The following is a 57671-nucleotide window of genomic DNA, read 5'->3' as shown; positions in this document are numbered from 1 at the left end:
GTGGCCGCTGATCGCGCCCAGTTAAGTCTGACCCGCGCCAAAGAACTGACCAAGACGCGCAACATCTCCCAGCTGGAATTCGACAACGCGGAAAACGACGTGAAACAGGCGCAGGCGCGTCTGAACTACAACCGCGCCGTCATCGCCAAAAAGACATTGCGCGCGCCTTTCGACGGCAAGCTGGGCATCCGTCAGATCAGTGTCGGCCAGTTCCTGAACAAAGGCGCCCCAGTGGTGTCCTTGCAGTCCTTGAACCCGGTATATGTGGAGTTTTCGCTGTCGCAACGTCGTCTGGGCGAATTGGCGGAAGGCCTGAAGGTGGAAGTCGTCACCGACGCCTACCCGGAGCAGACATTTATCGGCAAAGTGACCGCATTCAATCCAGACATCGACCCCAACACCCGTAACGTGCGGGTGCAGGCGACGCTGGATAACCCTGAGGGCAAACTGCGACCGGGCATGTTCGTAGCGATAGAAATGATTCAGGCGCAAGTTCGCGACGTGCTGTTTATTCCCTCCACCGCTGTATTACACGGACCTTACGGCTCATCGGTGTACGTCATTGACAACGGCGAGGCCCAGGACGGCGGCGAGGCGCCTTTAGTGCTGCGTCAACAACTGGTGCGCCTGGGAGAAAGTCAGGGAGATTTTGTGATTGTGGTCGAAGGGGTCAAGCCCGGCGACCGTATCGTCTCCACTGGCTCGTTCAAGCTGATGCCCGGCATGCCCGTGGTGATCGACAACAAGCTGGCGCCGGATTTCAAACTTGATCCGCAACCCAAGAACACCTGACAGGGCCGCCGATTATGAAAGCTTTCACTGATATATTCGTGCGGCGTCCGGTGCTGGCCCTAGTGGTCAACATCGTCATTATCATCGCTGGCGTGCAGGCCTGGAACTCACTCAGCGTAAGACAGTATCCGCAGAGCGAGAACGCCTCCGTCACAGTGGCCACGCAATACGTGGGCGCCAGCGCAGATGTGGTGCGGGGCTTTGTCACCACCGCGATTGAACGCGCTATCGCTTCCGCCGACGGCGTGGACTACATTGAGTCCAAAAGCATGCTGGGACTGTCCCTGGTGACCGCCCGCCTGAAACTCAATTACGACCCCACCAAAGCGCTGGCGGACATCACCGCCAAGGTGAACCAGGTGCGCAACGAACTGCCCGCCGGCTCGGAGCTGCCCGCCATCAGCGTGCAATCCGCCGACTCGGAGTTCGCCGCCGCGTACCTGAGCTTCTGGTCCGACTCATTGTCTCAAAGCGAGATCACCGACTATCTGGTGCGGGTTGTGCAGCCGCGACTGGCGGCTCTGTCCGGCGTGCAGCGGGCGGATATTTTCGGCGCCCGCACCTTCGCCATGCGCATATGGCTGAAGCCGGACCACATGGCGGCGCTGAACATCAGCCCCGCGCAAGTGCGCGACGCCCTCGCCGCCAACAACTATCTGGCGCCGGTGGGCAGCACCAAGGGCAGTTTCGTACAGACCTACCTGACCGCCAACACGGACCTGCACACCGTTGAGCAATTCCAGGAGCTGGTGATCCGGCAGGAGAACGACACCATCATCCGTCTCCAAGACATCGCCGATGTGGAATTGGGCGCGGAGGAGTATGACACCGAAGTCAGCTTCAATGCCCAGACCGCCGTGTTCATGGGCATCTTCCCCCTCCCCAGCGCCAACACGATTGAAGTGGTGGAGCGGGTGCGCAAGGACCTGGAAGCCATTACGAAGGACTTGCCCCCCGGCCTGCAGGGCGGCATCGGCTATGACGCGTCGGAATACATCAACAACGCCATTCATGAAGTGGTGGGCACGCTGGCCGACACCCTGTTGATCGTGGTGGTGGTGATCTTCCTGTTCCTGGGCTCTTTCCGTTCCGTGCTGGTGCCGATTGTGGCGATTCCCGTCTCCTTGATCGGCGCAATCTTTTTGATGCAGATGTTCGGGTTCACTTTGAATCTGCTCACTCTGCTGGCGATAGTGCTTTCCGTCGGGCTGGTGGTGGACGACGCCATCGTCGTGGTGGAAAACGTCGAGCGGCATTTGCGGGAAGGCCGCAGTCCGCTTGAGGCCGCCCGCATTGGCGCGCGGGAGTTGATCGGTCCGGTCATCGCCATGACCATCACCCTGGCGGCGGTGTACACCCCTATCGGTTTACAGGGCGGTCTCACCGGCGCCTTGTTCCGGGAATTCGCCCTGACTCTGGCGGGGGCGGTGACTATTTCAGGCATCGTCGCCCTCACACTGTCGCCGATGATGAGCGCGAAACTGCTGCGCAGTGCGGAAAGCGAAGAAAAAGGCTTCACCGGCTGGGTCAATCATCGCTTCGACCGTTTGCGCGACGGCTACGGCAATGTGCTGGAAAAGGTCCTGCGCGCGCGCCCGGCGGTGTATGCCATCTGGGCGGGGCTCAGCCTGATGGTGATCCCCATGTACATGTTTTCGCCTAAAGAACTGGCGCCGTTGGAAGACCAGGGCTTCATGTTCGGCATCATCAATAACGCCGCCAATGCGTCAGCAGACCAGAAAGCGCACTTCGGCCACGCCGCGGAACAGATCTTCCTGAACGCGCCGGAGCGCGATCTGACTTTCCAGATTCTGCTATCGCCGTCCGACCCTTTTGCAGCGGCGCTGGGCGTCGGCGGTTTCAGCGGCATGGTGGTGAAACCCTGGGATCAAAGGGACCGCTCTATCGCTGAGATCGTTATGGATATGCAGAATCAGCTGAACGCGATTCCCGGTCTGCAAGTATTCGCGGCGCAGCCCCCCGCCCTGCCCGGCGGCAGCAACTTCCCGGTGGAGTTTGTGATCGCCTCCACCGCGGAGCCGGAACAGATGCTGCAACTCGCGCAACAACTGCAGATGAAAGCGATGGAAAGCGGCTTGTTCTACTTCCCGCCGGATATCGACCTGAAGTACGACCAGCCGCAGTCTGAAGTGGTGATCGACCATCGCAAAGTGGCGGCGCTGGGACTCAACAACGCGCAAATTGGCGCAGACTTGAGCGCTGCTCTAGGCGGCAATTACGTCAACCGCCTCAATATGGATGGACGCGCCTACAAGGTCATTCCCCAGGTGTCGCGCGTGGAGCGTTTGAATCCGGATCAGCTTAAGGACATCTATGTTTCCGGCCCCGAGGGACAGTTAATGCCCCTCAGCGCTGTGGCTACGATCAGCGACAGCACCGTGCCGCGCTCACTGAACCGCTTTCAACAGCTCAATGCGGTGAAACTGTCCGGTATGACCGCCCAGTTGGACGAAGGCTTGAAGGTGCTGGAAAAAGCCGCGGAAGAAATTCTGCCGCCGGGCTACACCATCAACTACACCGGCGAGTCCCGTCAGTTACGCACGGAAGGAGGCAAGTTCCTGCCCGCGTTGGGGCTGGCGATTCTGATGATTTTCCTGGTGCTGTCGGTGCAGTTCAACTCCTTCCGCGATCCATTTGTGATTCTGTTGGGCTCCGCCCCGCTGGCCATGTTCGGCGCCCTGATCTTCACCACATTGAAGATGCCGGACCCGAATATGCCCTATTGGACCAACGGCTGGACCACCACCATGAACATCTACGCTCAGGTGGGACTGGTGACCCTGGTGGGATTAATCTCCAAGAACGGCATCTTGATCGTGGAATTCGCTAACAAGCTGCAAATGCAGGGTATGGATAAGCTCAACGCCGTGCATCAGGCCGCCATGACCCGCCTGCGCCCGGTGTTGATGACCTCCGTCGCCACAGTGGCGGGCCACTTCCCGCTGACCCTGGTGGAAGGCCCTGGCGCCGCCGCCCGTAACTCCATTGGACTGGTGCTGGTGGGCGGCATGGCTATCGGCACCCTGTTCACGCTGTTTGTGACCCCGGCGTTGTATGTGTTGCTGGCGCGGCAGCATAAGGACGATCCCGTCGGCGACGAAATCGAATCCGGGAGCGTTCAGCCGGCAGCAGGCTAAACAGACCCGCGATTACCTTCTATTATCCGGGCCTGCGCAATGCAGGCCTTTTCTTCTTCGCTCTTTCATTTCTCGTAAACAGCCGGCGGTTGCGATCTTCACGTTATTACGTCAACAACGCTTCCGCGCTAACTGGCGCTGTCATCCTTCGGCTGCTTTTCCTGCGGTACAGCGGATTGCGACTGGAAGTCCTCGTCGATCACCACGCCACAGGCGACGCGCGCGCCGCCGCCTCCAAGGTCGGGTTTGTCGGTGTAGTTGTCGCCGCCTTCATGAATAATCAAGGCGCGCCCGCGCATGTCTTCCACTTTGAGTTTGGGGGCCAGGACCTGTTGATTGGCGTTTCCATCTTCATCGACAAACAGCGCGGGCAAATCCCCTTTGTGTCCGGGACGAAACGGACCGGTATGTCCACCCTCGTTGTCAGGGTCGTAATGCCCACCGGCCGCCGCGCCGGCCGTCATTTCGCCGCTCTTTTCCGCCGCTTCGCAGCTCCCTTTCTCGTGCAGATGAAAGCCATGCATTCCCGGCTCCAGGCCTTCCAGAAGCGGCCGGATTAGTACGCCATGCGGGGTGGGCTCCAGAATGATAGAGCCTATTTTGTCACCCACGCCCTGGTCGCTGATTTTATTAACGGAAACCCGTGTAGCCTCTTGCGCCTGGGCGCTCAAAGCGCCGCTCAGCGCAAGGGTCGTAGCGGCGACGGTAATGGCCAGTTTATGCATCATGTATCCTCCTGTTCGAATGCAACGGAAGAAGCCCGCATTCATCACAGGCTTCATTCACTTCAGGAGATACCAGTCAAAGTCTATGCCAGTGTCTAGGCAAGGCGCAGCGGAGCGGCGATGACGGCCTGCCCCGTCTATTCAAAGGCGACTCATCGATTACTGAGGTTTGTAGCTTGTGCAACCCGGCTGTAACTTTTACGGCCTGCGCAGATCGTCTGGCAGAGTTGAATTGGCAGGTTAATCATCTTTTGATCGCACTATCCCCCTCCCGAGAAAATCGCCCGATGTAAATCCGATTTGCAGAGCTGTCCGGGATCGCCCTGATTATTGCCGACCCGCGTCCAATGGCTCTTGATGCGATCGGTCATAACAGAGGTCGCTCCTGCATTGAAAAAAGCCTCATGCAAGGCTGTCTGCGGCATTCTCGGATTGTTTTGGTGGCTGTATGTCCAGACATTAAGTTCGCCGCTGTACGTCAGCGCGCCTGCGGCCTCTCTGAGAGCAACGCAGACGTTTTGGTATAACGCCCGATTCCCATTCACCAAGGCCTGCGGCGATGGGCTTTGCGCATCCCCCACATCCAGATTCTTGACATAGACGTCACGCAGCAGGTCATCCGCGGTCACCTTGAAAAAGAACATGCCCACGCGAATGGCCTGAACAATATCTTGCCCTCGCGTTGCGTCCACGCTGAACACCCAGACTTCGCGACTGTCTACGATAGCGGCCTCTACGTTTTCGCCGCGTATCCAAGCAAGAAACGGAAATGGAAAGCCGTAAACATGACAGGTCGACCGCCATTCCTTAAACGAGTGCAAACAGGTTCTTACCACAACGTCTTTTTCTTGCGCCTCGTTATCCAAGGCCAGAGAGACGTTGGTTCTACAGTCATAACGGCCCTCTGCAAGGGTCAGCGCTCCCCTAACTTTCATCATGGTCAGGCTCATCGCAGTATTCCAATGCTTCAGAGGAAATACCGCCAACACAATAGATACAGTCATTCTCCAATGCCTGTGAGGCGGCGACGCCAAGCTCAGGCTCCTTCAGAGACGGCTCATGAATAGGTCCTCCTATGCCGATAGGACCTTTGTACTGTTCGCACCTCCAGAGGTCCATCAGCTTCATTTTGCTTTCAGCCAAATACTTGTCGAACAGATCCAGCGCTTCTCTCATGGACGTGGCGGGAACCACGGCAATGCCGACGATGTACTCAGACCCATCGAAATTCATTGGCGAGAAAGGGTCCATGGAAGCTCGGTAGTAGAGCAGCCAGGCGGACACTATTTCCATAAATGCTCCTCAAAACTCATTACTCTGTGCGGCATAGCACTTTCCCTTTATCACGAAATGTTAAAAACTTCATAAATAATAACGTCTATACCCGGTGAGCTATACTTTTCTATAACCGCATAACAACCGCAACCCATGGCGCCAAGGACTCATGCGACGCTCAATGCCGCACTACGCTTTATCTGAAAGAGTGAATCGTTATGAACCATAGGACCTGGAAGATAGGCGGCGTACTCGCCCTTATTGTCACGGTGATATTGAATTCCGGGCCGGTCTTCGCAAAGAAAAAGCCGCTTGTGGTCGCTGGCGACGAAGAAAAGAAAGGAGGCTATCTGGTTGAGATTACCGAGGCCGCCTTCAGTCGAGTTGGTTACGCCACTGACTTTCGCTTTGTTCCCTGGTCAAGGGCGCTCACCAAAAGTATCGACGGCGAATATGATGTGTTACTGGCCGCGTACTACACCCAGGAACGGGCGCAGAAGCTGGCGTACTCCAAACCCATCGGCGTTGCTCAGGTCATGTTGCTGAAGCTTAAAAGCAGCGCCATCGCCTACCACAAAATCGAGGACCTCAAACCCTACCGGATCGGCCATATCAGCAACTCCAAGGTCAGCCCTGAGTTCGATAAGGCGGAAGCGGAATACCTGAACATGGAGTATGCGTTCGACGCCGAAACCAACATCCGTAAACTATTGGCGGGGAGGCTTGATCTGGTAGTGGAAAAGAAGCAAAGGATTGTGCAGCTGGTGAATACCCTGTTCACCTCCGAGGCCCACAAGCTGGCGTTTGTGAACCCGCCTCTACACACCAATTATTTTCACAACTGCGTGTCGAAGATAAATCCCGATTATCAGAAAATCATTCACGACTTCAACCTGGGCCTGGATATGATTCGCAAAGACGGAACCGAAGCGCGAATACTGAAAAAACACGGGGAAGACAAACAAGAGCTATAGCGCATACGCTCTTTTGCTCAGCTGCTAGAAAAACATAAGCGCTCAGGAGAGAACCTTCCCTCAGCCCCCAGGAGCCGCCGCTCCAACCCGGTTCACAACCCGCTATGTTTGACTCCTTGCAATACCCAGGATTGAAGCTATTATTTTTTTGTGTCTGGTTGTACTAAAGTATGAACAGCATCTTCAGGATCCAAAGTAAAATACCCCCTATTGCTTGAAACATTACGTTTTTAAGAAGCAACAAATAACACATAAAAATATAAACAGACGTATGCGCCAATGAATTTCATCTTTACTAGGCAAGGACAACTTGATGGAGAGCTAGCGCATGGACATCAAAGATGTTTGGGAGGTCGAAGTCAGACACCAAAAGTTGGGCAAGTTTAGAATTATAAGGGGGCATGATAAATATCTGGTTAATAAGAAAGTACATATCCAGAAAGAACAATGGAATGACATGTGGAGACAGAGGTTGGCCCTCCAGAGAAAGAAGAGAGAGTTAGAGGGTCGCGCCAATACAGTGAAAGAAAAGAAAGCTGCCGCAGAAATCAAATCCCATGACGCCAAAAGGGAAATAAGCTATCTAAACAACCTCTTACACATTAAACTCTCGGAAAACGGCGCCTCCACCTGGAGCCGGATTTTGGAAAAGGATGAGTTTCCAATCACTGAACCCAGCCTTCCTCAATTGGAAATAGATCCCTCCAGAGCCAGTCAGGACCGACGCGATCTATCAGGTTCCCCGTACCTTTTGGCACGTTATCTTCCCTCGCAAAAAGTATAAGAAAGAGCAGGAATTAGAAAGGTTATATCTCTCTGATAAGAAAGACTGGGCTAAAAACAAAGCTGTCGCACAGGCGCATAATAAAGCTTCTCTGGATTCATTTGCATTAATGAGAGAGGCATGGTGCTGGAGAAAGCTGAAATATGAAAAGATTCAAAGGGAAATAAGCGAGAATATAATACGCGCCAAAGAAGCATATTTCGAAGGCGCGCCCTATGCGATTATCGATTATTGCGATATTAATTTGGGTTCCATACGCTATCCAGAGTATTTCCCACAATGTTGGGAGCTCAGTTACAGTCCAGAGTCAATGACGCTCGTTGTCGATTACTCCCTTCCTTCCATTGAGTCATTGCCCAGCATAAAAGAAGTCACATTTTCTCCTCTCAAAAATACCTTTACGGAAGTTCATCTGTCTCAGGAGGAAACCAGAAACCTGTATAGCAGCCTTATCCGCCAGCTTACCCTCATCACCACCTTTAATCTATTCAGGGCGGATGCAGCCAAGCGGATAAGATCGATTGCATTTAATGGCTGGACCGACTCTTTTAATAAGCTGACCGGACAGGAAATCAAAAAATGCATTTTGACTCTGTTCGCCAGGAAAAATGAGCTTAATGTTAAGCAGCTAGTCAATATTGGCCCTACAGCCTGCTTTGACGCCCTTCACGGCATATGCGGCTATGAGCAAGGGAAACTGGCGACTGTCGCTCCAATCGCCATGAGGCATGATAAAAGACGTTTATTCTCAAGCGCTTACGCCATCAGTGATAGCTCAGACCAGAAAGATCAAAAACCAGTGAAACGCGCGCAGGATCTGGAGTATCTGTACACAAAAGAAAAGTCGCTTTACCTCTAGCGGCTTCTACCTGCAACAGCGTCGCCTCATTACAACTAAGCCAATATCTTCAACGACAGGGTCTGCGCATATCAGGCCCTGTCGTCTTTATACAAAAAAGAAGGACGCTCAAAGTTCAGTTCGTAATCCGTTCGCCTTGGCATTGCTTAACCCGCTGGCGCTCTGGGAGGCCCTTCGACGGGCTCAGGGCGAACGGGGAGGAGTGAGGGTAAGGAGTCGGATGGTATAAAACCTGGTTTCCTGCTCTTGCTGTTGCTGTCTTAAGCCTTCGCCTGGCATTGATTAACCCGCTGGCGCTCTGGGAGGCCCTTCGACGGGCTCAGGGCGAACGGGGAGGATGGGGGTATGGAGTCGGATGGTATAAAACCAGTTTTCCTGCACACGCCGGTGCGGTTTCAATCCTTCTCTCTGGCATTGATTGAATCCGCTGGCGCTCTGGGAGGCCCTTCGACGGGCTCAGGGCGAACGGGGAGGAGTGAGGGTAAGGAGTCGATGGTATAAAACTTGGTTTCCTGCTCTTGCTGTTGCGGTTTTAAGCCTTCGCCCTGGTATTGATTAACCCGCTGGCCGCTCTGGGAGGCCCTTCGACGGGCTCAGGGCGAACGGAAGGGGTGAGGGTAAGAAGTCGATGGTATAAAACCAGGTTTCCTGCTCTTGCTGTTGCGGTTTTAAGCCTTCGCCTAGCATTGATTAACCCGCGGCGCTCTGGGAGGCCCTTCGACGGGCTCAGGGCGAACGGAAGCGGTGAGGGTAAGAAGTCGATGGTATAAAACCTGGTTTCCTGCTCTTGCTGTTGCGGTTTCAAGCCTTCGCCTGGCATTGATTAACCCGCTGGCGCTCTGGGAGGCCCTTCGACAGGCTCAGGGCGAACGGGGAGGATGAGGGCGAGGAGTCGGATGGTATAAAACCGGTTTTCCCTGCTTGTGCTCTAACATGGTCCCCATCGCGATTTCCACGAACGCCTGATGTAAATGAGGAACGGTATTCCCTACTCCGTTCGCCCTGAGCCTGTCGAAGGGCCCACCCGGGCGAATGAAGCTGGGGGAATCCGGCCCCCACCGATTCCCCCAGGCTTATTAACGCTCCTGATAAAAGGCTTGCCCCTTTTACCCCGACCGCCTCACCTTACGACGGGTCCGGTAAAACGGCTCGATTTGACGACGGCTGTTTCGGGGCGATAAGCGTCCGTCACTTCGAAGAACACATCGCTGGACCGTTGCTGGATCTGGTTTGGGCGCATCGACAGGGTGACGGGAACGGTCACTGAGCTTTCGGGGCCGACCGTGATCCGACGCTCTCCCCCCAGGTCCAAACCGTCCAGCCCAGACGCGCTGATCAGAAACGTTTTAGGCTCATTATCTTTATTAAGAATATCCAGTATGTACCCGTTTTCTATACGATTCTCCGAGTTATAACGAAACAGACCACGGTCTTTGGCGACATCCACGGACAACAACGGCCGGGTCGCCATCACCCAGGAAAACAGCCCGATCATCAACAGCAATACCGCCCCGTATCCCACCAGACGGGGCCGTATTATACGCGCCTCGCCCCCTTGCAGCGCTCGGTCGCCGGTATAGCGGACCAGACCCGATTCATAGCCCATTTTCGCCATAATAGCGTCACAAGCGTCGATGCAGGCGGCGCACCCTATGCATTCCATCTGCAACCCATCGCGAATATCAATACCGGTGGGACAGACCTGCACGCACAGGCTGCAGTCGACGCAATCACCCAACCCCTGAGCGCGGTAATTCGCATTTTTCTTGCGCGGCCCGCGGGATTCGCCTCTGGCCGCGTCATAGGTGACCACCAGAGAGTCTTCGTCCAGCATGGAAGACTGGAATCGACCATAGGGACACATGTGGAAGCACACCTGTTCCCGCAACCAGCCGGCGTTCAAATAGGTGGCGACCGTAAAGAAGCCGATCCAGAACAGACTCCAGCCGCCGACCTGCAAGGTGGCCAGATCCGCCGCCAGCGTCCGTATTGGCGTGAAATAGCCGACAAAGGTCACTGCCGTAGCCAGACTGATGACGACCCACAGCCCGTGTTTGAGGATACGTCGAGTCGCTTTGTCCAGGCTTGGGGGCGCTTTATCCAGCTTGATACGCTGGTTACGGTCCCCCTCCGTGACCTTCTCCGCCCACATGAACACCCAGGTCCACATGCTTTGCGGACAGGCGTAGCCGCACCATGCGCGTCCCGCGAAGACAGTCAGAAAGAACAGGCCGAAAGCGCTGATGATGAGAATGCCGGAAAGCAGGATAAAATCCTGCGGCCAAAAGGTGCTGGCGAAGATATGAAATTTTCGCGACGAGATATCCCACAGCACCGCCTGCCGCCCTCCCCAGTTTAGCCAGGCGACCCCAAAGTACAGAGCGAACAGAAGACATCCGCCCAACAGACGCAAGCGCCTGAATCGACCACTGAAACTTCGGGTATGCACTTTGGTTCGGGATTCATACAGATCAACCGTCACCGCATCAATATTGTGAACCGGGATATGCTCGCTCATTCGCCGCCACCGTCCTTTTTACTTCCAAACGTTTGGCGAATTATTCAGGGAAGCGCGACCAACAAACAGTTTCAGAAAAGATTTAAAAAACCATATCAGATGGCGGTTTATCGCTGAAGGGTATGCCTGATCTGTTATTAAAATGAGCGAACAAGGCGGCCTAATATGCCCATTGCCTGTTCGAACTCCGTTCCCCATGGGTGGCCATAGTTGAGGCGAATATAGTGGCGGAACTGACGCGTAGCCGAGAATATCGGTCCCGGTGCGATGCTGACGCCCTGCTCCAGCGCCAGTTTGAACAGCGCCAGCGAATCAACGGCGGGAGGCAGTTGCAGCCACAGAAAATAGCCGCCATCCGGACGCGTCACCCGGGTTGGCGATGGGAAATAGCGATCAATGGCCGCCAGCATCTGATTCTGCTGCACTTCCAAGTTGTGGCGCAGCTTGCGCAGATGGCGATCATAACCGCCATGTTGCAGATAATCCGCAATAGCCGCCTGGGCGGGGATGGAGGCGGAAATTGTGGTCATCAGACGCAATCGCTCCACCTGCTGCGCAAAACGCCCCGCAGCGGTCCAACCGATGCGATAGCCAGGAGCAAGGCTCTTCGAAAACGAGCCGCAATGCATGACCAGCCCCTCTTCATCAAAGGCTTTGGCGGGCTTGGGCGCATGGGCGCTGAAGTACAGCTCGCTGTACACATCGTCTTCAATTAATGGAATCTGGCGTTGACGCAGCAGGCCGACAAGTCGTCGCTTCTTTTCCTCCGACAGGGTGACCCCCACCGGATTCTGAAAATTCGACATCAGCCAGCAGGCTTTGATTGGATGCTTGTTGAGCGCCTGCTCCAACACGTCCAGGTCCATGCCGGTCCCAGTGTCCACAGGAATCTCCACCGCTTTAAGCTGTAGACGCTCCAGAACTTGCAGGCTGGCGTAAAAAGCGGGTGATTCTATCGCCACCAGATCGCCAGGCTGCGTGACCGCCTGCAAACACAGGTTCAGCGCGTCCATCGCCCCGCTGGTGATGACCAGCTCCTCCAGAGGAGCGGACACGCCTTCCATCACATACCGCAACGCAATCTGGCGACGCAGGTCGCGGTTGCCCGGCGGCAGATCCGCAACGACGGAGCGCAGGTCCATCAGACGCGTGGCTTTGGCCATAGAGCGCGCCAGTCTTTGCATGGGGAACAACGTCGGGCTGGGAAACGCCGAGCCCAGCGGCGTAATGGCGGGGTCGCGCACGGAGCCCAGCACCGAAAACACCAGCTCACTGACGTCCACAGAGGTAGAGGTCAGCGTTTGCCGACGTTTCTCCAACGCCGGCGCGGGGTGCTTGGGCTGATTACAAACAAAATAGCCGGAGCGCGGTCGGGAGCGGATCAGCCCGCGATTTTCCAGTAGATAATAGGCTTCAAATACTGTTGAAGCACTGACGCCGTAGGTCTTGCTGGCGTTTCGCACCGACGGAACACGGCTTCCCGCCGGCAGCACGCCAGTGCGGATCAGGTCCGCGATTTCATTCGCCAACTGCTCGTAGCGTTTCATCCTGCTTTGATGCTTTGTTGTCAGATCCCGCTGCTTAGCCATGCGCTAACCGCGCGCCAGAATACGCTTGGCGAGAGCGGCCACAGGCGCATCCAGCATACGGCCGTCCAGACTCGCCGCTCCCTGACCTTGCTGCTCCGCTTGCGCCATAGTGGCGATCACTCGCTGCGCCCACTGCGTCTCCTCCTCGCTGTAGGCGAAAGCGCGATTAACGCAAGGAATCTGACTGGGATGAACGCATAAAGCGCCGCTGAAGCCCAGCGCTTTTGCTTTGGCGAGGTTGGCGGCATAGCTATCCAGATCTTTGAATTCGCCCATGGAGCCTGGCAGCCCCAGCGCATCGATACGCCGCTCGCCCGCTATCAGGACCATTTGTTGGCAGGCCGCCAGCAGGCTGTCGGGCGAGGCCAGCGCTCCCAGCTCCGCCGCCAGATCTTCTGAGCCCATGGCCAAGGCCTTTATCCGCGGCGACGCCGCGGCAATGTCGCGTAAGTCCAGCACGCCTTTGCAACTTTCAACTTGCGGCGTCAGCGCCGTGACGCCCGGGGCCAGCGCCTGCCGCGCTTCCAGTACGCTCAGATACTGACAGATCAGACGAATCACGCCGGCTTCCTGGGTCTTGGGCAGGAACACCGAATGCAGATCCGCCAGCGGCAACGCCTGCAGATCTGCGGCCAGATGCTCAAGATCCCCATTGATACGCACCGCCACGCGTTTGCCTTTCTCCCGCAGCGCCGTCACGATCTGCGGCGCCGCCGCCCGGGCTTTATCTTTAGCGTCGTGAGGCACGCTGTCCTCAAGGTCTACGATAATGACGTCCGCATCCAGACCGCCCGCCTTGACGACAAACTCCGGCCGAGTGGAGGGAATAAACAGGTAACATCTGGCGTGATGATAGGAGGTAGCGGGTGGTTGATCCATGAGAGCGCCTATTTTGTAAAACCGGTTCAAACAGAATGATGAAGGCGTTTAACATGATAAGCTACTTTATTGTTATATTTGAGCTTTTATCGCTTAAACCGGTCTCGCTATAACTGGCGCACTCTGGACGGGGTCCACTGGTTTTATCGCTCAATAGTTAGAACAGGGTTGCTGTATGGACGTGGTCGTTAAGAAGTTAGAGATCCGCAGAATGCGGGACGAAGACAAACCGGCGGTGCTGGCGCTCCAGGTCCATGAGGAGCAAGTCCCCTATGTCGGTCATACGCAGGAGATTCTGCAAGCAGTGAGGTCAGAGCATCACTGTCATGTGCTGACGCTGAGCGACGAAATCGTCGGCTTTTTTATTATCGACGTCGCCTATCACCAGAATTTCGAGTTCACACTGGACGGCGAATTAGGATTGCGCGCCTTCCTGATCGACGCTGGCAGGCAGGGTCAAGGCATCGGCAAGAACGCCGCCCGCGCATTGAAGCCCTATCTGGATAAGGCTTACGCCAACAGGCCTTCCATCGTCCTCACCGTAAATTGCCGAAACCCGGCCGCCTATCGCTGCTACATCGGCGGCGGTTTTATCGACACCGGCGAGCAATATCTGGGCGGCAGGGCGGGCCCACAGTACGTCCTCAGAATGCCTGTGGGCGAATCGCTTTAAGCCGTCGCCTCGCTCAGGCTGGGATAATCCACGTAGCCTTCCGCGCCGAGCTGCATAAACGTCTCCGGGTGCGGATCGTTAAAGTCAGCGTCGTTTTTAAAGCGCGCAGGCAGATCCGGATTAGCGATGAACAGGCGTCCAAAAGCCACCGCTTCCGCCTTGTTTTCCGCGATCAACTGCTCCGCGCGCTCCTTAGACATCTCTTCATTGGCGATAATCGCACCGCCGAAGTTCTTGCGCAGGGCTCCGCCCAATTCGTCATCGACAATGGGGTCGCGGGAGAAGATAAAGGCTATCTTGCGCTCACCCAGTTGTTGCGCAACATAACCGAATGTGGCGACGGGATTGGAATCCGACATGGAGTGGGAAGGACTGCGCGGCGCCAGATGCACCCCGACGCGCCCGGCGCCCCAGACGGAAATACAGGCGTCGGCGACTTCCAACAACAGGCGCGCGCGGTTTTCCACAGAGCCGCCGTATTCATCGGTGCGCCTGTTCACGCCATCCTGCAGAAACTGATCCAGCAGATAACCATTGGCTGCGTGGATTTCCACGCCATCAAACCCGGCCTCTTTAGCGTTTTCCGCGCCTTTGCGGAAGCCTTCCACGATAGCGGGAATTTCATCCAGCTCCAAAGCGCGCGGCGTGACAAATGGGCGCATGGGGCGCAGCAGGCTGACATGGCCTTCCGCTGCAATCGCGCTGGGAGCGACAGGCAATTCGCCATCCAGGAATACCGGATCAGAGATTCTACCCACATGCCAGAGCTGCAGAATGATTTTGCCGCCGGCGGCATGGACGGCGTCAGTGACTTTCCTCCAGCCCTGCACCTGCTCCGCAGACCAGATGCCCGGGGTGTTGGCGTAGCCCACGCCCTGCGGAATCACCGCGGTCGCCTCGCTGACGATCAGACCCGCCGTAGCGCGCTGGGCGTAGTATTGCGCCATAAGCTCATTGGGAATGCGCCCTTCTCCGCCTGCGCGACTGCGAGTGAGCGGGGCCATAACAATTCGATTGGAAAGTTCAAAATCGCCGATACGGATCGGATCAAATAAGGAAGCCATCGTTCAATCTCCCTGGATAGCGATAAAAAAGGGGCCGCCAACGGCAATGTAGTGCTCGCCCCCAACAATGGGAAACAATGTAACCAACACTGTTACACATAGCAAGAAAATTTTTGTCGTTTAATCGGCGTCTTCAGATTCCTCCTGCTTGACGCAGCGATAATACACGCCGGCATTGTCCGCCACCTGCCTCGCCACATCCGCAATACTGGTCTGCGCCAGAGAAGCGTCCATGGTAGCGGAAATTCGCTGGAACTCGTCTTCCAGCACCGACGTGATGTTACAGCCGATATAGCATTTGGGGTTGGGTTTAGAGCGATGCAGAACGAAGTAGTTGGGCTCCTCCACCGCCTGATAGACATCCAGCAAAGAGATCTCATCAGCCGGCTTGGCGAGCAACGCGCCGCCGCCCACGCCCAGTTGCGAACGAGTCATGCCCGCATCCGCCAGCACGCCCAAAAGTCGTCTCACGACCGCCGCATTGGTGTTCACACTACAGGCGATATCCTCTGAGCGCACCGCTTTGCCTTTATGCAGAGCCAAGTCGGCGAGAATATGGATCGCGACTGCGAAACGGGTGGATGTGGGCACAACATTACCTTTGACGTCGGTGGAATCTGGCGCAGGCCGCTTATCTCAAGGGCTACGGGCGAAGTATTGTATTTTGGGGTGGAAAACGCAAGCACAGGACCGGTCGCCGTCGGTTGCCCTCTCCATCCAGCTCGGTTTGCTCCGCCATCGTATCGTAACGCCGCAGCGGAAGCCTCGCCAAGCTTGCCCCACGCCCATTCGCCACTCATTTTATCGTTAAATAACAACAAGTTGTAGCGTTTCACCCCATGGCGTCGTTACAGGGGTTTATGATCTAATGAACGCAAGAAAACCTCAGCGTTTTCGCTGCAGTCAGGCCAGGAGAAGGCGTCGCCATCCCCCCCTTGCGCAACAGGAGACAGTCCTCCTCGCCAGCCGCCAGGGCCGCCTGCGCGCAACGTTGCAGATCACACAATTTCGGCAGGAATGGCGGGAGAATCCACGCCACTTTCGCCAACATGGAGTTCCTTATGGACGCCTTAATTATTGAAGAGGGACGTTACACCCAGGACACCCGCCCCATCCGCATCGACACGCCACTGGGCAAGGACGTGTTTCTGTTGCGCCACTTTCGGGGTCAGGAAGGGTATTCGCAACTGTTCCAGTATGACGTGGACCTGCTGTCCCACAAGCGGGATATTCGCGCGGAAGACATCATCGGAGAAGCAGTGCAGGTCACCATTGGCGCCGACGGCGGCGCCCCTCGCGTGTTCAGCGGGCACGTGAGTTATTTCGAGTCCACCGGACTGGAAAAGCGGGGGCTGTACGGTTACAAGGCCGTGCTGGTTCCCTGGCTGTGGTTTCTGGGCAAGAACACCGACTGCCGGGTGTTTCAGAACATGACCGCCCCCAAAATCCTGGAAACAGTGTTCACCGAAGCCGGCTTTTCCGACTTCCGTTTCACCGGTCTGTATAACGAGTACCCGGAACTGGAATACTGCGTGCAATATCGGGAATCCGACCTGAATTTCGCCCTGCGCCTGATGGAGCAGGAAGGCATTTATTTCTATTTCGAGCAGGCGCAGAAGCGACATCTGCTGGTGCTGGCGGACGACAAGTCCACCAACGCCCTTATGGAGCCCCGCAAGATTGAACATAGCTCCCGCCCCCGCAACGGCGACTATATTCAGGAGTGGCGCCGCAGCTATCAATACTTCTCCGGTAAATGGAGTCTGAGCGACTTTAACTTTGAGAAGTCCGATCAGTCCCTGCTGGCGGAATGCTCCGCCCTGAACGAACTGCGAGGCGCTTCCGCCTACGAGCGCTTCGACTATCCGGGCGCCTTCGGAGACCAGGATCGCGGCCGCCGCCTGACCAAGCTGCGCATGGAGGAAGAAGAGAGCCGTTTCACGCGGGTGAATGGCAGAAGCAATCAGCCGCACCTGCTGGTGGGCCGGAAGTTCATGCTGGAGTCAGAAGAATGCGTCACTGACAACCGCAAGAGTTTCGTTGTTACTGCGGTGCGCCATTACGCCTATGAAGGCGGTTACACCAGCGCCGGCAACCCGGAAAGCGCGGACAAAGAGAAAAGCGTGTATTTCAACCGCTTCGAATGCCTGCCGGACAATGTCAGCTTCCGCCCTGCGCTGAACACGCCCAAACCCCGTATCGACGGCGTCCAGACCGCCATTGTCTGCGGCAAAAACGGCGACGAGATCTACACCGACGAGTACGGCCGCATCAAAGTGCAGTTCCATTGGGACCGCTACGGCGAACGCAACGAAAACAGCTCCTGCTGGGTGCGGGTAGCCACGCCCTGGGCGGGTAAGAAATGGGGCAGCATGGGCATCCCCCGCGTTGGCCAGGAAGTGGTCACCACCTTTCTGGAAGGCGATCCAGACCGCCCGCTGGTGATTGGCGGCGTCTACAACAAGGGCAACATGCCTCCCTACTCCCTGCCGGACAACAAGTCCCGGTTCGGAGTGAAGTCGCAATCCACCAAAGGCGGGCAAACCTCCAATTACAATGAAATTTCGTTCGACGACAAGAAAGGCGAAGAGTCGTTGAATATCCATGCTGAGAAAGACTTCAACATGGAGGTGAAAAACAACATCGGCGCCAACGCCAAAGGCCATTCCACCAGCAGCGTTGGCGGTAATGCGTCGGATTCGGTGGCGGGAAACAGCGCTCTCAGCGTCGGCGGCGACCACTCCGTATCCGTGACCGGTAAGCAGAACGTGTCGGTGACCGGCGCCCAGACCCACTCCGTCACCGGGGCGCAAACCCTCAATGTGGGCGCGGACCAGACGGAGTCCGTCTCCGGCAACATCACCCAGAACGCCACCAACCAGACGCTCACCCTGTCGGCGGATCAGACCGTCAGCGCAACCAATCAGAAGGTCAATCTGGGCTCAGCGCAGGAAGTGACCGCGTCCAGTCAGAAATTCACCATCAGCGGTCTGCAAAGCGTGCAGGCGGATGCGCAGACGGTCACCGTCACCGGCAAGACCAGCACCACCGCCACGGACATCGATCTGGCGGCGGGAGGCAATATTTCCCTGCGGGTGGGCGGAACCAGCATCCAGATCAACGACGGCGGGGTCACCATCACCATTGGCGGCAGCTCTATCAAAGTCGATGGCGCCGGGGTGTCCTTGTCCGGTCCGATGATCAAGTTGAACTGAGCCTCATGACTGAAAAGAATCCAATCGAAAAAGAGCTGGAAAAACTCGACGCGCAATGGGAGACGTTCGCCGCGAGCGAGCGCCCGATTCTGCGCTGGAATATTGACCCGGACGCCAGTCAACTGGTCTCTGGGTTCCTGAAAATGCGGGAGCAGTTTGATGAAACCTCCGGCGAGTTTTTTGTCGCCCTGCATTCGGAGTTTTTAAGTCTGGAAAGCTTCGGCTATGACCTGGCGGAGGAACTGAACCGGGCAATCGCCGCCGGCGTCGCCGCCAGTGCGGAAGACGAGGATGAGGACGAAGAAGTATTTTCCTGGCGCGCCCCCGACTCGAAAAAAGCGCTTAGCGGCCACGACGCCTTGTACAAAAGCTGTCACCAGATTCTGGATGCGTTCGCTGATTATTTCTCCACCCTGGTGATCGCCATCCAGCCTCACGCGGTCAGCGACATCAAGAAACTGCAACGCTGGCTGCAACTGGCCTGCGAGATTCATCGCGATTACAAGCTCTGGGGCGGCAATCTGAAATGGATCATTATCGACAACGCGCAGCGCCCCGCCTTCGCCAGACTGGCCCAGGATTATTCCGCGCAAATTTTCAGCCAGGCGCCGCCTTTGAATCTGCGGGAGGCTATGAACAAGATCATGGAGGAAGCGGATGACGGCTCCCCCGGCGCGGAGTTCCGCCAGTGTTTTGTGGATATGAACTACGCCGTGCAGAACAACGACCTGCCCGCCCTGCAGCAGCGCTCGGAACGCGCGCTGGTGATCGCCGCAGAACAGGCCTGGTTTGACATGCAGTGTTCAACGCTGTTGTTGCGGGCCTCCGGCTACCTGAACGCCAGGCTTCCCGAAAAAGCGCTCATGGACTACCAGCAGGCGCAACAGTGCGCGTTGAAAGGCGTCGAGGCGGAGCGTCCCGGTTGCGACAAATTGCTGTTCCAGGCGCACATGAGCGAAGCCAGCGCCTATCTGAGCGACAAGCGCTATGAGGAAGCCGCCAGGAGTTTCCGCCGCAGCGCCGACCTCGCCGAGGCCCAGGAGGACGCCATGATGTGCGTGGAAAGCTGGCGCTTGCAAAGTTACTGTCTGGAGCGCCTGAAGCTCAAAGGTTACGCCTGGGAAAGCGCGCTGAGGGGACTCAAGGCGGCGGAAGCTATTGAACCGGAGCAACGGCGATACACCACACTGCCCTACCTTGGCGAGACCCTGTTGCGGGTAGCGTCGACCAAAGAGGACAAAGACGTCGTTCATGCAAAGATGAGTGAGTTACTGGGCGAAGGCTGGCGGCAAGCGCCCGCCGCCAGGGCGGAGACAGTCTGATGCTGGCGGCCAAACATTTTGATCCCATACTGGGTATCGATATTCATTTGTTGGCGTTGCCGCCGGGAACGCCCATTCCTATCCCCCATCCGCATATCGGCATTATTTTCGATGTGCTGGATTACCTGCCGATCTTCGGCGGCACGGTGAAAGTCAACGGCGTGCCCCGCGCGACGGCAGGTACGGCGGGCAAACCCATCCCCCATATTCCCATGGGCGGCCCGTTCGTCATGCCGCCCGGGAACGAGGACGAGATTTTCATGGGCGGCGCCACTGTGGTGGCGGACGGCGCGCCCTTCAGCTTCACGGCGCTACCAGTGCTGAGTTGCCAGAGCGTGGGCATGCTGGCGCCCATTCGCGCCAAGAAACCCAAGAAGTCCTACGGCATGGTGCTGCCCACCACCACCGTGCTGCCCATTCCCATTGGCGCGCCGGTCATGATCGGCGGACCGCCCACGGTGGACGCCATGGGCGTGGCCACGACCGCCGGACTGGCCGGTTTAGGCGCCGCGTTCAAAAAGATGCGCAAGATGCAGAAAAGCAGTAAGCGCGTCAAAAAGATCTCCGACGCCATCCATAAGAAAGCCGACAAGCTCATGGACAAACTGGGCGCGCCGCCCAGCGTCCGCAACCGCGTTCACAAAGGCGTTTGCGCGGTCACCGGGCACCCGGTGGATGTCGCCTCCGGCAAGGTTTTTACGGATTGGATCGACTTCCAGTTGCCTGGCCCGATTCCTCTGTCCTGGGAGCGCACCTGGTTCAGCTCTTCGATTTATCAGGGCTCCCTCGGTCACGGCTGGCATCACAACTATGACTGGAAACTGATCGAAGAAGACGGCGCCGTCGCAGTGATGATGCAGGACGGCCGGCATATGGCGTTTCCAGCCTTGAAGGCAGGAGAAGAAAGCTTTAACCGCCAGGAGCGCATGACCCTGCACCGGGACGATCAGGGCTATCGTCTCAAACATACCGACGGCAACTGGCTCCGCTTCACGCCGGCGGCGACGTCCAGCCTTTCGCAGGCGACAACGGTGCATTATCTGAGCGCCATCACCGACGCCACTGGCGACGCCAGCATTCAGTTTCACTACACGACGGGCGGCTGCCTGAGCCGGATCATCGACAGCGGCGGACGGCGCATTCAGTTTGAAAGCGATGCGGACAACCGCATCCGTCGCATCCTGCTGCCGCACCCGGATAACGCCGGCGAGTTTTACTGCGCCGTGGAATATGATTATTACGGCGGCGACCTGGTGGCGACCCGCGACGCTCTGGGCAGTGAGTTTAGCTATCAATACCAGAACCACCTGCTTTGTCAGGAGACCAGCTACAACGGCCTGAATTTCTATTTCAAATACGACGGCGTTGACCACAACGCCCGCTGTATTCATACCTGGGGCGACGGCGGTATTTATAACCACCAGCTCGTCTACGACGATGAGAAAAGCCTCACCATCGTACAGAACTCCCTCGGCTATCAGACCGTTTACCACCACGACGGCGCCCTGCCCCACAGAATCGAAACCGCCTCCGGCGGCGTAGTCCTGAACGAGTACAACACGTTCCACCAGATCGCCTGCGAAACCAACGAACTGGGCCTGTCGACGCGCTACGATTACGACCCTCGCGGCAACCTCACGCAGATCACCCAGCCGGACGGCTCGACGCTGCAGATGGAGTACGATGAGCGGGATAACTTCATCAAGGCTAAAGATCTGAACGATGGCGAATGGCGCTGGGAATATGATGAGAACGATCAGCTTGTGGCGAAGTCTGACCCTCTCAATCGTCGCACCCGCTATGCCTACCAGAATGGAAAACTGACCTCCGTTATCAACGTATCAGGCTACGAAACCACCATTCAATATGATGGTTATGGCAATCCCTGCGTTGTGTCGTCAGCCAAAGGAGTCAAGCAGGAATGGGTTTACGATAATCATGGGCGCACAACTATCTCCACTAATCCGCAAGGCAATCAGAAGCGCATCCAATACGACTTGCTTGGTCGCGTGGTTGAGATAGCGGAGCCGGATGGAAACATTAAAACGTTTCACTATGACCCGGAAGGTAATGTGGTTCGCGCCACTGACGCTCAGCAGGATGTCCATTTCACCTATCAGGGATTGGGCAAAATGGCGTCTCGCGCCCAAGCGGGAACCACGCTTCAGTTTGAGTACGATACGGAAGAGCAGTTGATCGGAATCATCAACGAGCATGGCCATGCCTACCGTTTCGAACTCGGCCCTTCAGGGGAGATATTAACCGAATCGGGCTTCGACGGTCTGCTGCGCCGCTGTGAATACAATCCTGCAGGACAGATTCGTCGGGTGACGCGCTCTAGCGGCCGCTACTCTGATTACGCCTATGACGCGCTGGGAAGGATTGTGCGCGTACTGCACAGCGACGGAGAAGAAGAACGCTATCAGTATCGCGCAGACGGCAAGCTCATGAAGGCGGTAAACGCCGATGCGTCCCTGGCGTTTGAACGTGACGTCATTGGAAGGATCATTAAAGAAAGCAACGGCGAACACTGGGTGCTTTCAGAGTTCAATGGCGAGGACCGACGCACTCGACTCAGCTCCTCACTGGGCGCAGCGCAACGCTTCCAGCGCGACAAGTTCAACAACGCCTCCCTTGTCGCCATGGGCGAGGACGCCTTTACGATCTCCATTGAACGGGACAGTTTGGGGAGCGAGCTGGCGCGCCATCTGCCCGGCGGCGTCTCAAGCCGCTGGAAAAGAGACAAATTCGGACGTCCTCACCAGCACACCCTGTCCCAAGGCGACAAGAATCAGCATGCCAGAACCTACTTCTGGGGTATGAATGCGCGCCTGGAAAAGATTCACGATTCCCAGCGCGGCGTCACCGTATTTAGCCATGACGAGCTGGGTCATCTGGTTTCCGCCCGCTATGGCGACGGCGAGATGGACCTGCGAATGCCGGACGCCGTGGGGAATCTGTTCCAGTCGTACAATCGCAAAGACAGAGAGTATGGGGCCGGCGGCCAACTGTTGTGGATGCGCACTAATCAGGGTGTCGTCCACTACGAGTATGACCTGGAAGGCAATCTGATCACCAAATCCGAGCCTGGTGGCAAAGTCTGGCGCTACGAGTGGAGCGTCTCCGGCAGGCTGAAGAAAGTCACGCGTCCTGATGGCCGTGTCGTCACCTTTGTCTACGACGCCCTTGGCCGACGCCTCAGCAAGACGTTTAATGGTCGCACCACCCATTGGATCTGGGACGGCAATAACCCTCTGCATGAGTGGGTGCAGAAACCTGACGCCCACATGAAGCGCGCGGCCTATGATTTATCTTCTTCGCCAAGGGAAAGCATCTCTGGGCGTCCCGACATTACACGTCAGCCGGTTCAGGCTCAGGCTCCTCCTGGGTTGGAAGACGCAAAGGCAAACCAACTCGTCACTTGGCTGTTCGAGCCGGAAGGCTTTACGCCGATGGCCAAACAAGTAGGTGACGACTATTTTTCCATCATCGCCGATTATTTAGGAACGCCCTGCGCCATGTATGACGAGACAGGGCAATCCGTGTGGTCTGCGGATATCAGCGTTTGGGGCGAAATTAAAAACCTCAGCGGCAGTAAAACCGACTGCCCCTTCCGATGGGAGGGCCAGTATGAAGATGTGGAAACGGGTCTTTATTACAATCGCTTCCGCTACTACGATCCGCAGAGCGGACAGTACGTCGCCCAAGACCCTTCCGGGCTGCTAGGCGGCCTGAGGCTACAGGGTTATGTAAAAGATCCTCTTACGCTGCTGGACCCATTCGGTCTGGTGAACTTCAATAAAATTGTTGGCGATATTGGCGAAGATTTCGCGGCGAAACTGCTGGAGGACAGCGGCTACACTGAGATCTCCGCCATTCAGAACAAAAGCAACAACGGCATTGATATCGTCGCCCGCTCGCCAACGGGACGCCTGACAGTCGCCGAAGTTAAAGCTACGGTCAAAGACGCGGTAGGCAAACCCTCTGACCGCCAGGAGTACTTCCACAACTTTATCGAGCTGGTCTTAAAAGAGGCCTCGACAGGAACCGGCGCTTACAAGAGCACGTCAAGAGCGTTTCAGAAGCAGGCCAGATCGGTTCTCAGAGAGTTCAGAAAAGATCCGCTAAGTGTTTCTGGCTTGTTGATTGGCGTGGAGCTGGAAAGAAACTCAAAGGGGCATCCTGTCGTGTTGAAGGCAATCAGAGTCTCCCCCTGGCCCAGATGTCCCGATGGTTAGCAGGACGACCAGATGGTTACAAGGGCAGCCAGGTGGTTTCTGGACAGACGGGCGCGTAATTTCCATATGATTTTTCAGATATTGAGCAGCTTATGAGCAAAATAGACACCATCTTAAAGCACAAGCGAGAGTGGCTTTCCGAAAGAGACGATCTGATCGACGAGGAGATAGAAGACGCCGAGGATAACTTCGAGCAAACCTCTCTTGAGTCATTCATAGACCTCTCCGATACCCTCAATGTGATGGCCAACTACTATGGCGCCAGAGGATGCGTCAGCGTCGCCGATGGGCAGCCTCTCGGCTGGGAGGACATTGACGCAGCGGCTAATCATTTCTTTTGGTCTCTGAAGCTCCGTTCAGAGAGCTTTTTCAAAACCCAGTTTCTGAAATCGCTCATAGCCAGTCCGAACTTGACGACCTATACCGGAGACGCCGCCTGCGTACTGGCGTGGTTTATCGCCACGGGCCAGAGCTCCCCGGCCGCAGAGGCTGCTCAGCTGTTAACCCGTATGGCCGCCGACGACGCGATTGACCCGGACTTCTGGCCCCAGCGGACATTTGAGCCTTTCATGCTCTGGCTTCACGGGGTGTATACCCAGGACCACACTCACCAGGCGCCTGCACAGGATAATCTGGGCGTCTACCAACAGGTGATAGAGGGGTGGGACAAGGCGGATGCGCTGGCGACAGCCCTCACACACGTCTGTGACTATCACTTATCTCATATAGACCGCTCGCGACAGGTGGCGATGCCGGAGTTCAGATTCGCTCCTTTTGACATAGTTCCAATCGAAGTCATGGCCATTCAACACGTCAGAACACAGCTTGGCCTGGCGACGCCGGAGATCAAACATGAGCTCATGTCCTTGGCGGATAAAACACCGAGGACAGACTCCAGGCCTGTTGAGCAGGACTTCTTAACCCGGGTCAGAATGGCCTACTACGATTTTTTCGGCGCGACATAACGCCCCAAAAACATATCCACCGCAGCGGCGACGATCTCACGTCGCTCCGCCTGCGTGGGGTTGGGCGCGTGGCCGACGATTTGCGGCCAGAAGGCGAAGGCTTTTATCTGGCTCATGAACTGGGTGGCGGCGAATTCCGGATCAGCCTTGATCAGTCTTTTATCCGCCATAGCGGCCTTTAACCAGCGTTTAATGCCGCCTTCGTTTTCCTGCATTTTTTTCATCGCCTGCCGCGCCAGATCGGGGGACAGCATGTATTCCGCCAGCACCATGCGCGCCATGGCGATATAGCCTTCTGATCCCAGCAGCTCCAGTTCCTGTTCCGCAATGGCGGTGAGTTGTGGCGCCAGGGGGGCGTCGCTTTGGTAAGGATACGCGGTGGCGTCCATCGCCTTGCGCCATACCTCTTCCGTAATTTCGATAAACAAGGCTTCTTTGCTGGTGAAATGGTTGTACACCGTGCGTTTGGACACCTGCGCCCGCTCTGCGACGCGATCCATGCTGGTTCCCTGAAAACCGGACTCCTGAAACTCACTGACCGCCGCCGACAGAATGGCTTCCCGTTTGCGCTCGCTCAGACTCTTTTTCTTTTCCATTGCCTTATCCAGGTCGTGTTGAAGTGAACAATGCCGAGAATTTTACACTCTCCAGTTTACTTTTGAAAATTTGAGAGTAAACTGCTCGGTGTAGTTTACAGGTATCCGTATAGTTTACAGATAATAGTTGAACAGACCGGTTGGATACACATCATGAAAAAACGCCTGTTATTCGGCTTGGTTGTTATCACATTGGGAGCTTTAGCCATGCAAAACGACGACACTCTCGCCACATTGACCGATCTGGGCGCGCCGACATCGCCAGTCGCTTCGTCTAATTTCCATGAGGGCAAGTTCCACAATGCCGTACCAACTCAGGCGAACGCAGGCATGAGTAAAATGCTGAAAAGTTTCCTGCTTGATAAAAGCGCCGCCGCGCGTCCGGATAAGGCGATTCCACTGCAGCCGATGCAATCTGAGCAATTGCTTAGCGAAGAACGTAACGCAGTATACCGCCTGGGCCATTCCACCGTGTTAATTCGCTTCGAAGGCGACTTCTGGCTGACTGATCCGGTATTTTCGGACAGGGCCTCCCCGGTGCAGTGGGCCGGCCCCAAACGTTTCCACCCTGCCCCCATTGAGATGGAGCAACTGCCGCCAATCAAAGGCGTGCTGATTTCACACAATCACTACGATCATTTGGATGCAGGCTCCATCAAGGCGCTAAACTCACGCGTCGAGCATTTCTATACCCCCCTTGGCGTGGGCCGACAGCTAAAGGCCTGGGGCGTCCCTGCGGAAAAAATCACTGAGCTGGACTGGTGGTCGTCAGTGCAGGCTGGGCCTGTGACGTTGGCGGCGACGCCTGCGCAGCACTTTTCCGGTCGCGGTCTGTTCGACGGCAATACGACTCTGTGGGCGTCCTGGGTGATGCTGGGAAGCAAAGAAAGGCTGTTTTTCAGCGGCGACAGCGGCTATTTTCCTGGCTTTAAAGAGATTGGCGATAAATACGGCCCCTTCGATCTGACCATGATCGAAACCGGCGCTTACAATCAGAACTGGCCCGGCGTGCATATGCACCCGGAAGAAAGCATGCAGGCTCATATCGATCTGCGGGGCAAGCAGATGATGCCGATTCACAACAGCACTTTCGACTTAGCGATGCACGCCTGGTATGACCCCCTTGAGCGCATTGCGGAACTTGCGCGGGAGCGTCAGGTGACGTTGCGCACGCCCATGATCGGCGCGCCCCTGGTGCTGGCGGAGCCCGCGCAGCAAACCTACTGGTGGCGGGAATTGATGCCTGCAAATACAGAGCCGACTGAGTACGCGGATAAAGAGCCGTCGGCGCAACCGGAGTTTCTATAAGCGCTCAGCCATTATTAATATGGCGATGATACTGGCATGTTATTAATCAGGTGATTATTTGCAATGACGACCTCGTTACCCGTATGGAACCAAGGCGCTTCCCCAGGAAAAGCCGGCAGCGTTCACTACCTTGTCGCTATCCAATACCCTGCCGGGTTAGTTTACGACGTGGCGCCCTGGGCCTTTGAACCGCCGGATTACTATTTCTGGCGCGGCTTGGAAAGCGCTGCGGCGAAAGTGGTGGGGTATATTGATCTGACCCGCGCCATTGAGTGGGCCACCGGCTTCGAATCTCAGCCGGACATCGACGCCGCCGCCCCTGATAGATTGCCATGGCGCAGCGGCAAGCCGGAGGACAAGACTATCAGCTACGTCGTCTCCCTGCCCTCCCATTACAATCTACTAAGCTGGATGGAAGACGATAGCGACGGCGACGGTGAATGGACGTTCCCCACCCGCGAGGAACATGTCACGGGATATGACCGCTATATCCCCCTCCCGGAGTTTTTGAAGTTTGTGGCGGCGCGCCTCAGTTTCGAAGAGGCGGCTTGAGTCTAGGTTGACAGTATTTGGAAAGCCGCGCTGCTGAATCATATTGGCGGTTAGCGCGGCGTATCATTGAAGGTCATCCGAGATTTATCATTAACTCCCCTGGCTTACCGTCGTCAGGCCCTTTCGCCTTGCCCTTTCTTTCCAGTTTCGTTTTTCTGCGCTTTCAGCTTGTCTGATTCGGACTTTAAATATTGCTTATATTTTTCCACTGCATGCTCCAACGACTGTGATCGGCTTTTGGGCTCCAGTGTGGAGCCTTTAACGCCAGGACACAAAGACATCACGTCCTCCTTCATCGTGACAGAATAGAGCGCCTCTTCGTCAGCCGAATTTGGCCACACTTCCCAGTTGCCCACTGTTAACCCCTCTTGCTGTGTTTTCGATACCGCCATTTGATGTCGTCATGATAAGAGTAGAGTCAATTGGGAATACTGGGAATACCCTGATTGGGGGCGACGCCGCACGAAACCCGCGCGGACCGCCGACTCACGGCATGGTGATGGTCAGCACCAGACGCACCAGCTCCGTCTGTGAGTGCACGCCCATCTTATGCATCGCTCTTTTGACATGGGTTCTGACAGTTTCCGGCGCTTTCGATAGCTCTGTGGCCAACAGTTTGTTGTGGGGCTTTTTAGAGAAGTGCAGCGTGGTTTCCGCTTCCGCCCGGGTCAATCCATAGCAATCCATCAGTTTCTTTAAATGGATCACGCAGCGATGACAGTCGTAGACCGCAATCACCACCCCGTTCGGCGGCAACTCCCAGGGCAACAGCCCCTTTAGCTGCGATGTGGGGGCCACGGCTATTTCATAGGCGTACTGTAAATCCTGAGCCGGGTATGTCAGGCACGCGCCGTAACGGGCGGACATCTCAATCATTTCCGCCAACCCCGGCTCATAGATATGAACCTTCTTGTTCTCTATTTTTATTTGCTTCTTAACGAACAGAAACACCAGATCCGAATCCATATCCACTAGATTCAATTTGTCATCCACGATGACGTACCCAAGCAACCCTCCCAGGCTGCCCGTCGCATTGAGCAGCGAACGCGCAAAGTTCTTACGGCGTTCATTGTTCAGAATTTCCTGCACCGTCAAACGAATGGAATGCGTTGAGCGGACCAGCATTTCCTTGTCGTTGTCTGAGAAGTAGCCGTCCCGGCACAAATAAAGGTTGGTCACATAATTATTACTACGGGGGAAAGCGAACGCGGCGCGCCCTTTGTAGCCGTTGGGCGCCATGAAGTCAGCTTCTACTTCCCGGCTGATCTCCGCTTCAGGGAGATCCTGCACAAATACCAAGTCTCGCTGGCGCGTCGAGATCGTCTCATTAGTCTTGTCTATCTGGTCATAGTAACTTTCGTAGGTGTTCTGATGCTCTTTGGGGACGTTGTAGATATAGTCGCTATGCGAATCACCCAGGTTATTCAGATCCGTGATCAGAAACACTGCGCTGTCACAACTGGCGATTTCTGTGAGCAGCCTCAAGAAAGACTGGAAGAGCGAGTCTGAGTTGGGGGATTGCGCTATCAAGCTCAATATTGTCTTGTAGTAACTTTCCATCGCCGACTTTCCCTAATCATTTTCCCTATATTCTCAGCCCCTGCTATAACTCTGAATTAGCGTATAAAACTTCGTTCTTTAAGTACTTTAACTTTAGCATATTGATCATTATTCACCCTGATTTTGATGAAAAAGGGGAAGTTTTTACTACCTTTAAGCTGATAGTTAATAGTTATTAAATCAATAAAGTTACCGGTAACAAATTTATTAGAATGTTACCGGTAACACGCCTAGCATGAATTGCGTTAACCCTGAAGCCGCCTGCAACTCGCGGCGGCGATACTCCGTTAAAAAATAAGAATTGGAGCGATCATATGAAGTTATCGACCTCTCTCGCAGCGGGCGCTTTGGCGGCTGCTCTGTCCTTCGGAACCGCAAGCGCTGCGGATTTCAAACTCAAATTTCAGTCTTCAGACCCGTCCGGGGTGAAGAATTTCAAAGTGCAGCAGGAGTGGGCCGAGCGCGTTGAGCGCATGAGCGGCGGCCGTTTGCATATCGAGTTGCTGCCCGTCGGCAGTGTGGTGAGCCATACCGAAACCCTGGACGCTATGGGTATGGGCGTGCTGGACGGCCACATATCCGTCACCGGCTATTTTTCCGGTAAAGACCCCGCATTCGGCTTGATCGGCAATACCGTAGGCGCTTGGTCGTCGCCGGATCAGTTGATCACCTACATCAACTACGGCGGCGGCTACGAGCTCATGAACGAGCTGTACCAGCCCTATGGCGTCAAGTTTGTGGGCGGCGGCGCTACTGGCCTGGAGGCGTTCGTGTCCAAGAAGCCGTTAAATGGCGTGGCGGACTTAAAAGGCCTGAAATTACGGGCGCCGGAAGGGCTGGTGCAGTCGGTGTTCGCCGCCGCAGGGGCGGCTCCGGTCAATCTGCCCGGCTCGGAAGTTTTCACCGCTTTGAGCAAAGGCGTGATCGACGCGGCGGATTACACCGTGTTCTCCACCAATCAGGAGGCGGGCATGAATGACATCGCGCCGCATCCGGTGTACCCAGGCTTCCATTCCCTGCCCTTGCTGGAAATCGCCATGGGTATGAAACAGTGGGACAAGCTGCCGGCGGACATTCAGGAGATTCTCACCACTTCCGCCCGGGATTTCGCCCACGACATCAGCACGCAGCTCAGAATGGCGGATATCGAAGCCGTCAAAACCGCCCGCGCCAATCCCAAGATCACTATTCACGACTGGCCGGCGGAAGAGCGTATGAAGTTTCGCGAGATCGCCCGTGGCCAATGGGAGGAGTTCGCCAAGCAATCTCCCAACGCCAAGAAGGTCTATGAGTCCGTGACCACCTATCTGAAGCAACAAGGGCTGCTGTAGTTTACAGGCGCCATATTTCTTACTGTCCTTATGGGCGGGCGCAGGCGTCACTGCCCCGCGTCGCCCTGTTTCAGGAGCCTTTGATATGTCCGATCTGATGCAAGAGCTGGAGGAGGCGAAAACGCCCGCTCCCGGCAATCCGCTCGACCGCTGCATTAACTGGCTGGGCCGCAAACTCAGTCTGCTGTTTATCCTGGTCGTAGTGATTTCCTTCTATGAAGTGGCCATGCGTTACGTGTTCGATTCGCCCACTATCTGGGTGCATGAAACCGCCACCTTTATCGGCGCCGCGCTGTTCGTGATTGGCGGTCTCTATGCTTTCGCCAATGATCAACATGTGCGGGTAGTGGTGATATACGACGCCGTCGGCCCTAAAGTCCGCGCCTGGCTGAAGCTGCTGCATCACCTGTTGGGACTGAGCTTCTGCGGCATGATGATTTACGGCTCCTGGTTCATGGCGCAAAAGGCCTGGTTCGCGCCCTGGGGCGACCTGCGTCTGGAGTCATCCGGCTCGGCCTGGAATCCGCAGTTTCCCGCGTACCTGAAGGGCCTGATATTCGCTGCATTCTGTGTATTGGCGGCGCAGATGATCCTGCACCTGATCCGCGATATCAGACGACTGTTAGCCAATAACAATCCGTCCGCCAAGGAGTCGTCCGAGGATGTTTGAGTTATCTTCTATCGGCATCGCCTATGGCAGTCTGTTGATGCTGGTGATGTTGATCATTCTGCTGCTCACCGGCATGCAACTGGCGTTCGCCACCGGGCTGGTGGCGCTGACTTTTGCTTTAGGCTGGTTCGGTCCTCAGGCGCTGCCCCTGGTGAGCAGCCGTATGTACAGTTTTGTCGGCAGTTATGTCTTTCTGGCGGTGCCCATGTTTGTATTGATGGCCGCCCTGCTCGATCACTCCGGCATCGCCCGCGACCTGTTCGACGCTATGAACCGATTGGGCCGCAAGGTCCGCGGCGGCGTTGCGGTGCAGACGCTGGTGGTGGCGGTCATTCTCGCTTCCATGTCCGGCGTCATCGGCGGTGAGACAGTCTTACTGGGCCTGCTGGCGCTGCCGCAAATGCTGCGTTTACGCTATCACCGTCGCCTGGCCATCGGCGTCACCTGCGCTGGCGGCGCGCTGGGCACCATGTTGCCCCCCAGTATCGTGCTGATCATTTATGGGCTGACCGCCAATGTCTCAATCGGCGACCTGTTCAAAGGCGCCTTTGCGCCAGCGTTGATCCTGGCGGCGCTGTATATCCTCTATGTGCTCTCCGCCGCCAAGTTACGCCCCGAATGGGCGCCCTTGCCATCCGATCACGCCGACGAGGAGTCGCAGACAACCCAGCCGAACTGGATCAAGGCGCTGATGTTTCCGATCCTCACCGTCGCAGTGGTGCTGGGCAGTATCTACACTGGCGTAGCGTCCATCACCGAAGCGTCCGCGCTGGGCGTAGTCGGCATCGCCCTCAGCGCGCTGATTCGCGACGAATTGAACGCCACCATGCTGAAGCAGAGCTGCGTCACTACCTTGCGTAGCTGCGGCATGATCATCTGGATCGGCATCGGCGCCACCGCTCTGGTGGGCGTCTACAACCTGATGGGCGGTATCGATTTTGTGCGGGAGAGCATCCTGTCTTTCAGCGACAGCGACGGCCTCACCACCATCTTATTGATGATGGCCATTCTGCTGGTGCTGGGCATGTTTCTCGACTGGGTAGGCGTGGCTTTACTGACCATGCCGATCTTCGTGCCCATCGTGGTGGAGCTGGGCTATAACCCGATCTGGTTTGGCGTGGTGTTCTGTATGAACATGCAGGTGTCGTTCCTGTCGCCGCCGTTCGGACCCGCCGCGTTCTACCTCAAGTCTGTAGCGCCCAAGGACATCTCCCTGGGTGAGATATTTATCTCCCTGCTGCCCTTTATCGGGTTGCAATTAATCGCTCTGGCGCTGCTGATCGCTTTCCCGCAACTCGCGTTATGGTGGGCGTAATGGACAGGAAGCCACGCACCATGGGACCCCACATAGAAAACCGCGAAGCCCGCTTAGAAAAGAGAGAAAACGGATTGAAAATAGTCGTAATGGGCGTGTCCGGTTGCGGTAAAAGCCGCATCGGCGCCGCCCTGGCGCAACGCCTGGATTTGCCCTTCTTCGACGCGGACGACTTTCACAGCGCCGCCAACGTAGAAAAAATGGCCCGTGGCGCGCCCCTCACTGACGATGATCGGGCGCAATGGCTGACGGATCTGTCGGCGCTGATACAACGTGAACCAAATCTGGTGTTGGCCTGCTCCGCTTTAAAAGCAGAGTATCGAAGTCTGCTGCGCGCAGGCGCCGCCGGATTGCAGTATGTTTATTTACAAGGAGATTTTGATACGATCCTGCAACGCCTGAGCCAGCGCCGCGGTCATTATTTCAAGGGGCCGGATATGCTGTTGAGTCAGTTCGCCGCATTGGAGGAACCGCCCGTTGATGAAGCCATCGTCATAGATATTCGCCAGTCAGCGGAGGAAGTCCTGACGGCGTGCCTACGGGCGCTTGATTATTTGGGCTCGCCTCGCAGCCAGCCCGCACCAGACGCAAAGGGAACCCTGTGAAAAAAAGAAGACCAACGCTACAGGACATCGCCGATCAGGTCGGCGCCACCAAAATGACGGTAAGCCGCTGCCTGCGACAGCCGGAAATGGTATCTGAGCCCCTGCGGCACAGAATTCAGACCGCCGTGCGGGAATTGGGCTACATCCCCAACCGGGCGCCGGATATTTTGTCCAAGTCCCGCAGTCACGCCATTGGCGTGTTGATTCCGTCTTTGACCAATCAGGTGTTTTCCGATGTGATCCGGGGGATTGAGCAGGTCACGGAAAGCCGCGGTTATCATTTGATGTTCACGCATTACGGCTACAGTCCGGAATTGGAGGAGCAGAACCTCGCCAATTTGCTTGCTTATAACGTCGATGGATTGATCATGTCCGAAAGCCGGCATACGGAGCGCGCTCTGCAGATGATCAGAACGGCGGGAACGCCGAGCGTGGAGATTATGGACACGCGCAGTCCCGCGCTGGATCAGGCCATTGGCTTCGATAACGTCCAGGCCGCTTACGATATGACCCGCACCTTGATTCAACGGGGATACCGTCGCACCGCCTATCTCTCGGTGCGACTCGACACCCGCACGCTTCAGCGTCAGGAAGGCTATCAACAGGCCATGCGCGACGCGGGGTTGGAGCCGCGCACCATGCAATATGCGGCGCGTTCGTCTTTCAGCGTGGGGGCGCATTTGATGACGCGCATTCTGGATGAAATGCCGGAAACCGACGCCATCTTCTGCACCAATGACGACGTCGCCATCGGCGCCTATTTCGAATGCCTGCGGCGCGGCATCAAAGTCCCCCAGGAAATGGCCATCGCCGGCTTCCACGGCCACGACGTCGGACAGGTGATGACGCCCCAACTGGCCAGCGTGCTCACCCCCCGCCACGAAATGGGCGCCCTCGCCGCCGAAGCCCTGCTAGCCCGCCTAGACGGCCAAACAGACTTCGAATCCGTGATGGATTTGGGGTATGTGATCTCTCCGGGAGGGACGATTTGAGGGGCGAGAAGCGCCCCTCCAACTGCGCTCACCTTTTGCTTTTAGTTCAATTTTGCGCAGAACATTGTTCTTCCGGATAAATATTAGCCAAGTCTGTCGTTATATACAGTCCGCTGAGTTGAGCGTCTTCGATTGCTTTCTTTACGTAGTCCTGACAGTACAACGACTGATACCCGTTAAGTTTCGTTCTGAATACTGACCACTCCTCCAGACGAGCCTCGTGAAACGAAAGATGGCTGAAATAGCCCCAGTCGTTCTTTGTGCAGTGCTCTGTATCAACTGCATCTACATCATCTGCAACCCGCATAGGTATGAAAATGTATCCCTCGCCTAGCTCGTAGGTAGCGGGAAGAAATTCCCCGTCTTGCCCGATCACTGGGCTAAGCACACCGTATGCCTTGGCGCTGAGAAAAAGTCTTCCCTGCATAACGGCGACATCCGGAATGTCGCAACTTTTCTGCTCTTTCCCTTCTCTTGGAAAGGACATTCTAAGCGGGGTTTCAATTACTCCTTTGAAAGAGATTGGCGCCACCCGGATATCAATTCGATACTTAATGTTCTCGTGTGTTGTCTCGCCTAGAATCTCAATGATTTGCGATGAGTCAAACGCGGGGCGCAAATACTTATTCGTGTCGTGGATTAAGGTATATAACACTTTCATCGTCCTGTTCTTGGCATTATGTTTGGCGGAACATTTCCACTTTCCAACATAACGCGCACCATTACGAAGGGCCTGGATGAGCTCATCTATGTGGGAAAAGGTATACCCTTGGTCAAGTACAAGCTTGGCGGCTTCTTGCTTGAACTCCGGTGAAAAGGAGCGTCGCTTTCTGGTCATTGAACACCTCTCTATATGGTGGCGATCGTACCACCTAAATCGGTGTCCGAGATAATTAGACCACTACAGATCGTAAATAGGTCATCGGGATTAATAAAACACACGGTTGACTTGAAAGAGGAATGTTTGATCCTTAACAAAGTTAAAGCCTTATCACCATAACCAACCCTCCATTAACAATCCGTTAGGTCTCCTCCCTCGTATAAAAATTATCCTAAAATAGGCAGACTACTCTCACGGATACGTCAGGTCGGCGCCATGGTTGTGTTGACGGTGGTTCCCAGGCAGTGGCATTTCTTACTTCGAATTTGCGGAGCCCTGTTACTTTGGGTGATGGCGGGCTTTGCCTCGGCTGCCGACAGCGCCACCGGCGAGCACATTCGAGTGCAGTTGGTCAGTGAATGGGACGGTGTGGCGCCGGGGCGGACCCATTGGGTCGGGGTGATTCTTGAGCCGGACCCGCACTGGCATACCTATTGGCGCAATCCGGGCGATTCCGGGGAGCCGCCCACCCTCGCCTGGACCCTGCCGCCAACCATTCAGGCCGGCGATATTCAGTGGCCGCTTCCTGAAGAAATTCCAGTCGCCCATCTCACCAACTACGGATATTCCGGCGCGCACTTGCTGATGGTTCCGCTACAAGTTGGCGAGCTGTCGCAGTCCAACGCAGATATTTCCGTAGATATCTCCTGGCTGGTTTGCCTGGAAGACTGCATCCCCGGTTGGGCGACCTTGTCCATGAACCTGCCTGTCGACGCCGAGCCGTCGCCCAGCGAGCATCATCCGCTGTTTGAGCAAACCCGGCTGAACTTACCGGCGCAGGAAGTCATTTCCGCACGCTATGAAATCGCCGGTTCTCACTTGGCGCTCGCCTTCACAGCGCCCCAGACGGGCTCCTGGCGGGCGTTGCCTTTGGAGGGCAATGTTGTTGTACACGGCGCGCCGCAACAGGCGGTTAGGGATAGCGAAGTCACCCGTCTGCTGATACCGCGTTCCGAATACCTTTCATCGAAGGGGCAGCCGATTGAGTTTCTGCTCACCAATGGCGAACAAGGCTACTACCTGCGTAGCGAAGCCAATATCGGCGCAAGCGTAAAAGAGACATCTCAAGGCGGAGTTGAAGGCCTGTCTCTCTGGCTGTTGATGCTTATGGCGTTCGCTGGCGGCCTGATTCTAAACCTGATGCCCTGCGTGCTGCCCGTGCTTTCAATCAAAGCGCTGGGGTTGCGTCAAGGACATCACACGCTTATGCACAAACTAGCTTACGGGCTTGGCGTATGGGTTAGCTTCATGGCATTCGCCGCGATGATTGTGGCGCTCAAGTCCGCTGGATCAGAGGTGGGCTGGGGATTTCATATGCAGAATCCGATGGTCATCGGTTTGCTGTCCTTCCTGTTTCTATTTATCGCACTGAACCTGATGGATCTGGCCCCGGTTGGCGGACGGCTGGCGGGCATAGGTCAGTCGCTGACCCAGGGCGACAGCGCCCACAGTCAGTTTTTCACCGGCGTGCTCGCAGTGTTGGTCGCCAGCCCCTGTACGGCGCCGTTTATGGCCGCTGCGATTGGCGTCGCCCTGGTCAGCGACGCCCTGACGGTATTCATTATTTTCACGGCGTTGGCGTTGGGATTCGCGCTGCCCTTATCGTTGATCTATTTCATTCCAGCACTGCAGCGACGCCTGCCCAAACCCGGCCCCTGGATGAATACGTTCCGGCAATTTCTGGCGTTTCCCATGCTGGCCACTGTGTTGTGGCTGGCGTGGATATACCAGCAACAGACCAACGCCTATGCGCACTTATGGTTAATGATTGCGCTACTGGGTCTGGGGTTCTGGGCCTGGAGTCGCCAGCATCTGGCCAGGACTTCCTCCTGGCTGGTTGCAGTGGCGGCTCTCGCTGTCATGTTTCAACCCTTGAGACTGGCGCAGACATCGCAGGACGCGAGCCCGTCCCAGGCCGCACAGGCGTTCAGCGAACAGAAGCTGGCGTCCCTGCGCGCCCGGGGCGCCGTAGTGGTGGTGAATATGACCGCAGACTGGTGCATCACCTGCAAAGTGAACGAACAAGTGGCGTTTTCCTCCGGCCAAGTGCAGACCCTGCTGGAGTCGGAAAACGTCCACTATCTGGTGGGAGACTGGACCAACAGGAATGATGAGATCTTCGGCTACCTGCAACGCTATGGTCGCGCCGGCGTACCGCTGTATGTGGTGTACGCGGGCATGGCCGACGGACAGGTGCTGCCGCAGCTTCTCACGCCGGAGTTGTTGATCCGTGGCATTGAACAGGCAAAAGAGGAGATCCGTTATGAAAGTCAGGCAGTTGTTACAGACACTCTCGGCGTTGACGCTGGCGGCCAGTGTATGGACGCAGGCAGCGCCGAAAATAGACGATCAGGCGCCCGGTTTCAGCGCTGTTGACAGCAACGGCGAAGTCGTCAACCTGAGTGATTACAAAGGCAAGTACGTGGTGTTGGAGTGGACCAACCACGAATGCCCTTACGTCGGCAAACACTACGGCAGCGGTAACATGCAAGGCCTGCAAAGCAAATACCGGGCTGAGGATGTAGTCTGGCTGTCCATCATTTCCTCCGCGCCGGGAACCCAGGGCTACGTGAAAGCCGATGAAGCCAACGCGCTCACCGCCAGCCGCAACGCTGCGCCCAGTCATGTGGTGCTGGACCCGGAAGGCGCCGTCGGCAAGATGTACGACGCCAAAACCACGCCGCACATGTATATCATCGATCCGGAAGGCGTACTGCGCTACGCCGGCGCCATCGACAGCATCCGCTCCGCCAACAAAGCGGACATCGCCAAAGCGGTAAACTATCTCGACAAAGGCATGCAATCCCTGTTCGAAGGCCTGCCCGTAGATCCCAAAGCCACCCCACCCTACGGCTGTACGGTGAAGTATAAGAGTTGAAAGCGGGTAATGAGTGGGAGTGGAAGCTGAATGATGGTGGAAAAGGCTGAGAAATCGGCCTTTTCATTCTTTGACTCTTATGGGGGTAGGTTTATGGTCTTCCCTTTGTATCCAGTGCGTACGCCTTAAACCATTTACCCACAGAGTTTTGAGCAATCTCACCACTTGTAGACGCCGAGGGTCGTGATATAAATGGCTCCAGCCCAATCGGTTTTACGAGGCCTTCCGCGACCTTAACCATTCATTCCATAGATCAAAAAAAATCCTGAAAGCAAAATATTCATTTGGCTCTTGAAACGTTACTGCTCTTCTCCACGACACATTGGCGCTAATAGAGAGTTTTTCACAGACCCACTTATTGAATCCATAATATATATCTGTATCAGTTGGATCATTATTATTAACCTGCGAAGCAAGCATAAATCCTCTAAGATAATAATCCAGCTCGGTAGCAGATTGGCTTTCTACATACATCCCCGGCCTTTTCTCAATCATTTTCACAAGCTCAAATATGTTCACAAATGCGCCTCTACTCAGAGTCTAAACAGTCGCTCTTCTCACCATATACTTCTTCTATCCGTCATAAATAAGTATCATATTTTATATTATTTCATCGCTTGGGAAAAACGCTCTTTCTGATTAAAATTCGGCGGATTAAGTACCATATTTCACGCACGACAGGGTGTTTTCGAACTAAAAACACATGAGACGAATGGAGGCCAAACTTCAATAAACATCCTCTTCATGAAATGAATACTTCTCTGGATTATTCCTTATATGTTCAAAATTCCTTATAAAGTCAAGCAATTCCTGTTTGCCCATAGTCTTTGTATATGTGGCAGACGTCATAATTTCAACACAGTACCTCTTCCCTATCAGTGTCAACGTTGTTCTGCTTCTGTCTTCTTCCACATAAATAAATATGAAATCCCTACCCTCAGACATTAAATCGTCTATAAGGCAATAGATTTCATCTAAACCTTTAGTTAAATGGGAGTTTCGTGACGACCTATATTTCTGGGCCGACTCAATGGAGTAGTAAACGCAGTACATTATTATACACTCCCCCACGTATATTCACCTTTGCCTTCAAAAGTTATGACCAGCGCCCCGTAATCAACCTTAAAGCGTTCAATACTAGTGACTTCAACAGATCCATCTTTTCCAGCAAGTTCCGCTAGAACCATCACCTTCTCACGAATTTCGGGCCAGTCAACCGTCGGGTTAAAGTTATTCTCAACCACCTCGTGAATATCCGGTTGAGTGATTTTAATAACGTCAGCATCATTAATATTGGCGTCGATTCTATCTGACAGAAAAACACTATCCTTTACGTCAATAAGGTAGCCGCTTATCCATCGTCTTTCTTCTTTTTCAAAGACTAAGCGGCGTAACGTCTCAGACACATCAGTCTCAGGATTTTTCTCGCGGCCATCAAAGTAGAGATCATAGCTAATCCACTTTGTTTTCAGCATCATGTGTCTTATGTCAGATAACGTCGCTTTTCCATCGCATTTCAAGAGGGTTCCGCTGACTTCACAAAAATCGACATACTCCCATTCACCGCCGGTTCTGGGCTCAATGTATTCAGACAGAACGTCATATACCTTAGCTGACTCCAATGTAATGCAGTCATCTACCGCACTCTCCTCCGCACCACACAGCAACATTAACGTTTTGTTCGCGAACAAAACGCCGGATACCCTTAATGCTCGGCCAGAATAGTCATCCAAGTTGCTCAACACATTATTAACGTTCATAACGTCTTAATTTCCCCTTCTGCGGCATAAGATCCTCGGCAACAGCCTACTGTCAACGGCTTTGAATGTCAGCACAAGTTATTTGGAGTCTTTGGAAGGTGATTGCTTGCAGGTAACTGGCGGTAAAACTATTTCGGCTCATAAACAAGAAACCGCCCACACACTGCTATGAGCGTGGGCGGCAGGCTTAGGCTTATCTGTACAACCGCCCTGATCAATCCATCACGATCAAAGACATGTCATCAATACTGACGCTCTCCCCTGCGCCGTAGCCGATCAGCTGGGCCTGCACCCGCACCCGGTACCAGCCTACGGTGGAGGCGTAGTAGGTTCCGTGGGTTTCATTGCTGGACCAGTTGCCGAGTACGCCATTGCCTTTGCCGGTGCAAAAGGCGTTATCGCTGTTGGAAGGCGCAATGACTGTCACTACGCCGGTGGGGCTGGTGACTTCGATATTGATGTCGTACCAGGTCAAATTATCGTTGGATTGCACTGCGCATTCGCCGTTGAAAAAGATCGCCCGCGTGCCGGTAGTGCTGGCGTAAAAGGACAGGTTAACCGGCAGATAGTGCGCTGCGCCGTTGGCGGTGACCACATGACTCAGGTAAGTGGTGGAGCCTTCCACATCAGCGTAGCTGGCGGACGATGCAACGCTGATCGCCGCGCCCATGGCGAGAGAAATGAGTGCTGTTTTCATAAAGAACCCCTATATCCATGGAGGTCGATATTATTCGGCGAGTGCGCAGAAATGAGTCGTCATGCCGTCCCGCCGCGTTCCATCTCACAGAGCCGACGCCGCGCCTGCTAACGCAAATTCCAACCTGCGTGGCTGTGGTCTCATTCAGGATGTGTTATGAGTGTATGGAGGGGCGGTTTGGCTGGCAGTTAAATACTGGGAGGCGATTTTGTGACTTTTTATCTGTTTTTTTGGAGGAAAGTTTTGCGCGCCATGGAGCCACTGTATTGACGCGCACAGAGAGAGAAGCATAACGCGGTCAGATTACACCACCGCCGCCAGCACGCCGCCAAAGGCTTCCTTCAGCACTTTCATAATGGTGTTCAGCGCTTTTTGGACAGTGATCAGGGTAAGTTGGGTGATAGCGACCAGCACTGACTCACAGGAGGCCTTTTGCATTTTGACCAGTATCTTACCGGTCTTTGGCGAATAGCCCTGGCTCTTGTCAATCTGATACAGCGCCACGTTCTGCGCCACATCCGCCAATTGTAGGGACATCTTTTTGAATTCCGCGGGAGCGTAGGATTTCACGGCCAGCCAGCCTTCTTTGAATGAAGCTTCCGCCGCCTGGATGATTTTTTCGTAGATATCGTTCGCATTGATCTCCATGGCTGTCTCCTTTTCTTTCAAGAGTTAGCTCATCTCAGGGTTAGTTCTTCCGAGGATTAGTTCTTCTTCGCGTTTTCGACGACGGATACCGCGTTAATGGACTGATTGGCGATAGCCAGCGCTGTTTTCGAAGTAGCGGGTCTCAAGCAGGAAAGGTTTTTGGGGCCGCATTTATCGCCGTCGCGATGAATTTCTTCAATAAAATGCAGTTGGTCTTTCACCAGCGACAACAGCTTTTCATTACAGCCGTCCGCATTGCCGTCTGCCTCCATACCGCTCTGGGCGATTTCTGTGGGGATCTTCTCATTCATCATGGTGGTCACCCGCTTGTAGAGCTTTTTCTCCAGCTTGCAGGCTTTACCTTCCGATGCCGCGGAGGCGCGGGCGATCATGGCGTCCAGCTTGGACTCCAGGGCGTTATAGGCGGGCCTGTTCTTCTCATAGGTTCCTTCCGGCGTGCCCGCCAGATCCGCCATGTTCTTCACATGCGTATTCAACTGTTCGGAAAACTCCATGCTTCCTCTGTCGATAACTTCGTCATAATCGCTGACCAGTGAAAGCCCTGAACAAGCGCTTAAAAGCAGCGCAAAAATGACCATAGCCAATGCCTTATTCATTGTTGTCTCCTTTTCTCCGGGTCTGCAGAATCTGCGTGCGTCTTAGGCAGGTTGCAGGTTGGCCTTGAAGCGTTCACAGACCGCTTCGTTCATGAACACCCCATGCTCAATGATCACGCCGATGGTGATCAGGTAGGCCGAGATGCTTTCCGCATCGGTGATAGCCTGCCCCAAAGTAACCAGCAAGGGCGCTATGACCGCGACGCTCAGAGGAATCGCCACCAGAAACTGGTGCTTCATGATGAGACTTTGCGGTGACGGGAAAACTGTTTTGCGGATGTAGACGCCAAGAAAATAGGCGGCGAAAGGTATGACGCCAAGTAAGACGCTTTGAGTGATAAAAGGCGTGAGTTCATTCATTGCCGTTCCTCCATCAAGATAGATTCGCCGCCTTCCTTACCGATGTACACCCAACCGCTTTTCCCTCTCGCGGCGCCCTGTTCGGCCTGCTCGACGTTGATCCAGTACTGGGTACCCATTAGCGTGTTGACCTTTTTGACTTCTTTCACGACGACGCTGTCGTCTTTGGCGACGGAGCCTTTTTTATCTCCGAGGATGTACAGAAAGGTGCTGGGCGGCGAATCACGTAAATTGGCGGGTGCGGATAATGAATAAGCGCGGTGTGGCTCTACCTTGGACGGTTCCGTCGCCGCTGCGACGGAGGAGACAGCCAACGCTAAAAGCAGACCTGTATATCGCATAGTTCCTTCACTCCTTGTCCGATGTTTTGAGGCAAGCGGCGAAAGTTCAAGGAAATCGATGTACAGCCTTTATCATTGACTTCTTTTTATTCAGTCTACGGTGCTGGCGACAGACCTGTCACGGGGGACATTAGGGCTAAACTAACGCTTACCCCATAGTTGAGGAAGGAAAAGGGCGAGACACACTCGCCCTCGCGCGGTTTATGGGGTCACATCTCGTCAATGCGGCAGCCGTTTTGCGACATCAGCATGGCTTCATGTTCTTCCAGCTTCATCAGGTTTTCCAATAGCTCCTGAGTAGAAGGCGTCGGCGCTTTGGCGTGAAGGTAACGGTAGAGTTCGACAATATGCCGGTGTTTCTCCATAACGGTTTCTATAATCTGCTCGGCGCTCAGCGTCTCGTAATGAATATTGCCGTCCGCCAAGGGATGAGTGGGATGCATCTCCAGATATTCGTAACACCAGGTATTGAGCGCCTTCAACTCCCCCGTGTGTTCAAAGTCATTGATCACTTCAGAAAGCAGCTTTTCGTGTCTGGCCAGATAATCCAGCAGTAACCGCGCCGCTTCGTTCTCATGGAGCCCTGCGGACTTGGATAGGGATTGAGAGAGTCTTTGGTGATATTCCTTCGTCCAGTGCAGAACGTTTCTTAATGTCTCAGCTTGCATTCAGAGCTCCTATCAGACTATTTCGCTTAACTTACTAATCTAATACCCAATAACGAAATCTCAATGTTTCAGGTCAGAAATTTATTCATATCGCCCCTTCATTGGCGCGCCAGACCGGCGACATATCCACCCAGACTCCGTTCGCCCTGAGCCTGTCGAAGGGCCAGTGATATTGCCGTGTCTGGGGGCCGTCTTAACTTGTTGGGAAAGGCCTTTATTGTGGGTTATTGGAAGTGGCGCTCTGGGAGGCCCTTCGACGGGCTCAGGGCGAACGGGTGGTGGTGGGGCGTTGCTTTATGGGGAAGCGTTAATTGAGAGTTGGCTTAGCGTTGGCGTTTCTGCTTGAGAACGACGGCGGTTTGAACGCAAACCCAGCGACATATCCACCCAGACTCTGTTCGCCCTGAGCCTGTCGAAGGGCCAGTGATATTGCCGTGTCAGGGGCCGTCTTAACTTGTTGGGAAAGGCCTTTATTGTGGGTTATTGGATGGGGCGCTCTGGGAGGCCCTTCGACGGGCTCAGGGCGAGCGGGTGGTGGGGCCTTGCTTTATGGGGAAGCGTTAATTGAGAGTTGGCTTAGCGTTGGCGTTTCTGCTTGAGAACGACGGCAGTTTGAACGCAAACCCGGCGACACATCCACCCAGACTCCGTTCGCCCTGAGCTTGTCGAAGGGCCTGTGGTATTGCCGGGACAGGGGCCCGTCTTAACATGTTGGGAAAGGCCTTTATGTGGGTGTTGGAGGTGGTGAGGAAACCGGAGGGGGATTTCCCTCTCCGGCTGGGAACGGGTGTTCCGCGGTTACATGGACTTCAGGCCTTCGTCGAGGGTGAAGGTGAGATTGGTGACCGTGTCATCGTAGCTGTAATCGTCCACGCGCACGATTTCCATTTCCAGATTGCCGCCCAGGCTGCGTTTGGTGCGAGCGGACTGCTGCGCCATCTGCATCTCGTCGCCATCCAGAGTGATCGGCGCACTGGCGTCGATATTGAACTGACTGCCGTCAACCGTGGTGAACTTACCAGTCAGCGGCGCAATAAACCGGCGTTTGCTGATATTGCCCACCGCCCACTTCACGCTGTCAGCGCCATATTCGTTCAGCATCCAGTTCCAGTCCCACTGACCATAGTTTTGGATGCTGCGATGCGCGTACTGATCCAGAATGTCCTCTGCGCCGTTCAGGTTGTTGCGGCCGCCAAAGGTGTAGTTTTCCCAGGGGCGGTCAGTAGGATGGTCGTTTCTGGCGTTGCCGCCCCAGCGCAGGAAGTTCTCCATCGCCACGTTATAGCCCAGCACCATTTCCGATTCATAAGGAATATCGGCTTTCTGCTTGAACACCGTGAGGGTGATGATGCGCTTGGAGTTGGCCGGCATCAATGCGCGATACTGTGCGGATTGCGTAACGGTTTCACTGTTGCCGTTAGATTCGCTCCAGCCCTGATTGGCGGTAAAGCCGGCGGTAATTTCAGTACTTCCCCCAAATATCTTAAGATCAAATTTATACGTATTTTTGATGCTTATTGTTTCAGAGAAAGAATAATCTTCCTGCTTCGACCAACTTTTCGTTTCGTCATATTGTAAAGTGGCGACGGCGGTATCTTCCGTATCGCCACGGTTATATACCACCGCAGTAATGGTCTTTAACGGCTCGCGGTCATAAACCTGGGGATCGCCCAATTTAAGTGAGCCGGGGTTGGTATAAAACTTAAGTCCGGATAACGACATTTTTAAGCGTTTATCCGCCCAGTATCCTTCTGAATAAGGATCACTGCTATTATAATTCGCCTGTAACGTATATTGTTGGTCGCCGTTGCGGGTAATACTGAAATCTTCACCTACATTCTGGGAAGCGGTTCCGCCGCACCAGCCGTAGCCCAGGTAGTGCGCCAGATAAGTCAGGGGGACATAAAAGTCCGGGTCGCGAACTATAGTATCCTTCAGGGCGGCGATATCCTGGGCTGCGTATACTTTATCCTGATACTTCGGTATATCGTCATTCGCCAGAGCGGTTGAGACGGGCGCTAGCAGTGAAATGACGCTGGCTGCGAGCGCTGATGGAACAAAAGATTTCGACAGGTAATGCATGATTAGGTCCTTATATTATTTATCGTCCTTTTATTCATTGAGAGAACGATCCACCAAAATACTTCTACATATCTATCATTAGGCCTATCCAATTACTTAGTTGATTAATACATATGGTTTATTTCAGCTATCAATACATCAAAATGAATAAACGCGAATTCAGTTAATCAATCAAAAAATAGTCAGAAAATTAGCCTTTAGTCTAACACCTGTTGACATGCAGAAAACCTAATTAAGCCACATCTAATTCACCAATAAGATAACTATTACAACTCAAAATATTTAACTTATTGAATATTCATAAGAATTAATTAATCGTCGTTTAATAAAACTTGTCCAAATAGACAGATTAGGTTCATCAGGCGCCCCCATAAAACAAACATTAAAATTTAAATTATCAATCAAGCAGGGCTGCCTGCATCCCTTTGAAAAGCATTTCATAACAATATATAACTTATTTCAATATGTAACACGATCACAAATTGATCATTTATTAATCCATACAATAAAAACGAAAAAGACCGCGTCAATGATTAAATGATTAAATTTCACTTTTTCAGGCCCTCAGTTCCTTGCGGGCCACCATGACCTGAACCGGCGCCAGAGCGAAATGGCGGAGCCCGGCGGATTGAGGGGCGGCGAAGCCCGCCTGAACCAACAACTCCCCTACTTCCCCCTGCCTCGGCACGAAACAGCCCCGCAGCAGCATGGGCAGATAGAAAGGCAGCAGCGCTACATTGCGATCGGGATCGTTGGAGCGCTCGCCGTGAGCGCAGATAAACACGCCTCCCGGCGCCAGTGCGTCTTTCACTCTCTTTAGAAAGGCGGCCCGGTCATGAATGAAATGCAGTACGGATGAACACCAGATCAGCGCGTAGCCGTCACCAAACCCGTCTGTTTCCAGGTCCCCCTCCAGCACCTCAATCCTATCCGCCATCCCTGCGGCGCCGATAGAATCTCTGGCGACCGCCGCTGTCATGGGGCCTTCGAACAGATAAGCCTTCATATCGGGAAAAGCCCGTGCGAGCGTTTGCGTCATCATCCCTGGGCCTCCCCCCAGATCGATGAGACGTCCTTTATTTGGGAGCCCAGGAATTTGCGTCAGCAACTCCGCCAGGGCCGGCGCACTGACACAGGTTTGTTCACGAGCGATTTGCGCTTGCGCCGCTGCCGCCCATCCGGCGTCAGTGGCGTGGGAGGCGTTCTTCGGCGTCTCTTCTGCGCTCATCAAGTCTCGCGTCATCGCGTCGGCGGCGGTTTTCAGCACGTCAAAGCGAAATTCCCAAGCGGAGGCGAGGCTGTCTTCAAGGTCTGAAGCGAAGTACTGACGCGCCACTCCCGTCAGACTGTACTCGTAGCGCTCTCCATGCGCCCCGCCGCAGCGATGCAGTAATCCCATGCTCCACAACATTTCCAACAATAGCGCCAGTTTCTCCGGACGTGCGGCGATTTTCCCAGCCAATTCAGACACCGTAGCGGGATGCTGCAGCAATCGGAACACATTCATTTCGATAGCGAGTTTCAGCGACTGTCCCTGCACCGGCGTCGCCGCAATATTCCAGTACGCCTGCATGGGATGGGAGGGATTGAACGTCATGATGCTCATGTCTCCTGATAGATAGTTCGTAGATGTAGACATACCGTATCAGTAAATGATAACTATTATTATTTAAACACCTGTGCGATCGGGAGCAATCACTGTGACAAAGGGAGAATTCTGCTCGGACCATGACTGGCGTAATCGCGTCGGCCCCCACTTGAACGCGCGCATTAGCGGCGTAGATGACGGCTTCAGCCTGATCCATCTGCGCCAACGCTTTCCTGCCCCTTATTCCGAACCGCAGCACCGGGAAGGCGGCGCGCGTCTGTATATCATTACGTTCGGGCTCGCCGGGGAATCCGTCTATCGCAGCGACAGCGGCTCCGTATCTACGCCATTCAAAGCGGGATGCGTCACCTTCGCGTCCTACCAGGATGTATCAGGTAAGCGTCAGTTCGCCGCAACTGACAGGGTTGAGCAATTCAGACTCGCCTTTACCGCAGACCGCTTGGCGTCATATCTGGGAGAGTCGCGAATGCAGCGCATTGCCCGGCTCGCCAGGCATCGTGACGCGTCTCCCCTGCTCCACCGGCGCATCAGCGAGGCGGAAGGCGCCTGTCTACAGGTCCTGTGCGCGCCCCGCGTTGATCCACTGGACCAACGCCTACATGCGCTTACGCTGCTGGCGGAGGCGCTGCGTCAGACGGCGCCTATCGCTGATGCGTGTGAGATGAGCACAGGGGATATCCGTAAACTGGAGCAAGGACTGGAGATTATGCAAAGCGCCATGGAGCAGCCATTGACCATTGGGTTTCTGAGCGCCCAGGTGGGCATGAGCGAGTATCGGTTTAAAACCGGATTTCGGCGCTACTTTGGCGTCTCGCCGGGAAGGAAACTGCTGGAGTTGAAGATGCAGCGCGCCAAACGACTGCTGGAAGCGGGTAAACAAGTCTCCTGGACCGCTTACACCCTGGGCTATCAACATCCGGAGAATTTCAGCGCCGCCTTTCGCAAGTACTACGGCTATTCGCCCAGGGAAGGGTAAAGTTCGGGGAATTTCTATCAGTCCCCGCCGCCGCCATCGCCTCCCCCATCGCCACTCCAAAAACCCCCTCCCCCACTATCACGCGAATAGCCGCCGGAGCCCTTAGTGGATACGGCGATTTTCAGCGCAATGGAGATCAAAAACAGCGCCGCCAGAATAGGACAGATAGTGCTTGTAAAAACAGACTCGGACGTCAGATCCGTGAAATAGAAGGACAGACATAATCCGACAACGTTAACGACCCATGAAATCATATCGTCTCCACATAACTATTATTCAGGCAAACAAATAGCGCCCTGCTATTTGTTTGCAACGACAGGGCCTGCGCATGTCAGGCCAGCCTGGAATCTAACTTGTTAGTTTATCGGTTTACAAGTCATCGAGTGATGAACAGTGATACTTCCATATCGCGACGGCGCGACTCAACAGGCCGAATCCGTCACCTTCACTGCTCTTTCTGCTTCGCCAGCATTAACAACGTACGTCTGGCGAGCAGTTCAACATCCAGAGGGGATTCGGGGTCTAAAGCCAGTTCGCCCAAAATGGCGATCGCCGCCTGACTGTCGCCAGTGTTGTATATCGTGACGGCTTTATTCAGCAGGAGAAAGCCTCTTGTTTCCTTATCCGGGTTGGCGGCCAGACCTTTATCAATCAGCGCGAGCTTCTTTTCCACATCGCCATACAAACCTGCTAGTTTTTGCAGGGCCGGAGCGTAGTCGGGAAAGCGATTGAGGATATTCGCGAAGATCTCCGCCTGCTGTTCCGGGCTCTTCCCCCACTCATGGCTGAGGTAATACAAATACAATCCCGCAGGATACTTGCCTTCCTTTTCCAGCAGCAAATAGTGATAGGCGGTTTGCGCGGTAAAGAATCCCCTCGGTGATAACTGGTTTACTTTCTCGTACAGGGCCAGCGCCTGCTCAGCGTTACCCGCCAGCAGATAGGTATACGCCAGATCGTAATAGGGATATGGCCACTCCGGCGCCAGTTTTATCGCTTCCTTGAAGGCCTCGATCGCCTTGTCATTCTCACCCTTCTGGCCAAACTCCCTGGCCTGATTGTGCAAGGCGACGGCGGCTTCGGACGAAGTCTGATCACTCTGCGTCTCCCACTTCACCTCTCCGTCAGCACTCTCCAGCTCCTGCAGGGTCAACACGCTTCCATTCGCTGATTTGTAGATAATATCCGCCGCCATCGCCGTCCCCCAAATGATGAGTAGAGTTAAGAGAATGAGCTGTTTCACACTGCTTCTCCTGTCGCTTCCGCCATTAGTTTTAACCTTGAAGAGTTGCGACGATTTCAGCCCAACGGGCTGTCACTAACCGCCCATAATCCTGGGCGAAGATATTGTAAGCGCCCAGGCCGTAGCCATCGTTCATTTCTATCAACGCCGTCTCGCCGGTATCCAATACGCCGAAGTCTATGCCATAGCCAGCGTAAGCCTCGCCAGCTTGATCCAGTTCTTGAATGGCGACGCGCACCACCGCTTCATCAAGGCGTATTTCCGGCTTCCCTGCATAATGAGATATGTCGACTATTTCAGAGTCCACAACATAGACGCGATATTCAGACATCCAACGTACAACGTCACTGCATACTATTCGAGTCTTCTTCGAGCAGCCTGACACGAAATACAAATCAGACATAGACTCAAACACTCTGCCAGTAAATTTTTTTTGGGTGTCGCTGGGCTTGGCGAATACAGGCGCAGGCAACCCATCCATTAGTTCAGCAACGAGCTGTGATAGCTGGGATTCCCAGACATTACGGCGCAGGTATGATTGCAGAGACGCAGGATATGAGTTTGCGACAGGTATCTCGATTCCCAATTGTTTCATCGCGCCATGCATACAAGGGATGTCCGCCACTACCAGGGATTGCGGAGTCAGACTCAAGCTCCGGCGGCGGATGAATTTATCCGTGAAAAACGTGATCTCGAAATTGTTTGACTGTAAGTATTCGACGACCAGCTTTTGCTCGTGCTCCAAGCGGCCATTGCCCTGCTCCTGAACGAAGGCATCTTTAAACTTTGTGATGGGTTGCGTCATATCTACCACGAAAATGCAATCAGGCTTCTTTGCCGTCACTACCACTCCCCAAAGAACTCCCCGCCAGCGCGATATTCAGCGCGACGGTCTTGGCTTCGGCGTAGTTCATCACTTTGCCGCCGGGTTGCGGCATGGCTTGTTCGTATTCGTCTTTGCTGCAATAGAGCGCCAATGCGAAGGCTATAAATTTATCGGGCAATTCCAAGGCGGCCAGAGCCTGTTTTACTTCGTCGCCGCTGTAGTATTTTTTCTTGTCGTGACGCTTCCGCAATTCAGGCCCCAATACGCCGATGTATTTGCGGATGGCGTCTTTTCTTTTTACTTTATCTACGATGTTCATGAGTTAAGTATCTAAATAAAATTAATCTTATACTCCTGCCCAAACTTTGACAGGACATCGGTGACTGACTCTTTCAGTCTCTCGAACGTCTCATGCGAACCTAGCGGCAGCCAGTTGTACTTCACCTTTCGCCACAAGATCTCTATCAGGTTTAGCTCTGGTGAATATTTCGGCAAATAGATCGGCCAGATGCCTTTATCCGCCCAATCCAACCTATGTCGGCGAAACTCCGCAGAGCGATGCATGGAGGCGTTGTCCAGAAGCACCACGGCAGGCTTAAGCGGATCTTTACTCCCCGCCAGCTTATTAAAAAGCGCTACGACTTTGGCGGAATCCACCCGCTCCTCTGTGGCATGGAATATCAGCTTCTGGCGGCGACTCATAAACCCCAGAACGTTCAGTCTCTTATTGTGTGGATAGGATTTCATTTGCGTCGGCTTCCCCACAGGGCTCCAGCCATAAGGTAAGTTGGAACGCTGACTGAAGCCTGATTCATCAAAGTAGTAAAGCTCGATTTCGCCCGCATCCTCCCAGGATTGAAGATCTTTCACAAAGCCCTGAAATTGTCGGAAGGCGTCTTCATCCCGAAGCGCGCGCAGCGAAAAGCGGAATCGCTTGAAGCTATACTTTGATTTTTTTTAAGTTCCGTTTAACGGTCTCCAGACTAGCGCTTTTTCCAGTTTCTTTCTCCAGACGTATCTGGACGTCTCGTAGTTGTTGGGGCTGCTCGTCAATCCACTTACAAACCCTTTCTTGTTCCTGCTCCGTGTAAATGGGCGGCCTTCCCGGGGAGGCGTCGCTAATGAGGCCACATATTCCCATGCTTTCCCACTGCTCAATCCAGATCGAAATGGTGTTGCGGTGGAAGTCGATAATGTCGGCAATTTTATCGATTTTATACCCCTTATTGCTGAGCAATATGGCGTGACAGCGAATACGGAAACGGGAGCTCGGGCTGTAGCGAAATCCATCGGTAAGAGTCTTTATTTCAGCGGGCTTAAGATGATTGACGTACTTCACGGTGCAAAATATGATCAGTTCGGGTGGTCGTAAGTAGCCTATTTTATTAGAAAATTTTTATTTTGCTACTTACCTTGTCAGCTCGTGTTGCGGGCTTCAATTTCCGCCAAGGTTATATGCCTCAGAAAAAAAGAAAAAGTGTTTTTTTGAAAAATATAATTGAACAGATTGTTTTTCACCTTAGAATAGCCACTATAGTTTAAAGTGTATCAACAGCACCTCAATCATTTTAAATATATGTCGTAGTAGAATAAAAATGGACAAATCGGCCGTCAATATACTTATAAACACATACTGGAGCTCATCCGGTTGGAAGAAAGACGAACCTACCCCTGAAGATTTTGAATACGCCAAGTCTAAAGGCGTAATGTTTGACCCCGTTTCGATATCCCATGATGAAATTGTTAAAAACGCGGTTAAGGTTATAGAACGCGTCAGCAAGGATCTTGTAGTCAAAGCATTTATTTCCAGCCTCACTTCAAGAAGACTGGATTTGCGTTCCGCATTAGCTAGCTATGCTTCTGGCATAAAACCGCCCTTGCACAAAATATGCGCTGATAGTGATGGGCGCTGCCTGGTATGTTCGAGATTTGACTCCAGCGACCCCATCGACCTGAATGTGCTGAGTTTTGAAAGAGTCAAGTTTGGCGGAGTAAGGCATTTGGCCCCGGTTTACATATGGCTGGACTTACAACTATTCACTAATGAAAGTATTCCAGAGCCTACCTCTAAAGATATTGATTTACTTAAAGAGCTTATAGATGAAATATCACATTTAAGGGAGGGAAGCCTCTCAAGTGTAGAAAAGTCACTCAAACTCTCGCGAAGCAATAAAGATGAAAGGCGAGGCCTTATCTCTACTCTCGGATACTGCGGCGTTTTGAAGGTCCCCGGTTACCCTTGCTTCCATGAAGAATATATTGAAAGCAATAAACGCGATGAATCCAGACAAATTAGATCAGATTGGCCATTTCCGACAGGCCTTTGGGCGCCCAAATATGGCATTAATGAAGAAAGTGTAAATTTCTGGTTTTCTGATTATTTATGATTCAGTCTACCTCGCTGAGCCTTTTATACATTTGCTGGTCATATTTCTCCCTCAAGCGATTACTTTTTATAAGCTAAGGATGGTTTCCCATCCTTAACGATCAGCATAAATGCGCCAGTGCGCATTAGCTTGCCTCTGCCGGCGCCTTACACGCCCAGAGCCATCTTCTCAGTGAGGAATGGGGATCTTATAGCAGGTATAGCCGATGCAGATGAGGTAGTAATGGTGTTCGCTGACGCCAATGACATCAGCGACGGTAGCAGCGCTGTTCGCTTCCGTCGAGGCGATGGACTGCGCGCTGACTGGCGTCGCGACACTGAATACAGCAATTAAGGATACAAGGGCGATGAGTTTCTTCAACATGACGCAGACTCCTTCTGGGTGTGTTGAGAGGATTAACGCCGCAGGCCGGTCGATTAACATCCGGGGCGCAACCCCTCCCCAGTCATCGTCAGGCTGCGGCCTGCGCCTGCTTAACGCGCCTACAAACGGGCTGACATCCGCGCTTAATAAGCAGGCGTAGGTTGACCCTAACAGTGGTCGCCGGCGTCGCAAAGGCACTAATACGCTGGCGCGGAGTGGGATTGTTCCTTGCCGAATTAGTTTGAAATCACTGTGACGAGGGGCTTCATGCCGCCGTTGGCGCGATCTCGCTTGCCGCCTTTGCGTTATTCACCTTTCTCGCCAGCAGGCCCAGTTCATGAGCGGTAGTGATGTAATAAGCGCATACGGTGAAGACCGGAATCAGCAACAGGCCAATGCCTGTGAAGGCCAGAACGGAGTCCGCCAGGAAGATGCCCAGAGACAACACCAGCCAGTAAATATAGAACTTCAGGAAGTAGTGCGCGTGCCGGACAAACACCAGAAAGTTCACCGGCGCGTTGAGCAGGGTTTTCCAATCTCCGCTCAAGGCGTAACGGATCATGCCGGATTGAAACACCGGAAAGGAAATAACGCCCCAGGTGAGATAGACCAGCAGGGTCAATAGCCAGTCCGACGGCTGCGATTTGGCCCAGGCGCTGAATCCGTCGGTAACAATGTCGTAAATATCCGCCGCGAAACCTAAAGGTCCGCCGATCCCTAAAATTGAACACAGCACGCCGGGAATAAACATGTGTCCCATCATGACCACCCACAGCAAAGCGCCGGTTTTCAGCATGGGAATGGGACGAAACGGAGGAAGTTCATGGGAGCCCTGCGCGATGCGTTTCACCATCTCGAAACGCCAGCCTTTCAGGAGAATGACGCTGATCAGGCCCAGCACGGGAATGGCGGCGATCAGCGGCAATGGCCAGAGTTTGCTGACCCAGTCCCGGTCTTCAAATGGATAAATCAGGCTTTGTTTTATTCCTTCTACGAACGGCATCGTCGCCCCTTCTCTGCTCATCAATGATTCGGACATAATCGGAATCCCGGTTCCGACGGCGTGAAATGACCATTGATTTGGGAAGGCGACAGCGGGGAGCCGCCACCGTCCGCACGATGGCCAACGGGAAGCGACAGGAATGTAACATATTGTAAACATGAGACTAAAGTAAAAAAGACGGCGAGCATCCGCCCGACCGTCTTCGTTAAAGTTTACGCAGCTCGGCTCTTGTAAGCCTCGTATATTTCGTTAGCTTTGTTGAGGCGCTCCTGATCCGCCGACGATCCTACCGCCGCCCGTTCAAAATCCTGTCTGAACACCACCATGGCGTCGGAAACGGAATCCGTCTTCTTCAATTTGTCGATCACCGCGCTTTCTGAGGTGGAAGACAACTCATGCTTCAGAAAGCCATAGTTGGCCGCGGCGCTACCGGGGTCCATGCCGTTATTCTCCGCGAAGGAGATGAGTCCGTCTTTGCGGGACTCCCCCCACTGCGCCCAGCCATAACCCGTGCTGTCCTGCACCCGATCATTGGTGGGCGAACCAAATGCGCGAGGGTCGGACGCGCCCTGACCGAACTGGGAATACTGGTTAATATGCGGATTCATGCCGTCGCTCTCCATATACAGGTTGCCGACCACACCCGCCGCCTGCTCCGGCGTCAGACCAAAATCCTTGATGAGATTATCCATCACCTGCATCGCTACTTCCTTGCCTTCGGATTCAGACAAGCGTCCTTTGGGCATGCTCGTGTTAAGGGGTGAGTCGACGCTGAACGGCGAGTCCTGAGGATCAATGCCGGGAGCTTCGTTTGTCTTGTGTATGGCCAGATTCAACACAGGCGGATCACTCACGCCGCATACGCCATCAATCCCGCCGGTCTTATTGTGCTGGGAATTGTTGGGAGCGCCTTGCGAGCCGTCCGCATTCAACACCATTCGTAACTGTTGCAGGATCATCTCCAGTAAATCCTGCATAGCGCCCAGGTTGCCGCCGTTGTTTTTGACTTGATCGTATTGACGGTTGAACTCATCACGATAGGTCTCCGCCAGCGCCGATACCTGCGAATTGGGATTTCGCTGGCTCAGGTCGTCCAGGTGGGAATTAAAGTCTTTTATATCCATCGCCTTTCCTCATATCGGTTTCTGATTAGCGGTTGAAAAGTATGGGGCGGGCGACGATTCCGACCGACATGGGTCCATCAGGTTGAGGCGTTCAAGCGATCGGAATCTTGGAGCGCCCTCCACCTTGACTCAGTAACCAGGCGGGGAGCGAAGTTGCGGCGCGGATCATTGCGCCGCCGTAATGAGGTAAGGAGAGATCAGACTATTGCAGCCAGTTGCGAACAACGTCTTCGGACAGCAGGCCGCTGCGGCCTTTACGTTCGCCGTTGGAGGACACAAAGTAACTGCGCGGCAACTCTCCATACCAGGAGGGATCAATCGCCTGTCGCAGGCGCGCCGGAACCGGATCGGCGAAGCGCCAGTTATCGGCGGACTCGATCTTGTACTGGGCCAGAGTTTCCCTGACCTGCGCTTCGGGCATGTCCTGATCCGTCGACACCAGCGTCACCGCCAGACCGGGATTGTCCTTCAGTAGACTGCCCAACATCTCCAGCTCTTTGTGACAAGGCGGGCAATCAATGGACCACAGCACCATCAGGTAGGGTTCGCCATCCCATTGTTGTTGAATGGCTTTGACGCTGTCCGCGGTGAACGGCTTGACCTCGGCGCTGGCGGCGGAGGCGATCATCCATGCCGCCAGCATCAGCAATACCCGTCGCATTACAACGACTCCTTATGCTTATGATGATCCCCGGCGTCCTTGATCGAGGCGCTGGCCGCCACTTCCGCGCTGGAGTCCAGCGGCGTCAAACGATAGCCTTCCTGCGCCGTCTGCCAGGACAGATAAATCTTGGCGCCATCGTTGACCAGCAAGGGATGATCCGACGCGCCTTCGGTATTGACCACTTCGGCGGCGGCGCTCCAGGTATCTCCGCCGTCTTCGGACACCTGCATGAAAGTGCGGGTGCGGTCATCGGCAAACGCTTTCCAGGTGAGTACGACACGGTCGCCCAAAGCGTCGATCATCGGTCGCTCCGCGCCAGGGCCGCCGAACGCCATGGGCTTGCTGAAGCCGTCTTTGGTTGAGTGGGCGTAGAACAGTCCCTGACGGTTTTCTCCCGCGGTGAACCAGGCCAGATGTTGTCTGCCGTCCGCCGCCGCCAACGCCGGGCCGTGATGGGGACAGCCATCCAGTTTCCACTGATCGTCACTGACCCGCTGGGGCGCAGAGTGCGTGGTCAGATCACTGAAAGTAATCACCGCATGGTCGCGCACGCCGCCGTCGAACACCTGTCGATACAGAATCACCGGCAGCCCCTGCTCGTCCAGCTCCATGGCGATGCGGCAGCATTCGCAGGAGTGGTCCGACAGCTTGCGGCTGGCCTTAAAGGACGCGCCATTGTCCGTGGAGACGCCGTAATACAGGGCCGCGCCGGAGTATTCCCTGTTCGCGGCTTTGGCGGCGACCAGATCCCGTTTGTCCACCCAGACCACAAAAATCTCACCCCGGTCATTCACGCGAAAGGTGGGAAAGCGATGGGCGATGACGTCTTTATCGTCATTGACATTGATCGGCGCGCTGAAGGTGCGTCCGCCGTCCAAAGAGCGACTGAAGCGGATATGCCCGGTGTAGGGCTTGTCCAGCTTGCGGGTCCATAACAGATAGATTTCATTGTTAGGCCCCAGCGCCACCTGGGGGCGATCCTCGCCCTGATCGTCCACCGATTCGGGTATCGGGTTCACCGCCTGCGGCGCGCTGAATGTGGTCCCGTTGTCATTGGAATGCTGCACGTAAATATGACCGCGGGAGTACCAAGTGATCCAGAGCGCGCCATCACGGCCGAAGGCCGGCGTAGGCGACTTGGCGCAATTCAGAGACGGCAACGCCGCCGGATCGGCGCAAGGGCCGGCAGGAGCCGCCGCGCCATGATGTGCGCCTTTCTTATCGGCATGGCCGCCGTGCGCATAAACGGCGCCGGAAGCGATAGCGGCTGTGGCCGCCATCACAGCGACCCGCAACAGGCGCAGATTCAATATTTCCATTTGACCTCCGCATAGTAGGTTCGACCCGGATAGGGGTGATAGACGTAATAACGTTCGTCGGTGAAGTTATCCACTCCGCCGGCGACAGAGAAATGCTCATTCAGTGCGTAGACGGCGCGGGCGTCGAACACCAGGAAGCTGTCGGTGTAGCCGAAGCCGCTGCGGTCGCCGTCGCTGTTGTCGAGGCTGTCATAGGGATCGCTGGCGTAACGAACGCCGCTGCCCAGACGCAACTGCTCGGTAGCCTGATAACCCGCCAGCAGGTTGGCGCGCCATTTGGGAACGCGGGGAAACTGCTTGCCTTCCGATTCCGGCGCTGCACTGTTTTTCATGATTTCCGCATCGGTGAAGGACAGGTTGAAGTCCAGGTCCAGACCCGGCGTCAGCACATTCTTGACCCCGGTCACCACTTCTACGCCCCGTGAGCGCACGCGGTCGATATTCTGGTAGTTGGTGACGCCGGTGAAGACATTGGTCTGACGGTAGATGGCGTCGTCCACATCGTTTTCCCACAGGCTGACGGTCACAGACGCATCATCGAAGCTGCGTTTGACGGTCAGGTTCTTGGCGAAGCTTTTTTCTTTCTTCAAATCCGGGTCAAAGCTGGCGTTGAAAGCGCCGGTATTGTCGATAGAGCCCTGATACAGCTCGCCGACCGTCGGATAGCGATAAGCCAGCGCCAGCGACAAAGTGGCGCTCCAGTCCGCATTAGGGCGGTAGCTGAAACTGGCTTTCGGCGACAGGTCGGATTCGCTTCTCTCTGGGTAAACTGCGCTCACCCGGTCCGCACCAAAGTCCCGCGCCAGTTTACCGTCAAAGGCGCGCCACCACTCCTGGCGAGCGCCCAGGGTCATGCTCCACTCAGGCGCCAGCGTCCATTCGTTTTCGACAAACAAGGCGTGAGTGCGGGTGGCGCCTTCAGAGTCGCCACTCAAACTGGCGATATCGTCGCTACGCCAATGATTGGTGTTATAGCTGGCCTGATCCAGGCGATAGCGATCAAAGTGGTACCCGAACAGAATGCGATCGCCCATCCAGCCGCCGTTATGGCGATGACCGAATTTAAGGTCGAAAGTTTCCCAGCCGGTCCCTTGATCTTCCGTTAAGGTTCCCGCGCCGTTGGCTTGCGCTTCATCGTGATTCGTTCCTGAGCGGCGTTGTTTTTGCTCCAGCACATCATAAAAGGACAAGGCGGATTTGATCTCCCATCCCTGCCCCAGTGCGCCTTCCAATTCAGCGCCGTAGATCAGGTCTTGGGCTTCGGATT

General features: G+C 54.7%; 55 protein-coding genes (2 of these 55 cut by a window edge). 21 read left to right on the top strand and 34 right to left on the bottom strand.

Translation table 11 applies throughout. The annotated features are described in order from the left end of the window. Positions 1–792 carry the 3' portion of an efflux RND transporter periplasmic adaptor subunit gene (locus AC2IBB_RS16225; protein WP_486333874.1) on the top strand. The gene continues 348 nt to the left of window position 1, outside the view, so the window shows 792 of its 1140 coding nt (coding positions 349–1140); its start codon lies beyond the left edge, outside the window; it ends in the stop codon at positions 790–792. 14 nt (positions 793–806) lie between these two features. After that, the gene (locus AC2IBB_RS16220; protein WP_486333873.1) at positions 807–3950 is read left to right on the top strand and encodes an efflux RND transporter permease subunit; all 3144 of its coding nucleotides are present in this window, start codon (positions 807–809) and stop codon (positions 3948–3950) included. 128 nt (positions 3951–4078) lie between these two features. Here AC2IBB_RS16220 and sodC read toward each other — a convergent pair whose 3' ends face one another. From sodC to AC2IBB_RS16205, 3 genes are all read right to left on the bottom strand, one after another. Beyond that, entirely contained in the window at positions 4079–4678 is a 600-nt protein-coding gene (gene sodC / locus AC2IBB_RS16215; protein ID WP_486333872.1) for a superoxide dismutase [Cu-Zn] SodC, read from the bottom strand. A gap of 257 nt (positions 4679–4935) precedes the next feature. Beyond that, positions 4936–5679 (bottom strand): hypothetical protein, encoded by a 744-nt coding sequence (locus AC2IBB_RS16210; RefSeq protein ID WP_486333871.1) that lies wholly within the window; start codon positions 5677–5679, stop codon positions 4936–4938. Next, positions 5600–5968: a hypothetical protein gene (locus tag AC2IBB_RS16205; RefSeq protein WP_486333870.1), complete on the bottom strand. Its 369-nt coding sequence runs from the start codon at positions 5966–5968 to the stop codon at positions 5600–5602. The genes AC2IBB_RS16210 and AC2IBB_RS16205 overlap by 80 nt, the downstream gene beginning before the upstream one ends. Positions 5969–6168: 200 nt before the next feature. Here AC2IBB_RS16205 and AC2IBB_RS16200 point away from each other — a divergent pair, with 200 nt between their 5' ends. The 3 genes from AC2IBB_RS16200 to AC2IBB_RS16190 all read left to right on the top strand — a co-directional run bounded on the left by AC2IBB_RS16200 (position 6169) and on the right by AC2IBB_RS16190 (position 8567). After that, a complete protein-coding gene (locus AC2IBB_RS16200; RefSeq protein WP_486333869.1) occupies positions 6169–6924 on the top strand; it encodes a substrate-binding periplasmic protein in 756 nt (251 codons plus the stop codon). A gap of 328 nt (positions 6925–7252) precedes the next feature. Next, positions 7253–7708, top strand: coding sequence for a hypothetical protein (locus AC2IBB_RS16195; protein WP_486333868.1), 456 nt, complete (start codon positions 7253–7255; stop codon positions 7706–7708). Between the two features lie 310 nt (positions 7709–8018). After that, positions 8019–8567, top strand: coding sequence for a hypothetical protein (locus AC2IBB_RS16190; RefSeq protein WP_486333867.1), 549 nt, complete (start codon positions 8019–8021; stop codon positions 8565–8567). Between the two features lie 1120 nt (positions 8568–9687). Here the strand turns inward: AC2IBB_RS16190 and ccoG are convergent. The 3 genes from ccoG to AC2IBB_RS16175 all read right to left on the bottom strand — a co-directional run bounded on the left by ccoG (position 9688) and on the right by AC2IBB_RS16175 (position 13553). Beyond that, positions 9688–11085 (bottom strand): cytochrome c oxidase accessory protein CcoG, encoded by a 1398-nt coding sequence (ccoG, locus tag AC2IBB_RS16185; protein WP_486333866.1) that lies wholly within the window; start codon positions 11083–11085, stop codon positions 9688–9690. Positions 11086–11222: 137 nt separating this feature from the next. Beyond that, entirely contained in the window at positions 11223–12632 is a 1410-nt protein-coding gene (locus tag AC2IBB_RS16180) for an aminotransferase-like domain-containing protein (protein ID WP_486333968.1), read from the bottom strand. Between the two features lie 45 nt (positions 12633–12677). Further along, positions 12678–13553: an HpcH/HpaI aldolase/citrate lyase family protein gene (locus AC2IBB_RS16175; RefSeq protein WP_486333865.1), complete on the bottom strand. Its 876-nt coding sequence runs from the start codon at positions 13551–13553 to the stop codon at positions 12678–12680. Positions 13554–13728: 175 nt separating this feature from the next. Between AC2IBB_RS16175 and AC2IBB_RS16170 the strand changes: the two genes are divergently transcribed. Continuing rightward, positions 13729–14226: a GNAT family N-acetyltransferase gene (locus tag AC2IBB_RS16170; RefSeq protein WP_486333864.1), complete on the top strand. Its 498-nt coding sequence runs from the start codon at positions 13729–13731 to the stop codon at positions 14224–14226. Here the strand turns inward: AC2IBB_RS16170 and AC2IBB_RS16165 are convergent. Further along, positions 14223–15290, bottom strand: coding sequence for an alkene reductase (locus AC2IBB_RS16165; protein WP_486333863.1), 1068 nt, complete (start codon positions 15288–15290; stop codon positions 14223–14225). The genes AC2IBB_RS16170 and AC2IBB_RS16165 overlap by 4 nt on opposite strands. A 120-nt stretch (positions 15291–15410) precedes the next feature. Beyond that, positions 15411–15881, bottom strand: a complete 471-nt coding sequence (locus AC2IBB_RS16160; protein ID WP_486333862.1) for an Rrf2 family transcriptional regulator — start codon at positions 15879–15881, stop codon at positions 15411–15413. 470 nt (positions 15882–16351) lie between these two features. On the opposite strand from AC2IBB_RS16160, the gene AC2IBB_RS16155 reads away from it, so the two are divergent. The 4 genes from AC2IBB_RS16155 (at position 16352) to AC2IBB_RS16140 (ending at position 25030) form a co-directional block, all read left to right on the top strand. Beyond that, on the top strand, positions 16352–18505 hold the full coding sequence (locus tag AC2IBB_RS16155) for a type VI secretion system Vgr family protein (RefSeq protein WP_486333861.1): 2154 nt from the start codon (positions 16352–16354) through the stop codon (positions 18503–18505). A 5-nt stretch (positions 18506–18510) separates the two neighbouring features. Next, complete coding sequence (locus AC2IBB_RS16150) at positions 18511–19827, top strand: hypothetical protein (protein WP_486333860.1); 1317 nt, start codon at positions 18511–18513, stop codon at positions 19825–19827. Continuing rightward, on the top strand, positions 19827–24065 hold the full coding sequence (locus tag AC2IBB_RS16145) for a DUF6531 domain-containing protein (RefSeq protein ID WP_486333859.1): 4239 nt from the start codon (positions 19827–19829) through the stop codon (positions 24063–24065). The genes AC2IBB_RS16150 and AC2IBB_RS16145 overlap by 1 nt, the downstream gene beginning before the upstream one ends. 92 nt (positions 24066–24157) lie before the next feature. After that, positions 24158–25030, top strand: a complete 873-nt coding sequence (locus AC2IBB_RS16140; RefSeq protein WP_486333858.1) for a hypothetical protein — start codon at positions 24158–24160, stop codon at positions 25028–25030. Here the strand turns inward: AC2IBB_RS16140 and AC2IBB_RS16135 are convergent. After that, the gene (locus AC2IBB_RS16135) at positions 25006–25626 is read right to left on the bottom strand and encodes a TetR/AcrR family transcriptional regulator (protein ID WP_486333857.1); all 621 of its coding nucleotides are present in this window, start codon (positions 25624–25626) and stop codon (positions 25006–25008) included. The two genes, AC2IBB_RS16140 and AC2IBB_RS16135, sit on opposite strands and share 25 nt — an antisense overlap. Positions 25627–25779: 153 nt before the next feature. On the opposite strand from AC2IBB_RS16135, the gene AC2IBB_RS16130 reads away from it, so the two are divergent. Then, positions 25780–26934: an MBL fold metallo-hydrolase gene (locus AC2IBB_RS16130; protein WP_486333856.1), complete on the top strand. Its 1155-nt coding sequence runs from the start codon at positions 25780–25782 to the stop codon at positions 26932–26934. A 63-nt stretch (positions 26935–26997) separates the two neighbouring features. After that, entirely contained in the window at positions 26998–27486 is a 489-nt protein-coding gene (locus tag AC2IBB_RS16125) for a hypothetical protein (RefSeq protein ID WP_486333855.1), read from the top strand. Positions 27487–27599: 113 nt separating this feature from the next. On the opposite strand, the gene AC2IBB_RS16120 is transcribed toward AC2IBB_RS16125, so the two are convergent. Then, positions 27600–27842, bottom strand: coding sequence for a hypothetical protein (locus AC2IBB_RS16120; protein ID WP_486333854.1), 243 nt, complete (start codon positions 27840–27842; stop codon positions 27600–27602). A gap of 130 nt (positions 27843–27972) precedes the next feature. Then, complete coding sequence (locus AC2IBB_RS16115; RefSeq protein ID WP_486333853.1) at positions 27973–29046, bottom strand: helix-turn-helix transcriptional regulator; 1074 nt, start codon at positions 29044–29046, stop codon at positions 27973–27975. 314 nt (positions 29047–29360) lie between these two features. Here AC2IBB_RS16115 and AC2IBB_RS16110 point away from each other — a divergent pair, with 314 nt between their 5' ends. The 5 genes from AC2IBB_RS16110 (at position 29361) to gntR (ending at position 33959) form a co-directional block, all read left to right on the top strand. Then, a complete protein-coding gene (locus AC2IBB_RS16110; protein WP_486333852.1) occupies positions 29361–30377 on the top strand; it encodes a TRAP transporter substrate-binding protein in 1017 nt (338 codons plus the stop codon). A gap of 85 nt (positions 30378–30462) precedes the next feature. Continuing rightward, positions 30463–31047: a TRAP transporter small permease subunit gene (locus AC2IBB_RS16105; RefSeq protein ID WP_486333851.1), complete on the top strand. Its 585-nt coding sequence runs from the start codon at positions 30463–30465 to the stop codon at positions 31045–31047. Then, positions 31040–32362: a TRAP transporter large permease gene (locus AC2IBB_RS16100; protein WP_486333850.1), complete on the top strand. Its 1323-nt coding sequence runs from the start codon at positions 31040–31042 to the stop codon at positions 32360–32362. Before AC2IBB_RS16105 ends, AC2IBB_RS16100 begins: the two co-directional genes overlap by 8 nt. Continuing rightward, complete coding sequence (locus tag AC2IBB_RS16095; protein ID WP_486333849.1) at positions 32362–32967, top strand: gluconokinase; 606 nt, start codon at positions 32362–32364, stop codon at positions 32965–32967. The genes AC2IBB_RS16100 and AC2IBB_RS16095 overlap by 1 nt, the downstream gene beginning before the upstream one ends. After that, on the top strand, positions 32964–33959 hold the full coding sequence (gene gntR / locus AC2IBB_RS16090) for a gluconate operon transcriptional repressor GntR (RefSeq protein ID WP_486333848.1): 996 nt from the start codon (positions 32964–32966) through the stop codon (positions 33957–33959). The genes AC2IBB_RS16095 and gntR overlap by 4 nt, the downstream gene beginning before the upstream one ends. A gap of 46 nt (positions 33960–34005) precedes the next feature. Here gntR and AC2IBB_RS16085 read toward each other — a convergent pair whose 3' ends face one another. Beyond that, positions 34006–34797, bottom strand: coding sequence for a transposase (locus tag AC2IBB_RS16085; protein ID WP_486333847.1), 792 nt, complete (start codon positions 34795–34797; stop codon positions 34006–34008). 258 nt (positions 34798–35055) lie between these two features. Between AC2IBB_RS16085 and AC2IBB_RS16080 the strand changes: the two genes are divergently transcribed. Both AC2IBB_RS16080 and AC2IBB_RS16075 read left to right on the top strand, forming a co-directional pair. Then, positions 35056–37215 (top strand): protein-disulfide reductase DsbD family protein, encoded by a 2160-nt coding sequence (locus AC2IBB_RS16080; RefSeq protein ID WP_486333846.1) that lies wholly within the window; start codon positions 35056–35058, stop codon positions 37213–37215. Continuing rightward, the gene (locus AC2IBB_RS16075) at positions 37103–37717 is read left to right on the top strand and encodes a redoxin domain-containing protein (protein WP_486333845.1); all 615 of its coding nucleotides are present in this window, start codon (positions 37103–37105) and stop codon (positions 37715–37717) included. The genes AC2IBB_RS16080 and AC2IBB_RS16075 overlap by 113 nt, the downstream gene beginning before the upstream one ends. 213 nt (positions 37718–37930) lie before the next feature. Here AC2IBB_RS16075 and AC2IBB_RS16070 read toward each other — a convergent pair whose 3' ends face one another. The 10 genes from AC2IBB_RS16070 to AC2IBB_RS16025 all read right to left on the bottom strand — a co-directional run bounded on the left by AC2IBB_RS16070 (position 37931) and on the right by AC2IBB_RS16025 (position 46529). Next, the gene (locus AC2IBB_RS16070; RefSeq protein WP_486333844.1) at positions 37931–38236 is read right to left on the bottom strand and encodes a hypothetical protein; all 306 of its coding nucleotides are present in this window, start codon (positions 38234–38236) and stop codon (positions 37931–37933) included. Positions 38237–38772: 536 nt separating this feature from the next. Continuing rightward, entirely contained in the window at positions 38773–39477 is a 705-nt protein-coding gene (locus AC2IBB_RS16065) for a hypothetical protein (protein WP_486333843.1), read from the bottom strand. Positions 39478–39691: 214 nt separating this feature from the next. Then, on the bottom strand, positions 39692–40174 hold the full coding sequence (locus AC2IBB_RS16060) for a hypothetical protein (protein ID WP_486333842.1): 483 nt from the start codon (positions 40172–40174) through the stop codon (positions 39692–39694). A 303-nt stretch (positions 40175–40477) separates the two neighbouring features. Next, positions 40478–40822, bottom strand: coding sequence for a hypothetical protein (locus tag AC2IBB_RS16055; RefSeq protein ID WP_486333841.1), 345 nt, complete (start codon positions 40820–40822; stop codon positions 40478–40480). A gap of 56 nt (positions 40823–40878) precedes the next feature. After that, positions 40879–41439, bottom strand: coding sequence for a hypothetical protein (locus AC2IBB_RS16050; RefSeq protein ID WP_486333840.1), 561 nt, complete (start codon positions 41437–41439; stop codon positions 40879–40881). 42 nt (positions 41440–41481) lie between these two features. Beyond that, positions 41482–41799, bottom strand: coding sequence for a hypothetical protein (locus AC2IBB_RS16045; RefSeq protein WP_486333839.1), 318 nt, complete (start codon positions 41797–41799; stop codon positions 41482–41484). Then, positions 41796–42140 carry a hypothetical protein gene (locus AC2IBB_RS16040; RefSeq protein ID WP_486333838.1) on the bottom strand — a complete coding sequence of 115 codons (345 nt, stop codon included), beginning with the start codon at positions 42138–42140 and terminating at the stop codon, positions 41796–41798. Before AC2IBB_RS16040 ends, AC2IBB_RS16045 begins: the two co-directional genes overlap by 4 nt. Before the next feature lie 209 nt (positions 42141–42349). Next, positions 42350–42808 (bottom strand): ATPase, encoded by a 459-nt coding sequence (locus AC2IBB_RS16035; RefSeq protein WP_486333837.1) that lies wholly within the window; start codon positions 42806–42808, stop codon positions 42350–42352. 798 nt (positions 42809–43606) lie between these two features. Continuing rightward, positions 43607–44890 carry an aerolysin family beta-barrel pore-forming toxin gene (locus AC2IBB_RS16030; RefSeq protein WP_486333836.1) on the bottom strand — a complete coding sequence of 428 codons (1284 nt, stop codon included), beginning with the start codon at positions 44888–44890 and terminating at the stop codon, positions 43607–43609. 556 nt (positions 44891–45446) lie between these two features. Next, positions 45447–46529, bottom strand: coding sequence for a methyltransferase (locus tag AC2IBB_RS16025; protein ID WP_486333835.1), 1083 nt, complete (start codon positions 46527–46529; stop codon positions 45447–45449). 61 nt (positions 46530–46590) lie between these two features. Between AC2IBB_RS16025 and AC2IBB_RS16020 the strand changes: the two genes are divergently transcribed. Next, a complete protein-coding gene (locus AC2IBB_RS16020; RefSeq protein ID WP_486333834.1) occupies positions 46591–47475 on the top strand; it encodes a helix-turn-helix transcriptional regulator in 885 nt (294 codons plus the stop codon). A 17-nt stretch (positions 47476–47492) separates the two neighbouring features. Here the strand turns inward: AC2IBB_RS16020 and AC2IBB_RS16015 are convergent, their stop codons facing one another. The 6 genes from AC2IBB_RS16015 to AC2IBB_RS15990 form a co-directional block, all read right to left on the bottom strand. Continuing rightward, positions 47493–47729 (bottom strand): hypothetical protein, encoded by a 237-nt coding sequence (locus AC2IBB_RS16015; RefSeq protein WP_486333833.1) that lies wholly within the window; start codon positions 47727–47729, stop codon positions 47493–47495. A gap of 191 nt (positions 47730–47920) precedes the next feature. Continuing rightward, the gene (locus tag AC2IBB_RS16010) at positions 47921–48718 is read right to left on the bottom strand and encodes a tetratricopeptide repeat protein (protein WP_486333832.1); all 798 of its coding nucleotides are present in this window, start codon (positions 48716–48718) and stop codon (positions 47921–47923) included. 31 nt (positions 48719–48749) lie between these two features. Then, positions 48750–49562 (bottom strand): ATP-grasp domain-containing protein, encoded by an 813-nt coding sequence (locus tag AC2IBB_RS16005; protein WP_486333831.1) that lies wholly within the window; start codon positions 49560–49562, stop codon positions 48750–48752. Continuing rightward, positions 49543–49863: a DUF6559 family protein gene (locus AC2IBB_RS16000; protein ID WP_486333830.1), complete on the bottom strand. Its 321-nt coding sequence runs from the start codon at positions 49861–49863 to the stop codon at positions 49543–49545. The genes AC2IBB_RS16005 and AC2IBB_RS16000 overlap by 20 nt, the downstream gene beginning before the upstream one ends. Positions 49864–49874: 11 nt before the next feature. After that, positions 49875–50462 carry an IS630 family transposase gene (locus AC2IBB_RS15995; RefSeq protein WP_486333967.1) on the bottom strand — a complete coding sequence of 196 codons (588 nt, stop codon included), beginning with the start codon at positions 50460–50462 and terminating at the stop codon, positions 49875–49877. 22 nt (positions 50463–50484) lie between these two features. After that, positions 50485–50883, bottom strand: a complete 399-nt coding sequence (locus AC2IBB_RS15990; RefSeq protein WP_486328239.1) for a helix-turn-helix domain-containing protein — start codon at positions 50881–50883, stop codon at positions 50485–50487. 256 nt (positions 50884–51139) lie between these two features. On the opposite strand from AC2IBB_RS15990, the gene AC2IBB_RS15985 reads away from it, so the two are divergent. Further along, positions 51140–51931 (top strand): hypothetical protein, encoded by a 792-nt coding sequence (locus AC2IBB_RS15985; protein ID WP_486333829.1) that lies wholly within the window; start codon positions 51140–51142, stop codon positions 51929–51931. A gap of 168 nt (positions 51932–52099) precedes the next feature. Here AC2IBB_RS15985 and AC2IBB_RS15980 read toward each other — a convergent pair whose 3' ends face one another. From AC2IBB_RS15980 to AC2IBB_RS15955, 6 genes are all read right to left on the bottom strand, one after another. After that, positions 52100–52294, bottom strand: coding sequence for a hypothetical protein (locus AC2IBB_RS15980; protein ID WP_486333828.1), 195 nt, complete (start codon positions 52292–52294; stop codon positions 52100–52102). 265 nt (positions 52295–52559) lie between these two features. Next, positions 52560–53333: a DUF4013 domain-containing protein gene (locus AC2IBB_RS15975; protein WP_486333827.1), complete on the bottom strand. Its 774-nt coding sequence runs from the start codon at positions 53331–53333 to the stop codon at positions 52560–52562. A 176-nt stretch (positions 53334–53509) separates the two neighbouring features. Beyond that, positions 53510–54421, bottom strand: coding sequence for a phage tail tip lysozyme (locus AC2IBB_RS15970; RefSeq protein ID WP_486333826.1), 912 nt, complete (start codon positions 54419–54421; stop codon positions 53510–53512). Between the two features lie 202 nt (positions 54422–54623). Then, the gene (locus AC2IBB_RS15965; protein WP_486333825.1) at positions 54624–55082 is read right to left on the bottom strand and encodes a TlpA family protein disulfide reductase; all 459 of its coding nucleotides are present in this window, start codon (positions 55080–55082) and stop codon (positions 54624–54626) included. After that, positions 55082–56404 (bottom strand): sialidase family protein, encoded by a 1323-nt coding sequence (locus tag AC2IBB_RS15960; protein WP_486333824.1) that lies wholly within the window; start codon positions 56402–56404, stop codon positions 55082–55084. The genes AC2IBB_RS15965 and AC2IBB_RS15960 overlap by 1 nt, the downstream gene beginning before the upstream one ends. Then, positions 56392–57671 carry the 3' portion of a TonB-dependent receptor gene (locus tag AC2IBB_RS15955; RefSeq protein ID WP_486333823.1) on the bottom strand. 970 nt of this gene lie beyond the right edge of the window, so the window shows 1280 of its 2250 coding nt (coding positions 971–2250); its start codon lies beyond the right edge, outside the window — the gene reads right to left on this strand; the stop codon is at positions 56392–56394. Before AC2IBB_RS15955 ends, AC2IBB_RS15960 begins: the two co-directional genes overlap by 13 nt.

It is taken from the genome of Hahella sp. NS-SX17 (assembly GCF_057367735.1).
The sequence above is the reverse complement of the archived record's forward strand: the minus strand, read 5'-3'. Positions and strand labels throughout refer to the sequence as shown.

Coding starts and splice junctions, on each gene's coding strand:
- AC2IBB_RS16220 (WP_486333873.1), top strand. CDS start 807: ATGAAAGCTTTCACTGATATATTCGTGCGGCGTCCGGTGCTGGCCCTA.
- sodC (WP_486333872.1), bottom strand. CDS start 4,678: ATGATGCATAAACTGGCCATTACCGTCGCCGCTACGACCCTTGCGCTG.
- AC2IBB_RS16210 (WP_486333871.1), bottom strand. CDS start 5,679: ATGACTGTATCTATTGTGTTGGCGGTATTTCCTCTGAAGCATTGGAAT.
- AC2IBB_RS16205 (WP_486333870.1), bottom strand. CDS start 5,968: ATGGAAATAGTGTCCGCCTGGCTGCTCTACTACCGAGCTTCCATGGAC.
- AC2IBB_RS16200 (WP_486333869.1), top strand. CDS start 6,169: ATGAACCATAGGACCTGGAAGATAGGCGGCGTACTCGCCCTTATTGTC.
- AC2IBB_RS16195 (WP_486333868.1), top strand. CDS start 7,253: ATGGACATCAAAGATGTTTGGGAGGTCGAAGTCAGACACCAAAAGTTG.
- AC2IBB_RS16190 (WP_486333867.1), top strand. CDS start 8,019: ATGACGCTCGTTGTCGATTACTCCCTTCCTTCCATTGAGTCATTGCCC.
- ccoG (WP_486333866.1), bottom strand. CDS start 11,085: ATGAGCGAGCATATCCCGGTTCACAATATTGATGCGGTGACGGTTGAT.
- AC2IBB_RS16180 (WP_486333968.1), bottom strand. CDS start 12,632: ATGAAACGCTACGAGCAGTTGGCGAATGAAATCGCGGACCTGATCCGC.
- AC2IBB_RS16175 (WP_486333865.1), bottom strand. CDS start 13,553: ATGGATCAACCACCCGCTACCTCCTATCATCACGCCAGATGTTACCTG.
- AC2IBB_RS16170 (WP_486333864.1), top strand. CDS start 13,729: ATGGACGTGGTCGTTAAGAAGTTAGAGATCCGCAGAATGCGGGACGAA.
- AC2IBB_RS16165 (WP_486333863.1), bottom strand. CDS start 15,290: ATGGCTTCCTTATTTGATCCGATCCGTATCGGCGATTTTGAACTTTCC.
- AC2IBB_RS16155 (WP_486333861.1), top strand. CDS start 16,352: ATGGACGCCTTAATTATTGAAGAGGGACGTTACACCCAGGACACCCGC.
- AC2IBB_RS16150 (WP_486333860.1), top strand. CDS start 18,511: ATGACTGAAAAGAATCCAATCGAAAAAGAGCTGGAAAAACTCGACGCG.
- AC2IBB_RS16145 (WP_486333859.1), top strand. CDS start 19,827: ATGCTGGCGGCCAAACATTTTGATCCCATACTGGGTATCGATATTCAT.
- AC2IBB_RS16140 (WP_486333858.1), top strand. CDS start 24,158: ATGAGCAAAATAGACACCATCTTAAAGCACAAGCGAGAGTGGCTTTCC.
- AC2IBB_RS16135 (WP_486333857.1), bottom strand. CDS start 25,626: ATGGAAAAGAAAAAGAGTCTGAGCGAGCGCAAACGGGAAGCCATTCTG.
- AC2IBB_RS16130 (WP_486333856.1), top strand. CDS start 25,780: ATGAAAAAACGCCTGTTATTCGGCTTGGTTGTTATCACATTGGGAGCT.
- AC2IBB_RS16125 (WP_486333855.1), top strand. CDS start 26,998: ATGACGACCTCGTTACCCGTATGGAACCAAGGCGCTTCCCCAGGAAAA.
- AC2IBB_RS16115 (WP_486333853.1), bottom strand. CDS start 29,046: ATGGAAAGTTACTACAAGACAATATTGAGCTTGATAGCGCAATCCCCC.
- AC2IBB_RS16110 (WP_486333852.1), top strand. CDS start 29,361: ATGAAGTTATCGACCTCTCTCGCAGCGGGCGCTTTGGCGGCTGCTCTG.
- AC2IBB_RS16105 (WP_486333851.1), top strand. CDS start 30,463: ATGTCCGATCTGATGCAAGAGCTGGAGGAGGCGAAAACGCCCGCTCCC.
- AC2IBB_RS16100 (WP_486333850.1), top strand. CDS start 31,040: ATGTTTGAGTTATCTTCTATCGGCATCGCCTATGGCAGTCTGTTGATG.
- AC2IBB_RS16095 (WP_486333849.1), top strand. CDS start 32,362: ATGGACAGGAAGCCACGCACCATGGGACCCCACATAGAAAACCGCGAA.
- AC2IBB_RS16085 (WP_486333847.1), bottom strand. CDS start 34,797: ATGACCAGAAAGCGACGCTCCTTTTCACCGGAGTTCAAGCAAGAAGCC.
- AC2IBB_RS16080 (WP_486333846.1), top strand. CDS start 35,056: ATGGTTGTGTTGACGGTGGTTCCCAGGCAGTGGCATTTCTTACTTCGA.
- AC2IBB_RS16075 (WP_486333845.1), top strand. CDS start 37,103: ATGAAAGTCAGGCAGTTGTTACAGACACTCTCGGCGTTGACGCTGGCG.
- AC2IBB_RS16065 (WP_486333843.1), bottom strand. CDS start 39,477: ATGAACGTTAATAATGTGTTGAGCAACTTGGATGACTATTCTGGCCGA.
- AC2IBB_RS16060 (WP_486333842.1), bottom strand. CDS start 40,174: ATGAAAACAGCACTCATTTCTCTCGCCATGGGCGCGGCGATCAGCGTT.
- AC2IBB_RS16055 (WP_486333841.1), bottom strand. CDS start 40,822: ATGGAGATCAATGCGAACGATATCTACGAAAAAATCATCCAGGCGGCG.
- AC2IBB_RS16050 (WP_486333840.1), bottom strand. CDS start 41,439: ATGAATAAGGCATTGGCTATGGTCATTTTTGCGCTGCTTTTAAGCGCT.
- AC2IBB_RS16045 (WP_486333839.1), bottom strand. CDS start 41,799: ATGAATGAACTCACGCCTTTTATCACTCAAAGCGTCTTACTTGGCGTC.
- AC2IBB_RS16040 (WP_486333838.1), bottom strand. CDS start 42,140: ATGCGATATACAGGTCTGCTTTTAGCGTTGGCTGTCTCCTCCGTCGCA.
- AC2IBB_RS16035 (WP_486333837.1), bottom strand. CDS start 42,808: ATGCAAGCTGAGACATTAAGAAACGTTCTGCACTGGACGAAGGAATAT.
- AC2IBB_RS16030 (WP_486333836.1), bottom strand. CDS start 44,890: ATGCATTACCTGTCGAAATCTTTTGTTCCATCAGCGCTCGCAGCCAGC.
- AC2IBB_RS16025 (WP_486333835.1), bottom strand. CDS start 46,529: ATGTCTACATCTACGAACTATCTATCAGGAGACATGAGCATCATGACG.
- AC2IBB_RS16015 (WP_486333833.1), bottom strand. CDS start 47,729: ATGATTTCATGGGTCGTTAACGTTGTCGGATTATGTCTGTCCTTCTAT.
- AC2IBB_RS16000 (WP_486333830.1), bottom strand. CDS start 49,863: ATGAACATCGTAGATAAAGTAAAAAGAAAAGACGCCATCCGCAAATAC.
- AC2IBB_RS15985 (WP_486333829.1), top strand. CDS start 51,140: ATGGACAAATCGGCCGTCAATATACTTATAAACACATACTGGAGCTCA.
- AC2IBB_RS15980 (WP_486333828.1), bottom strand. CDS start 52,294: ATGTTGAAGAAACTCATCGCCCTTGTATCCTTAATTGCTGTATTCAGT.
- AC2IBB_RS15975 (WP_486333827.1), bottom strand. CDS start 53,333: ATGTCCGAATCATTGATGAGCAGAGAAGGGGCGACGATGCCGTTCGTA.
- AC2IBB_RS15970 (WP_486333826.1), bottom strand. CDS start 54,421: ATGGATATAAAAGACTTTAATTCCCACCTGGACGACCTGAGCCAGCGA.
- AC2IBB_RS15965 (WP_486333825.1), bottom strand. CDS start 55,082: ATGCGACGGGTATTGCTGATGCTGGCGGCATGGATGATCGCCTCCGCC.
- AC2IBB_RS15960 (WP_486333824.1), bottom strand. CDS start 56,404: ATGGAAATATTGAATCTGCGCCTGTTGCGGGTCGCTGTGATGGCGGCC.